The sequence below is a fragment of the Herbaspirillum sp. 3R11 genome (genome assembly GCF_004563925.1).
GTDB lineage: Bacteria > Pseudomonadota > Gammaproteobacteria > Burkholderiales > Burkholderiaceae_D > Herbaspirillum.
Genome location: NZ_SPNJ01000006.1, coordinates 55987 through 113003, shown reverse-complemented (window position 1 = coordinate 113003; position 57017 = coordinate 55987). Strand labels below are relative to the sequence as shown.

56 protein-coding genes (2 of these 56 only partly in view) are annotated in these 57017 nt (G+C 59.2%); 29 read left to right on the top strand and 27 right to left on the bottom strand.

Annotated elements, in window-relative coordinates:
* Positions 1–415 carry the beginning of a LysR family transcriptional regulator gene (locus E4P32_RS22610; RefSeq protein WP_116436159.1) on the bottom strand. The gene continues 545 nt to the left of window position 1, outside the view, so 415 of the gene's 960 nt are visible here — the first part of the coding sequence; the start codon lies at positions 413–415; its stop codon lies beyond the left edge, outside the window.
* A gap of 176 nt (positions 416–591) precedes the next feature.
* Between E4P32_RS22610 and E4P32_RS22605 the strand changes: the two genes are divergently transcribed.
* From E4P32_RS22605 to dnaA, 4 genes are all read left to right on the top strand, one after another.
* Positions 592–837 carry a hypothetical protein gene (locus E4P32_RS22605; RefSeq protein WP_016836184.1) on the top strand — a complete coding sequence of 82 codons (246 nt, stop codon included), beginning with the start codon at positions 592–594 and terminating at the stop codon, positions 835–837.
* Positions 838–1335: 498 nt separating this feature from the next.
* Positions 1336–1656: a hypothetical protein gene (locus tag E4P32_RS22600; protein WP_116436157.1), complete on the top strand. Its 321-nt coding sequence runs from the start codon at positions 1336–1338 to the stop codon at positions 1654–1656.
* 269 nt (positions 1657–1925) lie between these two features.
* A complete protein-coding gene (locus E4P32_RS22595; protein WP_116436156.1) occupies positions 1926–2693 on the top strand; it encodes a class II glutamine amidotransferase in 768 nt (255 codons plus the stop codon).
* 252 nt (positions 2694–2945) lie between these two features.
* Complete coding sequence (dnaA, locus tag E4P32_RS22590; protein ID WP_116436154.1) at positions 2946–4385, top strand: chromosomal replication initiator protein DnaA; 1440 nt, start codon at positions 2946–2948, stop codon at positions 4383–4385.
* 163 nt (positions 4386–4548) lie between these two features.
* Here the strand turns inward: dnaA and E4P32_RS24185 are convergent, their stop codons facing one another.
* The gene (locus tag E4P32_RS24185; RefSeq protein ID WP_167735680.1) at positions 4549–4794 is read right to left on the bottom strand and encodes a hypothetical protein; all 246 of its coding nucleotides are present in this window, start codon (positions 4792–4794) and stop codon (positions 4549–4551) included.
* Between E4P32_RS24185 and dnaN the strand changes: the two genes are divergently transcribed.
* Together dnaN and gyrB are read left to right on the top strand one after the other, a co-directional pair.
* Positions 4717–5823, top strand: a complete 1107-nt coding sequence (gene dnaN / locus E4P32_RS22585; protein ID WP_116436153.1) for a DNA polymerase III subunit beta — start codon at positions 4717–4719, stop codon at positions 5821–5823. The genes E4P32_RS24185 and dnaN overlap by 78 nt on opposite strands.
* 217 nt (positions 5824–6040) lie before the next feature.
* Complete coding sequence (gyrB, locus tag E4P32_RS22580) at positions 6041–8539, top strand: DNA topoisomerase (ATP-hydrolyzing) subunit B (protein ID WP_116436152.1); 2499 nt, start codon at positions 6041–6043, stop codon at positions 8537–8539.
* 97 nt (positions 8540–8636) lie between these two features.
* Here gyrB and E4P32_RS22575 read toward each other — a convergent pair whose 3' ends face one another.
* From E4P32_RS22575 to E4P32_RS22545, 7 genes are all read right to left on the bottom strand, one after another.
* Positions 8637–9062, bottom strand: coding sequence for a very short patch repair endonuclease (locus E4P32_RS22575; RefSeq protein ID WP_233526760.1), 426 nt, complete (start codon positions 9060–9062; stop codon positions 8637–8639).
* A gap of 165 nt (positions 9063–9227) precedes the next feature.
* On the bottom strand, positions 9228–10748 hold the full coding sequence (locus E4P32_RS22570; protein ID WP_116436150.1) for a DNA cytosine methyltransferase: 1521 nt from the start codon (positions 10746–10748) through the stop codon (positions 9228–9230).
* Positions 10749–10833: 85 nt separating this feature from the next.
* On the bottom strand, positions 10834–11595 hold the full coding sequence (locus E4P32_RS22565; protein WP_135008786.1) for a hypothetical protein: 762 nt from the start codon (positions 11593–11595) through the stop codon (positions 10834–10836).
* On the bottom strand, positions 11592–12500 hold the full coding sequence (locus E4P32_RS22560) for a hypothetical protein (RefSeq protein ID WP_135008785.1): 909 nt from the start codon (positions 12498–12500) through the stop codon (positions 11592–11594). The genes E4P32_RS22565 and E4P32_RS22560 overlap by 4 nt, the downstream gene beginning before the upstream one ends.
* The gene (locus E4P32_RS22555) at positions 12497–14341 is read right to left on the bottom strand and encodes a hypothetical protein (RefSeq protein WP_135008784.1); all 1845 of its coding nucleotides are present in this window, start codon (positions 14339–14341) and stop codon (positions 12497–12499) included. Before E4P32_RS22555 ends, E4P32_RS22560 begins: the two co-directional genes overlap by 4 nt.
* Complete coding sequence (locus E4P32_RS22550) at positions 14338–15333, bottom strand: PD-(D/E)XK motif protein (protein WP_158559752.1); 996 nt, start codon at positions 15331–15333, stop codon at positions 14338–14340. The genes E4P32_RS22555 and E4P32_RS22550 overlap by 4 nt, the downstream gene beginning before the upstream one ends.
* Positions 15317–17950, bottom strand: coding sequence for a Z1 domain-containing protein (locus E4P32_RS22545; RefSeq protein ID WP_116436148.1), 2634 nt, complete (start codon positions 17948–17950; stop codon positions 15317–15319). Before E4P32_RS22545 ends, E4P32_RS22550 begins: the two co-directional genes overlap by 17 nt.
* A 572-nt stretch (positions 17951–18522) precedes the next feature.
* Here E4P32_RS22545 and E4P32_RS22540 point away from each other — a divergent pair.
* Together E4P32_RS22540 and E4P32_RS22535 are read left to right on the top strand one after the other, a co-directional pair.
* Positions 18523–18969 (top strand): SRPBCC family protein, encoded by a 447-nt coding sequence (locus E4P32_RS22540; RefSeq protein ID WP_116436147.1) that lies wholly within the window; start codon positions 18523–18525, stop codon positions 18967–18969.
* 56 nt (positions 18970–19025) lie between these two features.
* Entirely contained in the window at positions 19026–19346 is a 321-nt protein-coding gene (locus tag E4P32_RS22535; RefSeq protein ID WP_167735681.1) for a hypothetical protein, read from the top strand.
* 12 nt (positions 19347–19358) lie between these two features.
* Here E4P32_RS22535 and E4P32_RS22530 read toward each other — a convergent pair whose 3' ends face one another.
* Together E4P32_RS22530 and E4P32_RS22525 are read right to left on the bottom strand one after the other, a co-directional pair.
* Positions 19359–20036, bottom strand: a complete 678-nt coding sequence (locus E4P32_RS22530; RefSeq protein ID WP_233526746.1) for an ATP-binding cassette domain-containing protein — start codon at positions 20034–20036, stop codon at positions 19359–19361.
* Between the two features lie 46 nt (positions 20037–20082).
* Positions 20083–20598: a YetF domain-containing protein gene (locus tag E4P32_RS22525; protein WP_116436146.1), complete on the bottom strand. Its 516-nt coding sequence runs from the start codon at positions 20596–20598 to the stop codon at positions 20083–20085.
* A gap of 274 nt (positions 20599–20872) precedes the next feature.
* Between E4P32_RS22525 and E4P32_RS22520 the strand changes: the two genes are divergently transcribed.
* The 3 genes from E4P32_RS22520 to E4P32_RS22510 all read left to right on the top strand — a co-directional run bounded on the left by E4P32_RS22520 (position 20873) and on the right by E4P32_RS22510 (position 23164).
* A complete protein-coding gene (locus E4P32_RS22520; protein ID WP_116436145.1) occupies positions 20873–21811 on the top strand; it encodes a LysR family transcriptional regulator in 939 nt (312 codons plus the stop codon).
* 63 nt (positions 21812–21874) lie between these two features.
* Positions 21875–22795: an ornithine cyclodeaminase family protein gene (locus tag E4P32_RS22515; protein ID WP_116436144.1), complete on the top strand. Its 921-nt coding sequence runs from the start codon at positions 21875–21877 to the stop codon at positions 22793–22795.
* A 171-nt stretch (positions 22796–22966) separates the two neighbouring features.
* A complete protein-coding gene (locus E4P32_RS22510) occupies positions 22967–23164 on the top strand; it encodes a hypothetical protein (RefSeq protein ID WP_116436143.1) in 198 nt (65 codons plus the stop codon).
* A gap of 6 nt (positions 23165–23170) precedes the next feature.
* Here the strand turns inward: E4P32_RS22510 and E4P32_RS22505 are convergent, their stop codons facing one another.
* From E4P32_RS22505 to soxR, 4 genes are all read right to left on the bottom strand, one after another.
* Positions 23171–23509 (bottom strand): ferredoxin family protein, encoded by a 339-nt coding sequence (locus E4P32_RS22505; RefSeq protein ID WP_116436142.1) that lies wholly within the window; start codon positions 23507–23509, stop codon positions 23171–23173.
* Positions 23510–23528: 19 nt separating this feature from the next.
* Positions 23529–23888: an ECF transporter S component gene (locus E4P32_RS22500; RefSeq protein WP_116436141.1), complete on the bottom strand. Its 360-nt coding sequence runs from the start codon at positions 23886–23888 to the stop codon at positions 23529–23531.
* Positions 23889–23959: 71 nt separating this feature from the next.
* Entirely contained in the window at positions 23960–24517 is a 558-nt protein-coding gene (locus E4P32_RS22495; RefSeq protein WP_116436140.1) for a sigma-70 family RNA polymerase sigma factor, read from the bottom strand.
* A 106-nt stretch (positions 24518–24623) separates the two neighbouring features.
* Positions 24624–25118, bottom strand: a complete 495-nt coding sequence (gene soxR, locus E4P32_RS22490) for a redox-sensitive transcriptional activator SoxR (RefSeq protein ID WP_116436139.1) — start codon at positions 25116–25118, stop codon at positions 24624–24626.
* A gap of 75 nt (positions 25119–25193) precedes the next feature.
* Here soxR and E4P32_RS22485 point away from each other — a divergent pair, with 75 nt between their 5' ends.
* Both E4P32_RS22485 and E4P32_RS22480 read left to right on the top strand, forming a co-directional pair.
* Positions 25194–25532: an antibiotic biosynthesis monooxygenase gene (locus tag E4P32_RS22485; RefSeq protein WP_116436138.1), complete on the top strand. Its 339-nt coding sequence runs from the start codon at positions 25194–25196 to the stop codon at positions 25530–25532.
* A 224-nt stretch (positions 25533–25756) separates the two neighbouring features.
* Complete coding sequence (locus E4P32_RS22480; protein WP_116436137.1) at positions 25757–26866, top strand: sensor domain-containing diguanylate cyclase; 1110 nt, start codon at positions 25757–25759, stop codon at positions 26864–26866.
* Between the two features lie 25 nt (positions 26867–26891).
* Here E4P32_RS22480 and E4P32_RS22475 read toward each other — a convergent pair whose 3' ends face one another.
* The 6 genes from E4P32_RS22475 to E4P32_RS22450 all read right to left on the bottom strand — a co-directional run bounded on the left by E4P32_RS22475 (position 26892) and on the right by E4P32_RS22450 (position 35154).
* Positions 26892–28739 (bottom strand): peptide transporter, encoded by a 1848-nt coding sequence (locus E4P32_RS22475; RefSeq protein ID WP_116436136.1) that lies wholly within the window; start codon positions 28737–28739, stop codon positions 26892–26894.
* Between the two features lie 64 nt (positions 28740–28803).
* Entirely contained in the window at positions 28804–29688 is an 885-nt protein-coding gene (locus tag E4P32_RS22470) for a hypothetical protein (RefSeq protein WP_135008783.1), read from the bottom strand.
* Positions 29679–30974, bottom strand: a complete 1296-nt coding sequence (locus tag E4P32_RS22465; protein WP_116436134.1) for a DUF6402 family protein — start codon at positions 30972–30974, stop codon at positions 29679–29681. Before E4P32_RS22465 ends, E4P32_RS22470 begins: the two co-directional genes overlap by 10 nt.
* 224 nt (positions 30975–31198) lie before the next feature.
* A complete protein-coding gene (locus E4P32_RS22460; RefSeq protein WP_116436133.1) occupies positions 31199–32398 on the bottom strand; it encodes a threonine ammonia-lyase in 1200 nt (399 codons plus the stop codon).
* Positions 32399–32517: 119 nt separating this feature from the next.
* A complete protein-coding gene (locus E4P32_RS22455) occupies positions 32518–34059 on the bottom strand; it encodes a methyl-accepting chemotaxis protein (RefSeq protein ID WP_116436132.1) in 1542 nt (513 codons plus the stop codon).
* Positions 34060–34254: 195 nt separating this feature from the next.
* The gene (locus tag E4P32_RS22450; protein WP_116436131.1) at positions 34255–35154 is read right to left on the bottom strand and encodes a LysR substrate-binding domain-containing protein; all 900 of its coding nucleotides are present in this window, start codon (positions 35152–35154) and stop codon (positions 34255–34257) included.
* A gap of 213 nt (positions 35155–35367) precedes the next feature.
* Here E4P32_RS22450 and E4P32_RS22445 point away from each other — a divergent pair, with 213 nt between their 5' ends.
* The 10 genes from E4P32_RS22445 (at position 35368) to E4P32_RS22400 (ending at position 45958) form a co-directional block, all read left to right on the top strand.
* Positions 35368–36864, top strand: a complete 1497-nt coding sequence (locus tag E4P32_RS22445; RefSeq protein WP_116436130.1) for an amino acid racemase — start codon at positions 35368–35370, stop codon at positions 36862–36864.
* Between the two features lie 5 nt (positions 36865–36869).
* Positions 36870–37100 carry a hypothetical protein gene (locus tag E4P32_RS22440; protein WP_135008782.1) on the top strand — a complete coding sequence of 77 codons (231 nt, stop codon included), beginning with the start codon at positions 36870–36872 and terminating at the stop codon, positions 37098–37100.
* Between the two features lie 345 nt (positions 37101–37445).
* Positions 37446–38954, top strand: coding sequence for an ABC transporter substrate-binding protein (locus E4P32_RS22435; RefSeq protein WP_116436128.1), 1509 nt, complete (start codon positions 37446–37448; stop codon positions 38952–38954).
* Between the two features lie 99 nt (positions 38955–39053).
* Positions 39054–39992 (top strand): ABC transporter permease, encoded by a 939-nt coding sequence (locus tag E4P32_RS22430; protein ID WP_116436127.1) that lies wholly within the window; start codon positions 39054–39056, stop codon positions 39990–39992.
* A gap of 20 nt (positions 39993–40012) precedes the next feature.
* On the top strand, positions 40013–40906 hold the full coding sequence (locus E4P32_RS22425) for an ABC transporter permease (protein ID WP_116436126.1): 894 nt from the start codon (positions 40013–40015) through the stop codon (positions 40904–40906).
* Positions 40907–40918: 12 nt separating this feature from the next.
* Positions 40919–41896, top strand: coding sequence for an ABC transporter ATP-binding protein (locus E4P32_RS22420; RefSeq protein ID WP_116436125.1), 978 nt, complete (start codon positions 40919–40921; stop codon positions 41894–41896).
* A 10-nt stretch (positions 41897–41906) separates the two neighbouring features.
* Positions 41907–42866 (top strand): oligopeptide/dipeptide ABC transporter ATP-binding protein, encoded by a 960-nt coding sequence (locus E4P32_RS22415; RefSeq protein WP_116436124.1) that lies wholly within the window; start codon positions 41907–41909, stop codon positions 42864–42866.
* Positions 42867–42905: 39 nt separating this feature from the next.
* Positions 42906–44531, top strand: a complete 1626-nt coding sequence (locus E4P32_RS22410; protein WP_116436123.1) for a gamma-glutamyltransferase family protein — start codon at positions 42906–42908, stop codon at positions 44529–44531.
* 46 nt (positions 44532–44577) lie between these two features.
* Positions 44578–45363, top strand: coding sequence for a GntR family transcriptional regulator (locus tag E4P32_RS22405; protein WP_116436122.1), 786 nt, complete (start codon positions 44578–44580; stop codon positions 45361–45363).
* A gap of 88 nt (positions 45364–45451) precedes the next feature.
* Positions 45452–45958: a hypothetical protein gene (locus tag E4P32_RS22400; RefSeq protein WP_116436121.1), complete on the top strand. Its 507-nt coding sequence runs from the start codon at positions 45452–45454 to the stop codon at positions 45956–45958.
* Between the two features lie 30 nt (positions 45959–45988).
* On the opposite strand, the gene E4P32_RS22395 is transcribed toward E4P32_RS22400, so the two are convergent.
* From E4P32_RS22395 to E4P32_RS22370, 6 genes are all read right to left on the bottom strand, one after another.
* Positions 45989–46279: a type II toxin-antitoxin system RelE/ParE family toxin gene (locus E4P32_RS22395; RefSeq protein WP_116436120.1), complete on the bottom strand. Its 291-nt coding sequence runs from the start codon at positions 46277–46279 to the stop codon at positions 45989–45991.
* A complete protein-coding gene (locus tag E4P32_RS22390; RefSeq protein WP_116436119.1) occupies positions 46272–46517 on the bottom strand; it encodes a type II toxin-antitoxin system ParD family antitoxin in 246 nt (81 codons plus the stop codon). Before E4P32_RS22390 ends, E4P32_RS22395 begins: the two co-directional genes overlap by 8 nt.
* A gap of 187 nt (positions 46518–46704) precedes the next feature.
* Positions 46705–47073: a DUF3325 domain-containing protein gene (locus tag E4P32_RS22385; RefSeq protein ID WP_116436118.1), complete on the bottom strand. Its 369-nt coding sequence runs from the start codon at positions 47071–47073 to the stop codon at positions 46705–46707.
* Positions 47073–48713, bottom strand: coding sequence for a PepSY-associated TM helix domain-containing protein (locus E4P32_RS22380; RefSeq protein ID WP_167747554.1), 1641 nt, complete (start codon positions 48711–48713; stop codon positions 47073–47075). The genes E4P32_RS22385 and E4P32_RS22380 overlap by 1 nt, the downstream gene beginning before the upstream one ends.
* Positions 48710–49000 carry a DUF3649 domain-containing protein gene (locus E4P32_RS22375; protein WP_116436117.1) on the bottom strand — a complete coding sequence of 97 codons (291 nt, stop codon included), beginning with the start codon at positions 48998–49000 and terminating at the stop codon, positions 48710–48712. Before E4P32_RS22375 ends, E4P32_RS22380 begins: the two co-directional genes overlap by 4 nt.
* 50 nt (positions 49001–49050) lie before the next feature.
* A complete protein-coding gene (locus E4P32_RS22370) occupies positions 49051–51237 on the bottom strand; it encodes a TonB-dependent siderophore receptor (protein WP_116436116.1) in 2187 nt (728 codons plus the stop codon).
* Positions 51238–51527: 290 nt separating this feature from the next.
* On the opposite strand from E4P32_RS22370, the gene E4P32_RS22365 reads away from it, so the two are divergent.
* From E4P32_RS22365 to gltK, 6 genes are all read left to right on the top strand, one after another.
* Positions 51528–52409 (top strand): MurR/RpiR family transcriptional regulator, encoded by an 882-nt coding sequence (locus E4P32_RS22365; RefSeq protein ID WP_167735733.1) that lies wholly within the window; start codon positions 51528–51530, stop codon positions 52407–52409.
* Between the two features lie 272 nt (positions 52410–52681).
* On the top strand, positions 52682–54004 hold the full coding sequence (locus E4P32_RS22360; RefSeq protein ID WP_116436114.1) for an aspartate aminotransferase family protein: 1323 nt from the start codon (positions 52682–52684) through the stop codon (positions 54002–54004).
* Positions 54005–54059: 55 nt separating this feature from the next.
* A complete protein-coding gene (locus E4P32_RS22355; RefSeq protein WP_116436113.1) occupies positions 54060–54965 on the top strand; it encodes a glutamate/aspartate ABC transporter substrate-binding protein in 906 nt (301 codons plus the stop codon).
* 33 nt (positions 54966–54998) lie between these two features.
* Complete coding sequence (locus E4P32_RS22350; protein ID WP_116436112.1) at positions 54999–55565, top strand: carboxymuconolactone decarboxylase family protein; 567 nt, start codon at positions 54999–55001, stop codon at positions 55563–55565.
* A 27-nt stretch (positions 55566–55592) separates the two neighbouring features.
* Positions 55593–56327, top strand: a complete 735-nt coding sequence (locus tag E4P32_RS22345; protein WP_116436111.1) for an amino acid ABC transporter permease — start codon at positions 55593–55595, stop codon at positions 56325–56327.
* 15 nt (positions 56328–56342) lie between these two features.
* Positions 56343–57017: the 5' portion of a glutamate/aspartate ABC transporter permease GltK gene (gene gltK / locus E4P32_RS22340; RefSeq protein WP_116436110.1), read on the top strand. It continues 9 nt past the right edge of the window; only the first 675 of its 684 coding nucleotides appear in the window; the start codon lies at positions 56343–56345; its stop codon lies off the right edge, out of view.

The window sequence follows — 57017 nt, the reverse complement described above, 5'->3', positions numbered from 1 at the left end:
CGCGTGGGTCGCGTGTGGTCAGCGGCATCATGCGGATTTTCAGGCGCGGCGCGTCGCGCATGATGGTGCGCACCAGCGACGGCAACCACAGCGCCGCAGTCGCATCGACCATCGCCATGCGGAAGGTGTTCTGCGCGCGCGTCACGTCGAAGGTCTCGGGCGTGATCACCGCTTCCAGTTCCGACAGCGCGCGGCGCACGGTCGGCCACAGTTCTTCGGCGCGCGGCGTCGGCTTGACGCCGTGGGCGGTGCGGATCACCAGTTCATCATTGAGCGTGTCGCGCAGGCGACGCAGCGCGTTGGATACGGCCGGCTGGGTCATCGCCAGCAAATTGGCCGCGCGCGTCAGGTTTTGCTCCGTCATCACGGCGTCAAAGACGCGCAACAGGTTCAGGTCGAGAGTAAGGAAGCTCATGTCAGCCGCGCCCCATAAGGCAAAGAAGATGGCAAAGAAGGGGAAAGAGAAACACCCCGGGTCAAAAAATTAGTATTCACAAACGGTATAACTGATATCTGAAAACGAAATTGGTAAAGGCAGTCGGTCATCATTACACTGCAATGCAACATAACACATTTCGCAAGGAGTCCATCATGACTACATTGACCGCTAATTACTCGTCGAAGACCACTGCAACCGGTTCCAGCAAGCTCGGCGCCGCCCTGCGCAACATCTTCGTCCGCTTCGTCCAGGCTCACGAATCGCAAGCCGCCCTGATGACCGCTGACTACAACAGCAAGGTCGAAGGCGCTTCGCAACTGAACCGTCTGGCCAACAAGTTCGAATCCAGCCAGCCTAACCTGGCAGCTGAACTGCGCTTCATCGCGTCGCGCGGCTAATCAGATTCAGCAGCCCGGCAACATCGGGCAGCAGTATCTGGCAACAGCATTTGCAGCAACACTACAGTACAGCGGTGTAGTGCGCGGAACCCCCCGGTAACGACGCATTTCCCCGCTTCCGCATTTCCCCGCTTCTGTAGGGCAACAACGGTTTCAGTCCTGAGCTTCTCAGGCCCGCGTCCTGGCGCGTATGCAGGCTAACCAGCCCGCAGCGATCGCGCGACATGGGAATCTGTCCGGCGTCTCCTCCTCCCTCTTTAGGAAGGATTTCCCCGCAAGCTTCGGCTTTGCGGGGATTTTTTTGTCTACAGAGTCCGGTGATTGTTCGAGAGCCCCCTCCACAAGCCTTGAGCATACTGCATCCCGTGCCTTATTCACAATCCCTATATCTGATATCCCCAGTCTAAATTGGCACTCCCGTGCTGAAAAACCTATACTGCATTGCAACAACAGAGCAATCGCGCTCAAAAGCAGTTTCATATCAGGGAAATCAATATCATGTCCGTCCTCGCCATCGCCTTTCCAGTAGAAGCCGCCGTACCGGTCGCGCAATCACTGATCGGAGCCAGCCTCGCGCTGACGCGTCCGTTGCTGGGCCTGGGCGCGATCGTTACCCTGCTGATGGTATTCAAGCCTTTGCTGGCCGGCATCATGCGCGCCGTCGTCGCCTTCTTCGTGCCGCGCAAGTCGTTCGAGCAACGTGTCGCCGCCCACCGTTTCAGCGGCGTGCGCATGCTCAACCGCATGGCCAACGACTACAGCGGCAGCCAACCGAATTTTGCAGCCGAGCTGCGCAACCTGGCCGCGCGCGACAACTGATCGCCGCAAGTAATAAAGTCAGGAAGTAATGATCAAGTAGTACGTACCGCGTCTCCTCCTCCCTCTTCAGGAAGGATTAGCCCCACGAGCCCCAATTCGTGGGGCTTTTTTTTATGTGCGTTCGCTTATTTGCCCATCATTTGCGGAAATCGGCCGGGTTTTGCGCGATTTCACCCGACAACGGCTTTCTCGCGCCATGTCCGCGTGATAACGTAGGGGTCTGGTTTTCCCCTTACTTATTACTCCAGCCTCACCGCTTCGCCGACATCATGTGCCAGTTACTCGGGATGAATTGCAACACGCCCACCGACATCGTTTTCAGCTTCACCGGTTTTGCAACCCGCGGCGGTTTGACGGATCACCACAGCGACGGCTGGGGCATCGCGTTTTTTGAAGGTTCCGGCGTGCGCCATTTCGTCGACTACCAGTCGGCGGTCAGCTCGCCCGTGGCGGAACTGATCAAAAGCTGCCCGATCAAGTCGCAGCACGTCATCGCCCACATCCGCAAAGCCACCCAGGGCCGCGTCTCGCTGGCCAATTGCCATCCTTTCGTGCGTGAACTGTGGGGGCGTTACTGGGTATTCGCCCACAACGGCGACCTGAAGAATTTCACCCCTACGCTCGACGGCCCATACCGCCCGGTCGGCACTACCGACAGCGAAATGGCGTTCTGCTACCTGCTGCAGGAACTGCGCAAGCGTTTCGGCGACACCTTGCCGTCTTTGGCTGAATTAACGCCGGTGTTGCGCGAACTTACGACCCATATCGCCGGACATGGCCCGTTCAACATGCTGTTGTCGGACGGTTCGGCGCTGTTTTCGCATTGCTCCACCAATCTGTACTACATCATCCGCCAGCACCCGTTCGCCTCGGCGCATTTGTCCGACCAGGACGTCTCGGTGGATTTCTCCGAACTCACCACCGCCAACGACCGTGTTGCCGTCATCGTGACGCAGCCACTCACCACCAATGAGACCTGGACCCAGTTCGCCCAGGGCGAGTTGAAAGTCTTCGTCGACGGCGCCGTGGTCGAATAAGTTATCCAGGCGGCAAGTTTCGTCTTGATTGCCGGCCTGCCTCTTTATGTCGCACTTCATCGATATATCCGGCAAAGCTTTTGCTGGCTATCGATATACATTTTTACTCTGTCAAAAACCGCCCAGCCTGTGGATAACTTTTCCCGGTCAGAGTAGAATGGCGCCCTTATGGTGTTGATATCGGGCGCTTCGGAGTTCCTCCAGCCCAAGCCCTTCGACACGCAATCCCACCTGTTTTTTATAAGAAGATTCATGGAAAATTTCTGGCAAGCTTGCTCCGCAAAGCTGGAGCAAGAGTTGACGCCGCAGCAATTCAGCGCATGGATCAAGCCCCTCGCCCCGCTTGATTACGAAGATGGCCGCCTGCGCATCGCCGCGCCCAACCGTTTCAAGCTCGACTGGGTCAAGACCCAGTTCGCCAGCCGCATCACCACCATCGCCTCGGAATACTGGGAAACCCAGATCGAAGTCCTCTTCGTGCTCGACCCGCGCGTCGGTGAAGCCCGCCGCGCCGCCGCTGCCACTGCAGCCGCTGCACCGCAGGGCTCGGGTCAGGGCGCCGGTCCCGGTCAACCTAACCGCGCCGGCAGCATGCTCGACGGCTACCCGACCGGCATCCAGGAATCCCTGGTCCAGCCGGCGCCGCCGCCGCACGTGGCGCCGCGCCAGGAATTGTCGCGCATCAACCCGGTGCTGACCTTCGACAACCTCGTCACCGGTAAAGCCAACCAGCTCGCGCGCGCCGCCGCCACCCAGGTCGCCAACAACCCCGGCGTGTCCTATAACCCGCTGTTCCTGTACGGCGGCGTCGGCCTCGGCAAGACCCACGTCATTCACGCCATCGGTAACCAGGTGCTGGCCGACAATCCCAACGCCAAGATCCGCTACATCCACGCCGAGCAATACGTGCGCGACGTGGTCACGGCGTATCAGCGCAAGGGCTTCGACGACTTCAAGCGCTATTACCACTCGCTCGACCTGCTGCTGATCGACGATATCCAATTCTTCGGCGGCAAGAGCCGCACCCAGGAAGAGTTCTTCTACGCCTTTGAAGCGCTGATCTCCGCCAAAAAGCAGATCATCATCACCAGCGACACCTATCCCAAGGAAATCAGCGGCATGGATGATCGCCTGATTTCGCGCTTCGATTCCGGCCTGACGGTCGCCATCGAGCCGCCCGAGCTCGAGATGCGCGTCGCCATCCTGATGAAAAAGGCCACCCTTGAAGGTGTGGTGTTGTCCGACGACGTTGCCTTCTTCGTCGCCAAGCACCTGCGCTCCAACGTGCGCGAGCTCGAAGGCGCGCTGCGCAAGATACTGGCCTACTCGCGCTTCCACGGCAAGGACATCACCATCGATGTCGTCAAAGATGCACTAAAAGACCTCTTGTCCGTCCAAAATCGTCAGATCTCCGTCGAAAATATCCAGAAGACCGTCGCCGATTTCTTCAACATCAAAATCGCCGACATGTATTCCAAGAAGCGCCCGGCCAATATCGCCCGGCCGCGCCAGATCGCCATGTACCTGGCCAAGGAGCTGACGCAAAAGAGCCTGCCGGAAATCGGCGACCTGTTCGGCGGCCGCGACCACACCACCGTGCTGCACGCGGTCCGCAAGATATCCGCCGATCGCACCAAAAACCCGGAATGCAACCACGAGCTGCACGTGCTCGAGCAGACCCTGAAAGGTTGATCCGATAACCCCAATTTGCTGCTTGAACAGGGGTTGATTTGATACAATGGGAGAGTTGGTCCGGTTTGCCCTGGCAGTGTTTTTGTTGTCAATTCGACACTGCCGGAGTTGGGGGCAAATCGTCAGCGAGGATGGCATCGTCGCGCTGCATTAGAAGCCCCGGTTAGCGGCACACCGGCGCAAACGCAACGAAGCCCTTTTCAAATTGCAGCGCATTTGCAGAAACTCCGGCAAAACTGGGCGCAAACGGTTGACCATGCCGGATTGCAGACAGAATTTGAAAGCGGCTTTCAGCATCCTTTAAACCATTATCAACAAGGATAAAAAGACTATGCAATTGGTCAAAACCCAACGAGATACGCTTCTCCGGCCACTGCAAATAGTGAGCGGTATTGTCGAGCGTCGGCACACATTGCCGATTCTGGCCAATATCCTCATTCGCAAGGACGGCGAAAAGGTGTCTTTCCTGTCCACCGACATTGAAGTGCAGATCACCACGCACGCTGACGTCGGTTCCGGCAGCGAAGTCGCCGCCACCACCGTCGCCGCGCGCAAACTGCTCGACATTCTGCGCGCCCTGCCCGACTCGGGCGAAGTCACCGTCACCCTTGCCAACAAGCGCCTGACGGTTCAGTCCGGCAAGTCGCGCTTTGCGCTGCAAACACTGGCCGCGGAAGAATTCCCGACCGTCGCCCAGGCCGAGCACTACAACGCGCAAGTCACGCTGCCGCAAAAGACCCTGAAGCACCTGTTCAACATGGTCCACTTCTCGATGGCGCAGCAAGACATCCGTTACTACCTCAACGGCCTGTTGCTGGTCGTCGAAGGCAAGAACGTGATCGCGGTCGCCACCGACGGTCACCGTCTGGCCTTCTGCCAGGTCGCCACCGAGCAAGAGTTCCCGCGCCAGGAAGTCATCATCCCGCGCAAGACCATCATCGAACTGCAGCGCCTGCTGGAAGAAAACGACGACCCGGTCCAGCTCGAGATCGCCAACAACCAGGTCAAGCTGACGTTCGCCGACATCGAGCTGATTTCCAAGCTGGTCGAAGGCAAGTTCCCCGACTACACCCGTGTGGTGCCAAAGGGTTACAAGAACAACTTCACCATCGGCCGCGAACAGCTGCTGCGCTCGCTGCAACGCGCCGCGATCATGACCAGCGACAAGTTCAAGGGCGTGCGCTGGGTGATTGCACCAGGCAGCCTGAAGATCAGCTCCACCAACGCCGACCAGGAAGAAGCGGTTGAAGAACTCGAAATCGACTACGGCGGCGACAGCGTCGACATCGGTTTCAACGTCACCTACCTGCTCGACGTGTTGAACAACCTCAAGGGCGACTTCGTCAACATCGCCCTGGGCGACGCCAACTCCTCCGCATTGATCACCATTCCCGACAATGCCGATTTCAAATACGTCGTCATGCCGATGCGCATTTGATTTCAGTTAGCCGAAAGTAGACGAGGGGCCGTGCATACACGGCCCTTCGCCACTTTCAGGAATTCGGTTTCACTCTTTGTCCGGATCGGATTCCCGCAGTTTTAGCTGTATTTCAGCTGAGTTTCAGTTGATTCTTTCAGCGTGATATCACCGCAATACCAGAGCATCTCCTTAGCAGTCAGTCAGGCAGTTCCGTTAGTTATTTCAGAAGGTAGCCATGTCCCAAGTCCCCGCAGACAACACCGATCAACCGCAACAAAATCAATATGGAGCGTCCTCCATCCAGATTCTGGAAGGTTTGGAAGCCGTTCGCAAGCGCCCCGGCATGTACATCGGCGACACCTCTGACGGCACTGGCCTGCACCACCTCGTGTTCGAAGTCCTGGATAACTCCATCGACGAATCGCTCGCCGGCCACTGCACCGAAATCCACGTCACCATCCACTCCGACAACTCGATCTCCGTCACCGACAACGGCCGCGGCATCCCGACCGGACTGAAGATGGACGACAAGCACGAGCCGAAGCGCTCCGCTGCCGAAATCGTCATGACCGAGCTCCACGCCGGCGGCAAGTTCGACCAGAACTCCTACAAGGTCTCCGGCGGTCTGCACGGCGTCGGCGTCTCCTGCGTCAACGGCCTGTCCAAACTGCTGCGCCTGACCATCCGTCGCGACGGCAAGGCCTACGCCATGGAATTCGTGCGCGGCATCCCGCAAGACCGCCTGATCGAAACCATCGACGGCGTGCAAGTCTCGCCGATCCGCGTCACCGGCGACACCGACAAGCGCGGCACAGAAGTCCACTTCTGGGCCGACGAAGAAATCTTCACCCACGTCGAATTCCACTACGAAATCCTGGCCAAGCGCATCCGCGAACTGTCCTTCCTCAACAACGGCGTGCACATCAAGCTCACCGACCAGCGCACCGGCAAGGAAGAAAACTTCGCCTTCGAAGGCGGCACCCGCGGTTTCGTCGAATACATCAACAAGAACAAGAGCATCCTCAACCCGACCATCTTCCAGGCCACCGGCGAGCGCATGTCGGACCAGAACACCAACATCAGCGTCGACGTCTCCATGCAATGGAATGACGCCTACAACGAACAGGTGCTCTGCTTCACCAACAACATCCCGCAACGCGACGGCGGCACCCACCTGACCGGCCTGCGCGCCGCGATGACCCGCGTCATCAACAAGTACATCGAAGAGCACGACTTCGCCAAGAAGGCCAAGGTCGAAGTCTCCGGCGACGACATGCGCGAAGGCCTCACCTGCGTCCTGTCCGTCAAAGTCCCCGAGCCGAAGTTCAGCTCGCAGACCAAGGACAAGCTGGTATCAAGCGAAGTGCGCGGCCCGGTCGAAGAAATCGTCGCCAAGACCCTCACCGACTTCCTGCAAGAGCGTCCGAACGACGCCAAGATCATCTGCGGCAAGATCGTCGAAGCAGCCCGTGCGCGCGAAGCAGCCCGCAAGGCGCGCGAACTGACGCGCCGCAAAGGCGTCATGGACGGCCTCGGCCTCTCCGCCAAACTGGCCGACTGCCAGGAAAAGGATCCGGCGCTGTGCGAACTCTACATCGTCGAGGGTGACTCCGCGGGCGGCTCGGCCAAGCAAGGCCGCGACCGTAAATTCCAGGCCATCCTGCCGCTGCGCGGCAAGGTTCTCAACGTCGAAAAAGCCCGCTTCGAAAAGATGCTCTCCTCCGAGCAGATCACGACGCTGATCGCCACCCTCGGCACCAGCATCGGTCCGGACGAATTCAACGCCGACAAGCTGCGCTACCACCGCATCATCATCATGACCGATGCCGACGTCGACGGCGCCCACATCCGCACGCTGCTGCTCACGCTGTTCTATCGCCAGATGCCGCAACTGGTCGAACGCGGCCACATCTACATCGCCCAGCCGCCGCTCTACAAGGTCAAGGCCGGCAAGGACGAGCGCTACCTGAAGGACGACGTCGAAGAAGCGCAGTACATGATGCAGATCGCCCTGAACGATGCAGAGCTCGTCCCTAGCGAAGGCGCAGCACCGATCAGCGGCGCACCGTTGACCGAACTGGTCCGTCAGTACAACACCGCCAACGCCATCATCATGCGCCTCACGCGCATGATCGACGCCGGCGCCCTGTCCGCGATCATGACCGGCGTCACGCTGCAACTGAACACCGCAGCAGAAGCCGAGCAATCGGCCGCCGCCCTCAAGGCCGCGATCAACGAACCCGGCGTTGACGTCGTCGTGCGTTCGGACGAACTCACCGACAAGCACATCCTGCGCATCAACCGCCTGTACCACGGCAACATCAAGGCCACCGCCATCGATGCCGACTTCGTCAACGGCCCTGACTACCAGGTGCTGGAGAACGCCGCAGCAACCTTCCGCGGCCTGATCGGACGCGGCGCACTGATCCGTCGCGGCACCGGCGAAAAGATCAAGGAAAGCGCCATCAACGACTTCCACCAGGCCGTCGCATGGCTACGCGAAGAAGCCGAACGCGGCGTCAGCAAGCAGCGCTATAAAGGTCTGGGTGAAATGAATCCAGGCCAGCTGTGGGAAACCACCATGGACCCAACCGTCCGCCGCCTGCTTAAAGTGCAAATCGAAGACGCGATCGCCGCGGATCAGATTTTCATGACGCTGATGGGGGATGACGTGGAACCGCGTCGCGCGTTTATTGAGTTGAATGCGCTGCAGGCTGGGAATATTGATGTTTGATTCAATGTAGGCCGGCAGACTTCCCAAAAAAACGCACCTATAAATTGAAAGATTTACAGGTGCGTTTTTCTTAGGGGGGAGGGCATGCCAGACGGGCTTAAGTTTGGTACGGAGGCGTATCTGGCCATTCAAAAAGATAACTCTTGGGATGTTCGATTTCGTATGGCAACCATTTCAGCGCGATGTCGGGATCCGAATTGACAAGACCGCACTCCCATATAACTATGCTATTCCAACCTAACTCTTTTAACGCATCTAAGACCTTTTTGTCTCGGGCCTTATTCGAAGCAAATTTCAATTCCCAGATCTCTTTCCGAGTTGAGGGTCTGTACGCTCTCGCGCATCCTTCGTGTTGATGCCAGAAGCAGCCATGTACAAAAATTACCGTGCGATATTTTGAAAGTGCCAAGTCTGGCTTTCCCGGCAATTTTGCGCTATGCAGGCGGTATCGAAATCCTTTTGAGTGCAAGAACTTACGAACTACCATTTCGGGTTTCGTGTTTTTGGAGCGAATGCCCGCCATCATCCGAGATCGCACGATGCTGTCCACGATATCCATAGTAGTCCTGAAGAAATCACAATTTACTGGAAGGCCGAGTATCAGAGTCTGATGCCCAGACGCGGCTCATTTTTCCATAAGCTCGGCATACTGGGTACCTCATTTTATAACCGGCGTAGCAAACAAGATTTATCTTGAATTCTTCGGACTCAGAAGGGAATAGACCACTTGGGCGATTTGTTGCGCCATCCAAGGCGAGACTGCGTTACCCACCTGCTTAAACTGCGCATTGCGGCTACCCTCAAAAAAATAGTTATCCGGGAAGGTCTGTAGCCTTGCGGCTTCTCGAACGGACAAACTTCTCAATTGCTTTGCGTCAGGATGAATGAAATAGTGACCATCTTTGGATAAGTGGCTTGTTACCGTTGAGCTCGGTAAGGCAGATATCTGCACCTTAAAGCGGTCTACAAATTTTCCGCTTTTCCAATTTTTATGGTCCGGATACAGTTCCTTGGGGAATTCCTTTGACCCACGAGGAGAGTGGCCATGGTGCTTTGCATATGCCGCAGCAAAGCCATATCGGGTCAGGTCACTCCTCATGTGTTGGCGTACCTCGTGGTTAAGGATGCCATTCAAGCGGGGATCAATTAGCCAAGCCCTAAGATGCTCAGGAACATTGTCGCTGGTGGCAATTTTTGGCATCCATCTGCCACCTTGGCCTGGGTCCGCAGCTCTTAAGCTATTCGCATGACGATGCAAGGCATTTCTCACCATTTCATCATCAGTTGCATCGCCAGCGGATCGGAGAACGCTCCGCGCGAACTCAGACCAGTGTTCAAAATCTTCGTCGGTGACGCCACTACGCAATGCAGGAAGACCGGCGATAACGTCCGATACGCTGTATTTGTCTTTTTGTGGATGAAGGAAACTTCCTTTCGTTATATCTATGTCTTCTCTTACTCCCAATAAGATGACGCGATGACGTGCTTGTGGGACACCTAGATTTTCGGCGCGTAACACGAACTCTCGACCGGAACCCTTGGTTTTAGGATCGTCTTGAGGAACGGCAAGAGGAATAATTCGATATTTTTCACCACTCTTTCCTCCGGCTTGGGTCAAGTCGTCCAAAATTTTGGGAAACATGAGTTCTCCGCTGACCTTGGAGGAGAGAATTCCTTTCACGTTTTCCATCACAAAGACCGCAGGTCTAAATTCGTGCAGAATTTTTAGGTAATGTAGATATAAATAATGGCGATGGTCTTCCTCTGCCTTGTATCCGGCTTTACCGACATTGCGAGACCTTCCCACCAAGGAGTACGCTTGACAGGGAGGGCCTCCAATGAGCACCCAAGGTTGGTCTGATTTTGTTAACTTCTTGATGCGTGCATGAAGAATCTGGTCATGCTCTTCGTTGCCTAGGGTCAGTTGGCGAGCCTCTTCTCCTGCCTTATCCCATTCAGCTCTAGTCTTTTCTGTCCAAGGAGCAGCGCGGGTGCCCTCAACGTAATCGTAGTAGCTTTTCGGAGCATGTCCTTGCTGAAACTGCCTAAAAAAAGCACGAAGTCTCAAGGTTTTCGCGGCATTCATTTCCATCTCGGCAGAAATGCCGATGCGAAACGGAGAATCACTTGAACGTGATGGCTTGAAGGCGGAAAAACCTTCTCCTAGTCCGCCAGGACCGGCAAAAATATCTACAACAGGAATTGGCATACAAGTAAATTTGCTAACAAGAGCAGAGCCCCAAAAATTCTTCCAGGATGACTAGGCATTCATGAAATGTCAAGAAGTGCGATTGCTAGTCATCCGTTTTTGCGTAGTTTGATGCTTCATTGAAGTACTCAAGCACCGTCTCTTGCAGCTCGCTTTGGGAGAGTCCAGACAAATCTATAATTTCGTTGCGCAAGCGAAGCAGTTTGATGGCCCTGCGCATTACTGACTCCATGGATCCGCGTCCAATGCGCTCGGCAGTGACTACCCATCCTTCAGCAATTGCTTTTGCCAGTATCGGATCTCCTCCAATAGATGGCCGTTCGAAGATCGCAACAAGAGCATCTTCCGTTAAAGATTTTATCAATCCCCATCTATCTTCAAAAACTGCCCCCTTATCAAGGGATGAACCACGCATCCAAAGGCGTTGAAATGCATTTCGAGGACCTCCCGAAAACCTTCCGGGATCGCGTTTTGGGAACCGCCAAGCAACAATGTCACAAGTTTCCACCGTTGCCAGATAGGCCCAGACATCGTTGCGTAACGATTCCCCAGTATTTAACTCTTCCAGTCCTGCCAAAAATATAGTCACATCCTGGTCGAATCTCGCTCTGGCATTTTGGCCAGAGTTTGATGGGAAGCCAGAATTTATCGCAATTTCCCTAATTTTGGAACCAATATCAACAGTCAACTGCTCAGACTTATTGCCGCCACTTGCCGCAAAGAACAGCATCGAGGAGTGTTCTTTTAAAAAGGCCTTGGCCCTAGAAGGGGCAAGTTGCTCTCCATTGATTTCGAGTATGTGTGTTACCCCGACTGGGGTGAGGCGAGGTAAAAGAAGAACGTTCATTCAGATGCCCCAATATCTGTCGATGCAAGGATGCATGCCCGAAATTCTCCAGGATTGTGATTCTTCAAAGTCGCAATGTTCCCGATTGTCTTACCTGGGAATGCCAAATCCAGCCATTTCCGAATTTGACTTCCTACGGAACCAACATCACATTCACTTAGATCGTCTGAAGAGTCTTCGTCTAAATATGACTCAATCATTTGGGATACCACATCTCCCATAATTGCTTGAAGTGTCGCTCTATCTCCGTTTGTAAACCGTTCGGATATTTCACTAAATTCCGTATTCACATATAAGCGAACAGTTCCAGAAAAATCTGAACGCATTGATCCGCGTTGCCAATGCAAATACCACGGCGAATATTGTTGGAGCTTTCCCTTAAACAGTTCATTGAAGTTTACGGCTTCAATCGGGAAGCGAGAATCTCCGCCATCCTCAATCAAGATGTCGAGGCGTTTCTGCCAGAGTCTTGCTCCTCGAACCTTCGGAGATAATTTGCTTTCAGCATTTAGAGGTGCCAAAAGCGAGATCTGCAATTCCAATAACAGCCGGGCAGACAAACAATCGCCAGGGATGACGGAGGAAATCTGAATCGCTCCAGAGCCGGCCAACACTTCACCACGAAATACTCGTCGCCGTCTTCGAGGTAGTACACCAGAGCCTGTTCCTGCGATAAGACATATATCCAAAAGGATTTCGTTGACGGGAAGCTCTAAAGCCTCGGCAACATGGTTCCAATCGAAGTCTAATGTTGTGAAAACCTGTAAATCCCTAGCGTAATCCCAATGTTCCAATGTATCGGAGGCTTCTGTTAGAGGCTGCTCAGGGTCACCAATCATCCAGCCCCCGAACTGGACTATCTCATCCGGCAGTGTCAGAAAGGGGAATGCAATTCCGCGACTCATACTGGGCCACCAGGTTTCAAATGAAGCTTCAGTCCAACTGCCGCATTGGGCAGAGTTGAGGTGTATATCACGAGACTTCCTTCTTTCTCAGCGACATGCAGAGAGGAGCAATATTCGGAAGATAAGAGCTCGCCCAACGTGATTTTTTCGATACGCAGAACGTAGCTTTCAGGTAGATCTGCTGAGTTTATTGGTCCACCATCAGCGACGAGATATGGCTCAGCTATAAGATGCAGACCCGAGTCCTTTCCATCGTTATGCAGCTCTGCTGCGAAACGCGCGATTGGATTGCCCTGTGCATTTAACGTCAAGCCCTCAAACCTCGGCTGCGTGACACGTTGCAATTCTTTTGCAGAACCACCAGAAAATTCCCTTTTTTTCTTGCCGGGTCCCTTTGATGAGACCTCTCCCAAAAACACACCAAGTTTAGTTGCCGTTGCGGCCAGTGAGCCAGTCTTCTCTCCAGCAGCTGTCGTAAGATTGGATGTTATAGATGTGGATGGACGAGCAATATCCCTCAAATTTCTCAACGCGACATTGACATATGTTTTCCGATTTCCTTTGGGAAGGTTTTCCGGAATCCAATCGTCATGAGCGGGTGGTTCAGCGGTGGAAAATGCCTGCTCCACCTCGGAGTCGTCTGAGCAGACAAATACACCCGCCCACTCGAATCGAGGATCTGGCAACGCAGACCCTTCAAGGTATTTAACAACAAGTCCGAAAGGCCGCATTAACGCAATATGGTTTGCTTGTTTGGGGACGATTGAGTTATCAAGTAGGGCTACCCCTACTCTGTCAGCTCTCATTCCCCGCTGAGTAACAAGATGCCCCAGCAATTTCTTCGGGCGCTCGCACCATATTGACTTAACATCTTCAGATTCCTGTCGGATCTTATTCAGCGCCGATGAGAAAAGGTCGAGCGGTGGAAAATATTCGGGATCAGGTACATCTAGAGGGAGGCCGTCGACCTCCACGCTAACTCTCAATCTTCTATTCGCCGGTGTTGTTTCCACCATTCTTGGCCAGAAATTCCACAAAACGGCTTCGATGATATGGCTGCCGGCCAACGACCACTCGTCATCGGAGAAACTGGGGTCCAAAATCAGTATCGATGTGCCTTTCTGTTTTTTATCTCTCTCAGCCATTCCTAGCGCAGCAGCAATATTTCGAGCATCCTCGTTTACTAAGGGCTCAATGTAGTCAAGCCCCTCGGTAGCTCCCCACCAATGCCGACCTGTAAAGCGACGCCGATTTCGACCTTCTCCAGCATCAAATTCCACGCCCAAGTGGCAGGCCATGAACCGACGTGTGTCATTTCCCTCATGCTGAGTCTGGCTATCTACAATGATCGTGGCACAACTACTGATGGAATAAAGCGAGCTTTTTCCGTAACCATATGTGCCACCACTGTTCGACGATCCGTGAACAGAACCGACGTTTCTCAGGAAATTAATAAAGTTCAGCGATTCTTGGCCCTCATGCGCAGCATCGGCGCTTGTCGGTCCAGAGAGCCCTTCAGTGCCGAAGTCAGAAAACTCAAGCACTCGAAGAGTAGATTTCGCCAACGACAAGTTTATGGCATCGCTCGCACTGCTGTCAGGTCTCTCAGCAAATACTCGTTCTCTCAGAATTCGCTTTTGCTCGGCGTCTAATGTTCTGAGCCGGATAGATATTGATGGGCCGGATTCTGCTTGAGAAGCATCTAATATATTTTGAATGGCTTCCCGCACGAGGGTCTGCATGAGCCCCAGCGTCGGCCTCCCTAAAAGTCGCTTGAATCCTTCAGCCGCGATATTGCCAGTTTTAGAAAACGGCTCACTGTAAAGTCGAATCTTTGTCACGAAGTCATCTTTCGGAATAACGGATCCATTTCCGTCTCAGAGAACAAGAAGTCGCTTGCCGCTAAGAGGTCAACTGCGTAAGTCACATCTCGCACACCCGCAGGAAGTCGCTCGTCTGGGAACGCTGCAGATGAAATCCGCGGGAACCCCTCTTTAACCCGATAGGCATCCATATGCTCGAGCGCGTAACGGGCACGATCCCATTCCGATGAGTTGAGGGATGAGCATCCGAGTGCCAACAGCCGCCGGCTTAATAGTTCTTGTGAACATCCCAAGGCAATAATCTGCGAGGCCAAGTTTGAGACCGAAAGCTGCCCGTTCGCGCTCCTTTCCACTTTTACGTGGATGAGCGTCAAGGTTCCTCCTTTGGGCTCGGTAAGCTGCTCGATGCTGCTTACGTGAATGATGGAAGAATCTGCTCGGGTGGACGTTTTCACTTCAAATGCATCATTACCGTTTCTGAAGTCGTGTCTTTGGTCCAAAGGACCAGTCCAGGCGTCAATAGCTGACGGCGACAATTTCGTGAGGGCAAGCAATACAGTAAGCTCGCCAATGAGGCCAACTATCTGTTGATCAGTGACGTCGGAATGCTCCACATTATCTAGCAGCGCACGGAAGTCTGAAATTGTGCTGTCGACGGCTTTGAGAGGGCTTTCGCCGGTAGAGATTCTGTAAACAATTTCATTGGCCAGTTCCGCGAAGACGGAATCTAACGAACGCAGAACGCAGGTAACATCAAGGAAAAGTACGGTCTTCTTGTCTATTTGCAGTCTGGAGACAGTGACTAAAAGTTTGCTATTCGAGGGGGCAGATTTAATTTTTACGTCGGCGCCACAAGGGACCAATAAGCGTGGCTCTCCTTGGGACCCAATAGCGAAACGAACATATCCAAAGCCGGAATCCACTCCCGTGGATAAGCTCGGTATTTCCAAAATTCCATCGCCCGCCTGGGATTTTCTCAACTGCTCCCAACGTTCAATTGGCCTCGGCATCGGGTTCCTCCAGTTCTTCGTCCTCTTCAAGCTGTTCTGGAGTAGGTACATCAAGCTCGACGGCATAGTACGCTCCGGCACGGTCTTTCATGCCGGGGAAAACAATGCTGAAGCCAATCAGGTCATCGCATGCATCTAGCGCGACGCGAGACTTGGCGCCATCTTTCCTTTCTAGGGGCTCTGACTTCGCTTGAATCGGATAGATAAGCAGCAAAGGTAAATTAGGCCGGCGCTTTTTCAGTGCCTCCCAATCCTCTCCTTTATCGATACTTTGCAGGTCCGCATCAATCAAGATGTCGCGCTTGGACATAAGTGCCTTGATGTCTGCATATGCACTTGGTTCTGCCAAGCGTGAGCGCACGTTCGTCCCAATTTTCCCTAAGAAACCCAGCGAATTGTTAGATGGCTTGCCATTCGGCGAGACCACTCCTACGTTCCAAATAGCGAGCTTATCCTCGGTTGCATCGAGGTAGTTGAGGAGCATTTCCTGCTTTAGGTCCAAATGCTTTCCGGATATATCGTAATCCTTAATAAATTGCCGGACGACGGACATGGGGACGTTCTTAAATAGCTTCTTATCTTCAACGTATTCGCTGGCGCTATCCTTGGCCAATTTTATGAGATTTGCCGCTGCTGCCCAATTTGAGGAGACAATTCCGTCTTTTTGGTGGTCAAAACGAATTGTTTGTATATGTCTTCCCTCAAAGCTAATGCTGGTTTTCTTCGCGTAACGCATCTTGGCTGCGGATGTAATAGCAAGCCCAGGTATTGCGCGAACCTTCACGGCAAAATCGAGAGGTGTGGCGTCCCTCGCCTTGTATTGCGCGATATCAGCCCTGATTTCTTCTTCGATGTGAGCTAGTGCGCGGAAATTGGAAATCAAGTCTTGAGTGGCCCACAATCGAGGAAGGTCGGCATAGCCATTTCTAAATCCGAACCATCGCCCCATTTGTAGCAAGGTATCGTACTGTTTCGAGGTCCTCAGGAAGAACGAGACAGAGAGTCCTTCCAAGGTCAGACCACGCGCAAGGACGGAGCCTCCGACAACAATATAGGTTTTGGGAACTATCTTGTTTTTGTCCTCAGGGTCTGTTTCGTTGTAGTCAAGACGATTGTCGCTGGCCCCGTTCTCAACAGCGACCTCTACCAAATTTAAAACTTGGACCAAGAAAGGATGCAGATCCAAGGGGTGCAGTGCTTTCTCATCTTCACCTTCAAGCGGAACGGCCTTTGTCTCATCATCCCACACGGAAACCAAAGCGTCCCATGCAGGTCCTTTTGCAGATGCGATGGACGGAGCGCTGTACTCAAGCCATTGGCGAATGTTATCGGCCATTTTTTCGTGCTGCAGGACGAGCTGGGACGTATGTACCAGCATGCTCATGTGGTCGTTTTGTTGACCTCTGTGATGACGAATCGCGCATGACAGCAAAAACCAGAGGATTGCCTTTTCGAGGCTTTCCGTAATTTGCGGGCTGAAATCTTTGCGGTTTTTCGTAGACCTGAGTAAGGGAATTTCCTTCTCAGGAATGGGCTTAACCATTTCACGTCCGGCAGAGGCACCTTCGTCGATGTCGGCATCGTCGGGGTCAAATCCAAAGACCTCTCTGGCGCCGAAATATGCTTCAGGACGCGGTAGCGCGGTAATGAAGTCTTCGGGATAGAGGTCATCCAGTTCGTCTTTACTGGTCGGGAACGGGTTGGCAAACACGTTTGCGAAGGGAGTCGCGGTGTAACCGACGTAGGACACTGCAGGGAGGGCTTGAATAATCTTCCGGATTGCCTTGTTGATTTCGGTGATGTCCGTTTCCGTTTTTCCTGCATTGACAGAGGCCTGGTCGCATTCATCATCAATGATAAGAGTCTTTAACGCACGAGTAACACTAGGAGGTGTCTTTTCAATGGCCTTGAGAAGTGTTGCCAGCCTAGTCGTTTCTTTCTTTATGACCGCAAGCTGAGCCCTTCCCTCAACGGGCATGGTGAATTGCCCATTGTTCGCAGGAAGGGTGAAGTCACCGTTCTTCTCATCATCAGTGGTATGGAGTTGCCACGATTCTCGATGTCGGTCAATGATATCGGTTTGAAATCGGCGCTGAGTTTGCTGGCGCAACTTATTTGTGACGCCACCGAGTACTACAATAAAGTTATAGCCAACATCGATCGCTTTGGCGATTACGGCTGTCATATTTGCCGTCTTTCCTGACTGGACATAACCGACAACTAGACCGCGGCAGCGAAATGTCTCTCGCGCGGGATTGGCAAGAAGAGATACCACTTCGCTGGAACTGTCATGAATGGGGTCAATAGATTCGTCATGCCAATTCTTTGCATTTCGAAGATAGCCCTCCAATGCAGTCCAATGGCGGTCCGTCAATAACGGGCCTTTGTACCAGTGGTCTTTGATCTTGACTAACGAGTTTCGGCGAAGAATCTCTACACTCTGCTGAGACGCCTCCACCACTTTAATGGCCTCCTCGAGACTTGCCTCAATTTCCGCAGAAACACCTCCCATGGACTTGAAAAAACTGAGAAGGTCATCTGCAGCAGCCGGAACTGATTTATGAACTGGGAGCCGTTGAGTAATCTCTTTGACTAGCATTTGAACTTGAGGTGTCATGAGTAAATACCTCCATCATGAAGGTGTTCTGTTTGTTCTATTCTTCCCTGCATTCTTCTTGCCCCCGCGAAATCGTCCTAAGTTAAAAGAAAAGGTGTTGCTAGAGTTAAGTGATGGCTGCTGTCAAAGACTCCCCAGAAATTTCCCTCATATATATCGCGAGGCAAGATAGACTCATTCCTCGTCCGTCAGTACGTAACTTTGGCGACCAAAGAAATCCTCAATGTGCTTCATCTTTATAGGTCTGGTTTTGATTGACCCGCCACTAGCTGGGCAATTGGCCTGAGAGAGAATTCGTTCCAACACGGGGAGTATGTTGGCTTGCTTTGGTGGGGGAGCATTGTTATTAGAATTTATTCGGAGTTTTTATTGAATTAAGTTTAACTCCTATTTTAATTATTTGCGTAACCAGTTGATAGCACAATCGCTGCTATGTAAATTTGGAAAACTGGGCTCAAAAATAGCCATCTTCGCAGAGGAAGTTTGTGAGGAGAGGCGACGCTTTTGTTGTAATAATTTGGAAAATAACCAAAGCTTCCGCATAGAGACGCCACATTTAATGGAGACACCCAATGACCACAGGAACCGTAGAACTCCACCGCATCCTCCGCACCACCCCCGACAAAATCTACCGCGCCTTCACCGACGCAGCCGCCCTCGCCAAATGGCTCCCGCCCTATGGCTTCACCTGCACCGTTGAGCATCTCGAAGCCAAAGTCGGCGGTACCTTCCGCATGTCGTTTTCGAATTTCACCAGCGGCAACGGCCACTCTTTCGGTGGTGAATACAAGGAGCTGGTGCCGGGCGAGCTGGTTCGCTACACCGACAAGTTTGACGATCCGAATTTGCCTGGTGAAATGCAGGTGACTGTGAAGTTGAAGCCGGTTCTGGTTGGCACGGAGGTGCGCATTACGCAGGCGGGGATTCCGGAAATCATTCCGGTGGAGATGTGCTATCTCGGCTGGCAGGAGTCGCTCCTGCAGCTGGCAAATCTTGTCGAGCCGAATATTCCAGGCTAGCGCAAGACGCTCTTTCGCAAGTCCCGATCACAATAAAAAAAGGGAGGCTGACGGGGATGAAGGCCGCTGGATTTTTGTTTGCTTTAATACTGGTCGCCGCGCACCAATCCGGTGTCGCGGCCAACACGCCCTGCTCGGGAAAGAAGGGCGGCGTCTCTCATTGCGCCGGTGCGGAATTCATTTGCAATGACGGTTCCGTCAGCGCGTCGAAGAAGGTCTGTTCCATGTCCAGCTGGCAGCAGTTGTTGCCGCTGGCGAAGGACGAGAAAGACGATGGTGACGGCTGCAGTTGCCGCAGCCATCGCTACTGCACCGGGCCGCGTGGCGGGCAGTTCTGCTATACGGACAGCGGGAACAAGAGTTATCGGCGCCGCTGATTCTGACTTGTCTCAGTCGCCCAGGTCGATGATCTCGCGCGCGCCAATCCCCTCCGGCGTCTCGTAGAAACTCGCCACCCACACCTGCTCACTCTGCTCCGCAAAATCCGCCAGCACCTCGCTCACAAAATTGATCGAGCCCTTGTCCAGGCTGGCAAACGGATCATCCAGCAAATTCACCGCCGTGCCTGCGGCAAACGCCCCCGCCAGATACACCTTGCGCTTGCTGCCGGTCGACAGCATGAACAGCTTTTTCTCCGCATGCGGCGTCAGCGACAGCCCTTCCAGTAATTCCGGCAGCGCGGCGTCGTCGAAGTCGGGGAATCTCGCCTTCAGCGACGCAAAATATTCCGGCACGCTCAGTTGGTCGAATGCTTCCGTGCGCGGGTCGACGTAGTAAATCTGCTGCTTGTATTGCGCGGCTTGCTCATCCAGGCGGATGCCGTTGATGGCCAGTTGGCCGCTGCTTGCCTTGAGTTCGCCGGCCAGCACGCGGATCAGGCTGGTCTTGCCGCGACCGTCGCCACCGCGGATGACGGTGACGCCGGCCGGGAGGGCCAGCGAGATGTTCTTGAACACGGCATGGTCGGGGTAGCTGAAACTCAGGTCGGTGGCTTGCAGGATGGTCGGGCTGGTCATCGGTTTCGCTGGATTCTGTTGCTGCGGTTGGTTGATGGTGTCGTCATGCATGGATGCACTGACGCGAGAGGCGATTGTAAATCACGTGCCGACTGATTCAGTGCAGCCGCTCCACCGGCGCATTCACGTCGCGCAGGGTGATGGTGATCTCGCCATTGCGCTCCAGCACCGCGCGCGCTACGTGCTCGAGCGTGGCGCCGTCTTCCTTCTTGCGCAGCGCGACGTCGATGTCGCGATCGCTGATCAGGCCGGCGCGCATCTGGTGCGGGTCTTTGCGGCCGTCCTTGACGAGCAGGCGTTCGGTGCCGCTGATGAGGTCGTCGAGCCAGGCCCAGCGCGTGACCAGCACGCCGATCAGACGGTGCAGCAGCACCAGCACGGCGCCGGCGGCGAGCGTGGGCGGCAGCGGCGAGGCGCCGACGATGGCGCGGCTCAGGATCGCGCCCAGCAAGACCGTGATGCACAGGTCGAAGGCGCTGCGCTGGCCGAACGAACGGCGCCCGGCGATGCGCAGGAAGATCAGCGTGAAGCAGAACACGATCAGCGCCCGGATCGCCATGGCGGCGGCGCTGAGGTCGTTGGAAGCATCGATGAGCTGGCGGATGTCTTGCATGCGGTTTCCTGAGGTGTACTGATTACTGAATGAGGGAGGCGGCGGTGCGCGAGTCGCCATTGTGCATGAGCTGCCGTCGCCCGCGCCAGTTTCGGGGCGCGGCGCAGGTCGTTAAAGTATTGTCGCCAAGGCAATGCCGAAACGGCATGGGACATTCCCATGCCGTATTTGTATAGTGTCATGCCGGAAAGTATGCGGCGCACAAGGCCCGCAGAACTCCTCCGCACCACGCAATCAAGTAACCCCGACCAGCCACGACAGAGAGCGCGAACAAATGGAAATCAAATGGGTGGAAGACTTCCTGTCGGTGGTCGAGACGCTGAACTTCAGCCGCTCGGCCAAGCTGCGCAACGTCACGCAGCCGGCCTTCGGTCGCCGCATCCGTTCGCTGGAGGCCTGGCTCGGCGCCGAGCTGTTCGACCGCTCCACCTATCCTTGCGCGCTGACCTCTGCGGGCGAGTCCTTCGTGCCGATCGCGCGCGAGATGCTCAACCAGTCGACCCAGGCGCGCCTGATCCTGCGCGGCCAGCTGGCCGGCGCCCAGGCGACCGTGAAGTTCGCCATGCCACACACGCTGCTGCTGACGCTCTATCCCAAGCTGCTGTCCGAAATCGAGAAGTGCACCGGCGCCATGTCGACCACGGTGCAGGCGACCAATGTGCACGACGCCGTGATGGCGCTGGTCGAGCGTCATTGCGACCTGCTGATCTGCTATCACCATCCGCAGCAGGGCATCGACCTCGATTCCGAACGCTACGCCATGCTGTCGCTCGGCAAGGAGCCGCTGCGCCCTTACGTCAAGGCCATCGGCAAGGGCGTGCCGAAGTACACGCTGCCGGGCACGGCGAGCGAGCCGGTGCCGTTCCTGAGTTACTCTTCCTATTCCTCGCTGAGCCGCATCGTCGAGAAGCAGCTCAGCGCCAGCCCGCGCCCGGTGCACGTGTTCCGCCGGTTTGAGTCGGATCTGGCCGAGGGCCTGAAAAGCATGGTGCTGGAAGGCCATGGCGTGGCGTGGCTGCCGGCCAGCGCGGTGACGCGCGAAGTGGCCGAGGGCAAGCTGACGCTGGCGATCGCGCCCAACGACAACGAGGCGCTCTCGACCGGCCTGTGGAGCGACGAGATGGACATCCGCTTGTACCGCCGCATCGACGACGCCCGCCCCGATCTCGACCGCATCTGGGCTTGCCTGCGCGCCGCACACGCAGTGCGCTAAACCCTTGCGCTAGTAACTACAAATTTTGTTTCTGCATCAACCAACGTTTAGAAGAGGACCACCGTGAAGCTCATCACCAACCAGCAAGTCAGCGAACTCGTCACCACCGCCGACGCCGTGCAAGCCATGCGCGAAGCCTTCGCCGCAGCCGGCAGCGGCGCGCAGCAGGCGCGCGTGCGCACCAGCGCATCCAACGGCGTGATGCTGTCGATGATGGGCGCGGTGATCCCCGATGCGGGCATCGCCGGCGCCAAGGTCTACACGACCATCAAGGGCGCGTTCAAGTTCGTGATCACGCTGTTCTCGACCGAAACCGGCGCGCCGCTGGCGACCATCGAGGGCGACACCATGACCGGCCTGCGCACTGCCGCCGCGACCGCCGTGGCCTGCGATGCGCTGGCGCGCAAGGACGTCGACACGCTGGCCATCATCGGCACCGGCGTGCAGGCGCGTTCGCACATCCCGGCGCTGCTGCAGGTGCGCAAGTTCAAGGAAATCTTGATCGCCGGCTTGTCCGGACAGCAGGAGTTGGCTGACGAAGTCACCAAGGCCTACGGCGTGCCGGCGCGCGTGGTGGAGATTGACGAAGCCGCCCGCCAGGCCGACGTACTGGTGACCGTCACGCGCGCGAGCACGCCGCTGTTCTCGGGCGACCTGCTCAAGCCGGGCGCTTTCGTTGCCGCCGTCGGCGCCAGCAAAGCCACCGTACGCGAACTGGACGACGTCGCCATCAAGCGCGCTGCTGCATTGGTGGTTGAGTGGAAGCCGCAGGCGCAAATCGAAGCCGGCGACCTGGTGCAATGCGCACCGGGCACTTTCGACTGGGCCAACGTGTGGGAACTGGGCCAGGCCGTCGACGGCAGCATCGGTTATCAGCGCAAGGACGGCGATATCGTCATCTACAAGGCCATCGGCATAGGTCTGGAAGACGTGGCGCTGGCAGGCCTGGCGTATCGCAAGGCGGCGGCGCAGAACGGCTGGTAAGCGCTTGGTCGTGAAGTAACTGCGTTATTGCAAACGGCGGCCTGCGGGTCGCCGTTTTGCTTTGCGCGTGCAGTCTGTCCTCCTACACCAGCTTGCGGCAATGTCCGATGTCCATCGCACACGCGGGCGACTACAGTGAGAGTCATTCCCTCAGAATCGACAGGAACCGTCATGTCCAATCGCCCCACCCTGCATCTGCCGCAATCCGCCGGCGACGCCGCTAAGTCCGATACCCAGGTCAACCCCGACCACGAATACGAAGAGTCAACCGAGTCCAAGCTCGACCACAGCAAACCGCCGCATCACGACAAGACTGCAGCCGACAAGAAGCACAAGGATGAGCCGCAGATTTCGGTCGGCAAGCCGTAGAAGAACTTATGCCGCGGCGCGCGCCAGCGTGATCGCATGTTCCGGGCAAGCCGTGACGCACAGGCCGCAGGCGCGGCAGGCGTCGGCGTTGGGCGTGTAGGCGACGTGCATGCCGTGCACGCGCAGTTTGAATTTGTTGAGCATGCCCAGCGATTGATAGTCGGCGTCGTCGATGCGGCGGATTTCAAAAACGTCTTCCGGACACACCACCAGGCAATCGCCCTTCCCTTCGCAACGTTTCAGATTGACCACCGGGACGATGACGCCCGGGGCTTGTTTGCAGCCGGTGGCAGAGTGCGCGCGCGGCTGCTGTTGCTGCAAAGTTCGCTTCAAAGTTTGATTCATTTTTTGATCAGCGATGGCGTCAGACGCCACCGGAAGTCGGGTCTTTGGGCGCGGCAACGTCGTTGCGATCACCACGACTCCAGCGCTCGCGCCAGCCGCGCATTCCACGCATGCCTTGCTTGAATTTCTCACGTTCTTCATCGCTCATCTGTTCCCAGCGCTGGCGGTGATGGTGGTGGCAGCCGCGTCCGCGGAAGCCGCCGAACAGGATCTTGCACAGCACGAACAATCCCAAGGCATGCAAATAATCAATCTGTTGCGCACCGCTGAACAGGGACGGCATCAGCCAGTTCCACAGCGACATGACGACAAAGCCGAGTGCGGCGACGCCGGCGATGATGAAGACCAGGATCTTCCAGAATTTACGTTTGCAGTTCATTGGGCCGTTCATTTTTTTCCTCCGTTACAGATGAGATAGATTGATAGATTGAAAGCGGAATTCAAAGTGATTCACATATTGAATTCGTCGTATAGGGTTTGCAGGCGCGATCGCAGATGCAGCACGGCGTAGCGTTTGCGCGCCAGCAAGGTATTGATGCTCACGCCGCTTTCGGCGGCCAGCTCCTTGAAGCTGCGCCGCTCCAGTTCGTGCGCGATGAAGACGTCGCGCTGTTCCGGCGGCAGTTCTTCCAGTGCGTCCTGCAGCTCGGCCAGCAGCATCGAGCGTGCATAGGCCGCCTCGGGACCGGCGTCGGTATCCGGCAGCATGTCTTCCAGCCAGCCGTCGTCGTCCGCATCGTCGGAAGCCTCCGGCAACGCTTGTTCCTTCTTCTTGCGAAAGCGGTCGACGATGCGGTTGCGCGCCACCCGGAACATCCAGGCGCCGACCTGCTCGATCGGCTCGGGCAGGCGGCAGGCTTCGACCAGTTCGTAAAACACATCCTGCAGGATGTCCTCCGCCTCGCCCGGGTCTGGTACCCGTGTGCGAATGAAGTTGCGCAGCCGCGTTCGCTCGCGCAAGACGGTGTCGGTGATGTGTTTATTGTTTTGAGCCATCGTCGGTTCCATGCCGTGAAGACGGATCACAGCGGCGGATATTGTGAGAGCGGCGAAATAAACTTGTTGCCTGACCGGATTGCATGGACAGGCGGACCGGATTAGTTGCCGGAGAAAATCATTCGTCGCTCTTCGGTTCCTTCTGTTTTACCAGCAAACGCCGCGGTCCCGCACCTTGCGCCGCCAGTTTGTCGAGCGGATTGCGCAGGCGGCAGCGGTCGATGGACAGGCAGCCGCAACCGATGCAGTCGTCCAGCGTGTCGCGCAACTTCCTGAGCTGCGCCATGCGCTCATCCAGTTCGGCGCGCCAGCCGGCGGAGAGACGTTCCCAATCGCTGCGTGTGGGCGCCGCCGTGGCCGGCAGTGTGGCGAGCGCAGCGTCGATCTCGCTCAGTCCGATGCCGACGCGCTGCGCCACGCGGATGAAGGCGATACGGCGCAACACCTCGCGTGCGTAGCGGCGCTGGTTGCCCTCGGTGCGGGTGCTGGTGATCAGTCCTTTGGACTCGTAGAAGTGCAGCGTAGAGACCGCAACGCCGCTGCGCCTGGCGACATCGCCGACCGACAGCATGGACGCAATACCGGCCTGTTCGAGTGCCGACAACGGGATCATGAAGTTCTCCTTGACCTCAACTTTGCTTGAGGTTTTAGACTGCAAACGGATCATCATTCTAAGGGAGAAATTCATATGTCCAGCTCGTCCGCCTCTTCTACCTCCGCTGTCGTTTTCCGCGTCGACAAATTCGTCGTCCCCGCCGCATCGCTGGATGCCTTCATCACACGCTTGCGTTACGTGCATGCGATCCTGGTCGACCTGCCGGGATCGGTACAGCGTCATATCCTCTCGCAGATCGGCGGCGACGGCGAATTCAACGTCGTGACCTTCCTCGAATGGGCGGATATCGACGCCATGACGGCGGCAGTGACGCACGTGCAAAAGCGCTTCGCCGAAGACGGTTTCGATCCGAAAAAAATGGTGGCCGATCTCGGTATCCGGGCCGATCAGGGTTTTTACCAGAAGGCCTGAAAACCTGACTGGAAGCGGCTTTACGTCAAAATTGTTGTCGGAATTGCCACGATAGTTGTCGATGTTGTCACGGTCGGGGCGCGCAGCGTTGTGTTTTTATTCAGCCTTTCCCATAAAACCTGTCTGTAGCACGTTTGGGGGATATACAGTTGCCCCGGATCGCTTTACATTCACTGGTCAGGGGCAGTACTTCAGGGGCAGAACAAGAACAGGAAACGACGGCGATGGCAGCTTTGCAGACAGGCGTCAGCGACAAACACGGTTTCGGCATCGGCCTGGGCGGCGGCGCCGGAGCGACCGTGTCGTTGCGTCTGCCGGGTCATCCCATGAGCGAACCCGACGAGCGCCTGGGTCGCCTGCTGTGGAACATCACCTCGCTGGCCGGCCTGTTATGCGACGCGCCGATCACCATGGTCTCGCAACTGCAGGGCCAATTCGATTGCTCCGAACGCGGCGCCTTGTCGCTTACTGCAGCCGTCGCACTCGACAGCGGCGTCGATCATCGGCGCCAATGGTGGCGTTTTGCAGGACAGTCGAGCGTGGTGTGCAGCACCGCCGACTACAGCCTGTGCGAAACCGCCGTCACCACGCCCGATCGCATTACCGAAATCGGCGACCTCCATGCCGACCATCGTTGCACCGGGCTTGCCATGATGCAGCTGGAACCCAAGGTGCGCTTCTATGCAGCGATTCCACTCGGCGACCAGCACGGTGAACTGATCGGCACCTTGTGCGTGCTTGACCGCGTACCGCGCCGGCTGATGCCACATCAGCGCGACGGCCTGCATTTGCTGGCGCAGCAGTTCATGGAGCAGCTGGAAATGCATCGCGACATGCAGCAGCTGCAGCGCCAGACGCTCACCGATCCCTTGACCGGCGTCGGCAACCGCCGAGGTTTCGACCGCCGCCTGCACGAAGAATGGTCGCGCCATCTGCGCAGCGGTTCGGCCTTGTCGCTGCTGATGATCGATGTCGACAAGTTCAAGCAATACAACGACGTCTATGGCCACCCGGCCGGCGACGTCATCCTGAATCTGTTGTGTGAGTTGTTGCGCATGCCGCTGCGCGCCAGCGATTTTGTGGCGCGCTATGGCGGCGACGAGTTCTCGATCATCCTGCCGAATACGCCGCACCTCGGCGCGCAGCTGGTGGTGGAGCGGATTCAGGCGATGCTGGCTGCGGCGCCGTGGCCGCATTGCGATGTCACGATCAGCGTCGGCATTGCGACGCTGGAGCCGGATGAAGTCTGCGATTTCGTCACGCTGCTGGCGCGCGCCGATGAGGCCATGTATCTGTGCAAACGCAATCGCCAGGAAGCGGAAAAGCGCGACTGATTTTCTTTGCCCGGTTCGGCCCCGTTCAGGGCGCCTTCGACTTCAGCGCCGCCAGCATCATCTGCCCCATGATTTCCGGACGACCGTTGAAGATGGTCTGTACCGCGTCGACCCCGGTCAATTCGCGCCGCAGCTGATTGCGCAGTGCGTGGTCGTCGGCCAGCCGCACGGTGGCCTTGATGTACTCGTCGACCGTCGGCGTCACCAGCCATTGCGGGAATTTCAAACGTCCGAACAAGCCTTCGTCGATATGCTCGTGCACTTCGGGTCCAGTCTTGCACACGCCGACCAGGCCGGCGCTGACGGTGTCGATAATGCCGTTGGTGTTACCGAACGGGAAAGGATTGATGAACATGTCGCAGCGCGCGATCACCTGCATGTAGGCGCCGTAGTGCTGGTGCGGATACACAGTGGCGGCGTCGCCGAGGAATTGCCCGATCACACGCTTGACCTGCGGATAGATCAGCATGCCCTGGGCCTGCCCGATCAGGAAATGGAAGTGGATCTTGCTGCCCGCCTCGCGCAGGATGCCCTGGCAGGCGCGCAGGAAATCGGGATTGAGCTTCATCGTGGTGGAGGCCACCACGATCTGCACCACGTCGGGCGTCTCGCGGATTTCCGTTTGCAAATCCAATTGCTCCGCATGGGCCGAAGCGCGATACGGCATGCCGTCGCTGGGCAAACGCAGCAGCTGTTCGCTGAAGCAGGCCGGATCGCCGACGTAGTCGTCTTCGACCACGACGTAATCCATCTCGGGCGAGTGCGATGTCGCCGGATGACCGAGCGCCATCGCCTGCACCGGCGCCAGGCGCAGGTTGGACAGGAACATCGTCAGCGCGAACATGCCGACGCTGGGCATGTAAAACACTTGTGCGGCTTTCTCTTGCGCGACACTGCGGATCTGCTTCAACTGGTCGAGGATTTCGCCCGGCGTGATCTCGACGAATTCATCGAACACCGCGCGCCCGGCATCGTCCACCGTACTGGCGTAGCCCATGCCGACCACGTGAAAGAGTTCGCGCGCAGCTTCCAGTGTGCGCGAGTGCGTGCGGTAGATCGAGTGCGCCGAGCTGAACCATTCCACCACCACCAGCAGCACGGGTTTGTGCTTGCCGCCTGAGCCGTCGGTTTGAATGGGCGTATTCAGCGGCGCAATACCGGCGCGCTCGATGCTGCGCCGGATCAGCGCATTGATCGGCTTCTTGATGTCGTGCTTGTCGGCGCGACGGGCGTAGCTGCAATGCATGTAGACGTCGTGCAGGATGCCGGCCGGCAGCTGCGCCAGGTCCTCGATCTGTTCCAGTCGCGCCGACAGCCACGGCAGGATTTGCTCGCGCTTTTCGTAGGCCACCGGCGTGGCCAGCAGGCGCGGCGACAACAGCGCCAGGCAGAGGCTGGCGACCAGCGTCTTGTCGTGCGCCCAGAAGGCGTCGAGGTCCATCGGGATTTCGGATTCGGGCGAATACAGCAGACAGAACTTGATCAGGTCGCGGTTGCTGATTTCCACTTCGCGCAGGTTGCCCTTGCCGCGGATGTTCCAGGCGCGCACCACGTGGTCGGCGTTGCGGAACGAGCTGGCGGCGAACAGGCTGGACAGCCAGCGATGCATCACCAGCATCTGGCCGAAGCCGAGTTGGGAGAACTGGAATTCGCTGTCCGCGAACAGACAGGAAATAGCCGCCGCGATGCGCGTGACAACGTGCTCGTTGAGCTCATCGGCCTGCACGCTGGAGAGCGCTTTGGCGGTGAAGTCCTGGCCCGGCAGGCCGTAGTTGGCGTCCAGCGCCGACAGCAGGGCCATCAGCTCGCGCGCGGCCTCCTCATGCTGGCGCGAGTAGGCCAGGTATTCGAAATTCTCCAGCGAAAACGCCATTCGTGCTCCACAAGTCGTCAAAGGTTGAAAACGTGGCCGTTATTATGGTCGTTTTTTGTATCGGCTATGGAGAAAATAAAATGCGATCCAGATTGGCTTCAAACCAATCGCGCTTGGTCAATGGGAATTGCAGAACCTTTGTTTCAATCGCAGGCACCCCCTCTTCGTCATTTCGTAGGGCGTTGTTATAAATAATTTTGTCGGCCAAATACTCTATCTTTTCACTGTTAGGTGCCGTCCATACGGTGAAGTCTCTCTGCCCCAGCAATTCACCGCTCTTTGAGTAGATTCGTATCTTCACGGGATAGTGAGGATTTTCGTTGTTATACCCTCCAGCGCATTCTTCTACATCGTATTGCTGATCTAGAAAGGTTCGTTCAATACGAGGACATTGCCATGGATCTGTGTTAATTCTTAGGTAAAGATATAGCAAGAAAAAAAGTCCTAGAAATAGGGCTGTGATTTTTACCGCGCGACGTAGCAACTTTGACGTGCGTTGGATTAGCGACGTGCCAGCCCATCTATCCTGTGTGCCAATCAAGGCTGTCAGATTGATCTGAGTAATCCCCATGCCTATTCTTAATCCCAACCAAGCATAGGTCAGCGTCGCAACAATATGCGGTAATAAAAAAACGGGAAGATAGTAACTGGCGGCAAGCGCAGGTAAAAGCACATATTGCAGTGTCTTAACACTAAACCTCAGCGTTCCACTAATATCTTTGTTTTGTTTTTTTGCAGCTAGATACGCACCTACTGCTACGCACAAAGCAACACAAAATGCCGCGCTATCAATTTTCAGGAACAGCCACGCATTTGTAAGCCAGTACATACCTGTGAAAACTGTAACTTCCCAAATTAACAGTCCCCAAAATACCAAACTAAAACAAAAACGTAGAAGCACCTTGGCATTTATCTTTTCACAAAAAAAATGATTTATTTTTAGCCACATACGACCCCCATATCTAACTCAATGGGCCTGTTCAAACGAACAAGCTGCAAGTCTGAATAGATCAAGAAATCGCCACCGCGTCCCTTTCTTTCACGCCACTCGCGGTAATCGCGATTGCGAATGGGGTAATACACGTCCTGGTCTAGTAACTTGCCTATCACATCCACGGGGAAAGGCGGCATGGTGCCGTTCTCCAATTCAATCGGACGATCCCAAGTGCCTCCTTGTATTCGTTCTTCGTCATCCATAACTTTCTTCATGCCCCAACTTACCAGCGCCGCATCAGGCAGAACAATCAAGCCGGTTTTATTCCAATGGCCCAGATACTGGGAGGCTTTTCCCTTGTCGTAAAACGAATAGCTGTCTCGCGCGTAGATGTAAATGTGCGTAACGCTGATGCGCGAATGCACGCAATGCATGGTGCCTTTGGGAGTGTTATACCGGTTGAACTGCTCGTAGTTAACGTGCGCCCTGGCGACCGTGGCATAGAACGTAAAGTTAGCCAGCGAGGCAGTGACATCGCTCATCCCTAAATTGCGGCCATAGCGACTTGCGGCGTCCCAGCTCTGGAACTCTATTACCGTGTCGAACATGCTGACATTGGAGAATTGAAATTGAAACTGATCGTGTAAAGTCTGATAGTCGTTCTTGCAATGCGTCAGCGCGTCAAACGGCCCTGCAAATAGCCTGTGATCGTGGAGCAAGTTTTTTCTAAAATCATCCTTCAGGGTTTCAATTGCTTTGGGCGATTGCAGGGTTTTCAGTAGCGTTTGATAACGTTCCTCAATGGCGGGTAGTTTACGCAGCCAACTTAGTTTGACCGTGTCGGTGTCGATCATGTCGGCGTCGTAACGACCTTCGACATCTTGCCCTTTTGCATTTTTAACATAGGCGGAATATGCCCTGCCATCGAGCCAGCGCTGCGACAGCTTCGCCCCTACAGTAAAGACTTCGGCGCGCATGGCTTGGGGGATGTCATAGAGGTCGAATGGCTTGATCTGCTTTTTCTTTTCTTCCTTGGGTGCTTTCTCTGCCGTTGCTTTCATAGCCGGCACCGGGGCTGTGAGTTCTTTTTTCCCTGGCGGAGGCGCAGATGGCTTGGGCGCAGTGGGCAGAGGTGCTTTCACTTGCTCGCCCGGTAGGAGTGGCGGCGACTTTTCCATGCAGAGCTGTACACCATCCACGGGTGTGCAGCCTTGTGCATTGTCAAAAGGCTTCCATTCCTTGAAAGGCAGAATATGGTCGTATTTGTAATCGTGTTTCAGATAGGGGATTTTGCCGCTCATACCACTTCACCGTTCTGTCGCATATAAAAATCTACATGTAACACCGGGCATGTATGGGGGCAATAAAGCGGCATGTTAAAGCCGACTTTAATCGAACATTCGCGAGAGCGCGGCGGCGGCTTGCAGCGGCCGATAAATCGTCGATGGTGAGGCGCACCGACGGAGACAGTACGAAAGTACGGCCAGGAGAAGCAACGCCGCCAGCGGCGTTTTGTCGGCTGCTCTTAGTGCTGCTCTTCGGCCTCGAAGCCGGCCTGGCGCAGCGCGTTCAGCACCAGTGCCAGATGTTCGCGGCCGCGCGTTTGCAGGACCAGTTCGATGTCGACGTTCTGTGCCGCCAGCATGGTGAAGGCGCGCTGGTGATGCACCTCGTCGACGTTGGCGCCGGCTTCGGCGACGGTCGCGGTGATGCGCGCCAGCACGCCCGGCACGTCGCGCGCCGACACGCGCACGCGCGCCAGGCGGCCGGCGCGCACCATGCCGCGTTCGATGATCGCCGCCAGCAGCAGCGGGTCGATATTGCCGCCCGACAGCACCATGCCCACGCGCTTGCCGCGGAAGCGTTCCGGATGGCGGATCAGCGCCGCCAGTCCGGCGGCGCCCGCGCCTTCGACCAGGGTCTTTTCGATTTCCAGCAGCATCAGCACGGCTTGTTCGATGTCGCCTTCGTCGACCAGCAACAGGTCGTTGACTTCGCGCGCGATGATCTCGCGCGTCAGCACGCCGGGCGTGGCCACCGCGATGCCTTCGGCGATGGTGCTGGTGCCGAGCGCATGGGTGGTGCCCTGCACCGCGTTGATCATCGACGGGAAGCGCTTGGCCTGCACGCCGACGATGTCGATGTCGGGTTTGCGCGCGCGTGCCGCCACCGCCATGCCGGCCAGCAGGCCGCCGCCGCCGATGGCCACCACCAGCGTGTCGAGGTCGGGCACGGCGTCGAGCATTTCCAGCGCGATCGTGCCCTGGCCGGCGATGATGGCTTCATCGTCGTAAGGATGGACGAAGGTCAGGCCGCGTTCCTGCGCCAGCGCGAAGGCATGGGCGCGCGATTCTTCCAGCGTGTCGCCGTGCAGCACCACCTCGGCGCCGAAGCCGCGCGTGCGTTCGATCTTGACGCCCGGGGTGAAGCGCGGCATCACGATCAGCGCGTGCAGGCCTAGCCGCTGCGCGTGGTAGGCCACGCCTTGTGCATGGTTACCGGCCGACATGGCGATCACGCCGCGCACGCCAGAGGCGGCCAGGTCGGTCAGCTTGTTGCAGGCGCCGCGTTCCTTGAAGGACGAGGTGAACTGGAGGTTTTCGAATTTGAGGAAAACCTGGGCGCCGACGATCTCCGACAGCGTGCGCGATTCCACGCACGGCGTGTTGAGGATCTGGCCTTGCAGGCGCGCGGCGGCGCGCTGGATGTCTTCGATGGTGGTCATACGGTCCGCTCAAGTCTGCACAAAAACAGGGAGCAGACATTGTAGCGAGAGAGACGGCGGCTGCGGGAACGATCTTTGTACGTAATTCCCGCAGCCGGTCGGGGAGGAAATGCAGGCGGTCAGCCCTTGAGCTTGAAGATGCCGACGATCTGCGCCAGGTTGGCGGCCTGGTCCTGCATGGCGCGCGCAGCGGCGGCGGCTTCTTCCACCAGGGCGGCGTTCTGCTGGGTGCTTTCGTCCATCAGCACGATGGCGCGGTTGACCTCTTCGATGCCGGTGCTCTGCTCAGTGCTGGCGGCGCTGATTTCGCCGACGATGTCGGTCACGCGGCGCACGCTGGCCACCACTTCGGCCATGGTGGCGCCGGCGTTTTCGACCAGCTTGCTGCCGCTGTCGACCTTGTCCACCGAGGCCGTGATGAGCTCCTTGATTTCCTTGGCGGCGCTGGCCGAGCGTTGCGCCAGGCTGCGGACTTCCGATGCCACCACCGCAAAGCCGCGGCCCTGCTCGCCGGCGCGGGCGGCTTCCACCGCTGCGTTGAGCGCCAGGATGTTGGTCTGGAACGCAATCCCGTCGATCACGCTGATGATGTCGACGATCTTCTTGGAGGACTCATTGATGGCGCTCATGGTGTCGATCACCTGGCCGACCACGGCGCCGCCCTGGGTCGCGACTTCGGACGCCGACACCGCCAGTTGGTTGGCCTGGCGGGCGTTCTCGGCGTTCTGCTTGACGGTCGAAGTGAGCTGCTCCATGGCGGCGGCGGTTTCTTCCAGCGAGCCGGCCTGCTGCTCGGTGCGGCTCGACAGGTCGAGATTGCCGTTGGCGATCTCGGCCGAGGCGGTGGCGATGGTGTCGGTGCCGGTGCGGACCTGGCCGACGATATTGACCAGGTTGTCGTTCATGTCCTTGAGCGCGGCCATGAGCTGGCCGGTCTCGTCGCGTGATTCAACCACGATGCGCGTGCCGAGGTCGCCCTGGGCGACGCGGCCGGCGACGTCGACGGCAGTCACCAGCGGCCGCGTGATCGAGCGCGTGATGAACACCGCCAGGCCGATGCCGGCCACCAGCGCGATGCCGCCCAGCACGATCATGAGCAGGCGCGCGGTCTTGAACAGGTCATCGACCTCCTTGGTCAGCGCGGTGATGGAGTCGCTCTGCAGGTTGGACAGTCGCTCGATCGCGGCCAGGTAAAGCTTGGCGTTGGGCAACAACTTTTCTTCCACGACCTTGCGCGCGCCTTCTTCGTTGCCGGCGCCTTTTTCCTTGAAGACTTCGGTGTTGTTGGCAATCACCACCTTGCGGTGTTCGTTGATTTCATTGAGCAGCGCCTTGCCCTGGTCGTCGACGATGGTGGCTTCCATCTGCTTGACGTATTCGTTGTTCTTGGAAATGGTGGCGACGATCTGGTCCTTGTAGAACTTCTGCTCCACCGGATCGGCATTCTTGGCGGCGGCGACGATGCGGCCGACGTTGAGTTCGATGGATTTGTAGAAGGCATTGACCAGCCGTTCCTTGGCCAGTGCGTTGTGGACCATGTAGTCGGTCATGTTGCCCACCGATTGCAGGCGCCAGACGCCGATGGCGGTAATGATGCTCATCAGCACCAGGATGGCGGCGAAGCCGATGCCCAGGCGCGTGCCGATTTTCAGGTTTTTCATTGTCTTCCCTCAAGGTTGGGCGCTGTTCGCCGCTTATCCTGCTCCTTGTCCTTATGGCCTTTGCTTACAGCTTGTGGCTCTTCGCGCAGGAGCAGGCAGGTATCCGGTCGATACGATGCGCATCCTGACATTAACGGATGCTGCGATGCCGTACTTGAGGGGGAAAGCGAGCCGCTTGCTTAATTTTTATGCGGTTCAGGAAGCTGTCAGTTTGTCCCACAGTTTTACCAGCGCCGGCCGCTTGTTTTGCAGCGACCGGTACACGCGGATCTCCAGTTCCAGCGACCAGGTATCACTGCCGGCCGGCACCAGCTTGCCGTTTGCCAACTCTTCCGCCACCGAGCGTTGCGGCAGCCACGCCATGCCGTGGCCGTTGAGCGCCATGCGTTTGAGCAATTCGGCCATTTCAGATTCGTAGGTCGTCAGCAGGCCGGGTGCCTGCGGTGCGTTGGCCAGGATCAGCTCCATCACGCGGCCGAGGAAGGACGTGGCCGGATACGCCAGCAAGCGGGTCGGTTTGCTTTTGCTGCCGGGCAAGCGGAACAGGGCGTCGTCGTTTTTATCAGGCGCCGACACCGGGATCACACGCTCGCTGCCGACCGTGAGGTATTCATACTGGTCGGGGTTGAGCAGCAGCGGCAGTTGCGGGTGGTAGAAGCACAGCAACAGGTCGCATTCACCCTCGCTCAGCGCCAGCACCGAGTCGTGGATGTTGGTGGCGGTGATGCGGGCGCTGAGGTCGGCGGCGCCACCTTTATTCAGTCCGTCCAGCCATTCCGGGAAGAAACTGAGCGCCAGCGAATGCCCCGCCGTCACGCGCAACATGTTGTGCGCGGTCTGCTCGCTGCGCAGCTGGTTGCGCGCATCGTTGAGCAGCTTGAGCGCTTCCGAGGCGGCGTCGTTGAACAGTTTGCCGGCGACGGTCAGCGTCAGAGGATAGGTGCTGCGGTCGACCAGCTCGGCCCCGGTCCAGGCTTCCAGTGCGCGGATGCGGCGGCTGAAGGCAGGCTGCGTGACGTTGCGGTGATCCGCCGAACGCGAGAAGTTGCGCGTCGCCGCCAGGCTGAGAAAGTCTTCTATCCACTTGATGTCCATCGGCTGTTTTCCTTGTTCCTGAGTTGGCGGGTTGCGGCGGCGTACGCACTGCGCCCTATGTATAACAGCTGCAACCGGGCGTGGAAAGTCCCGCCCAGTGCCTGTTGCGACAAACTATGCGTTGGCGACATAACCTTCGTACTACTTTGCATAGCGTTGCGCGCTGCAGCGATTATGCTCGGCACATAGAACAACATCCGTGCGAGCGTATCCATGAAAGTCGAACAAATCCAGCGAGCAATGTCGGTCGGCGTGATCGGCGGTCTCGGCGCCATCGGCAGCGCGGACCTGTACGCAAAAATGACGCGCACCGCCGCCAAGACAGCGGTGAAAGACCGCATCAAGGTGCTGTTCGGCCAGCAGGCCTTCGACGACGCCGACATGGCCGGCGCCGAGAACGCCCAGACCAACACCCGCAAGCTCTACGTGTTCGACATGCTGCGCGAGTTCGAGCAGCGCCGCACCAGCGCCGTGCTGCTGCCCTGCTTCATCAGCCATACCTTCATCGACGAAGTGCAGGCCGAGATCGGCGTGCCCATCATCGACATGGTCGCCGCGATCCGCCGCCACCTGATGCAGCGCCTGCCCAAGTTGCAGAAGATCGGCGTGCTGACCTCCAGCTACGTGCGCAAGAAGGCGCTGTTCGAGAAGTATTTCGCCGATGACTGCGAGCTGCTCTACCCCTCCGCCGTGATGCAGCACGCCTGCCTGATGCGCGCCGTCTACGGCACCACCGGCATCAAGAACGGCTACCTCGACGGCGAGTCGATCGACCTGCTGTACCGCGCCTGCAAGGATTTGCTCGACCAGGGCGCGCAGGTCATCGTGCCCGGCATGACCGAGATCGCCACCGTGGCCGAGGCGCTCAGCGCGCGCGGCATTCCCATCATCGACACCAACCAGATCTATGCGGAATCGGCATTGAGCTTCCAGACCGAACAGGTGGGACGCTCGTTCAAGATCGGCGTGGTCGGCGGCGTCGGTCCGGCGGCCACGGTCGACTTCATCGAGAAGGTCATCAGGAACACGCCGGCCGCGCGCGACCAGGACCACATCAAGCTGGTGGTCGAACACAATCCCAAGATCCCGGACCGCACCGACAACCTGATCGGCGACGGCGCCGATCCGACCGTGGCGATCTACGCCGCCTGCAAGCGCCTTGAGAACGACAACGCCGACATCATCGCGATCCCGTGCAACACCGCGCACGCCTTCGTCGAACGCATCCAGTCCTACCTGTCGATCCCGATCGTCAACATGCTGTCGGAAACCGTCAGCTACATCGAGAAGCGCCACGGCGACAAAAGCTGCATCGGCCTGCTGGCGACCTCCGGCACCATCGCCAGCCGCGTCTATCAACAGGCCGTCGACCAGAACAGCGGGCACAACAACGGGCAAAGCAAATTCAGCATGATCGTGCCCGACGCCGAGCACCAGGCGCTGGTCATGGACGTCATCTACGGCGAGCAAGGCGTGAAAGCCGGCTTCGTCAACGACGCCGTGCGCGCCAAGCTGCAACAGGCCATCGCCCACCTGGTCGCCCAAGGCGCCGATGTCATCGTGCTGGGCTGTACCGAGTTGCCGCTGCTGATCGCTCAGAACGACAAGTTCGACGTCGGCGGCAAGAAAGTCCCGGTGCTCGATCCGACCGAAATCCTGGCACGCCGTTGCGTCGCGCTGGCCAGCCCGCAAGGGCGCAAGGCGGCGTGAAGGCAATGGACAAGGTCGCCGGGACGGCGGCGTTCCGGCGCTTCCTCGGCAAGGAGCTGGGGCGCTGCGCCCGCGGCGGCTACGCCGATGCGGTGTTGGCCCGTTACCGAAGTTTGTCTGCGGCAGCGGGGCTGGACGAGGCGGATGCGCAAGAGCACGCGCAACTGTTCAACCGTCTGTATACGCGTTGGCGTTGGCAAACTGCAACAATGCAGGTTTTGCGGCGACGGCGTTGAATCGGCCTCAAATCGGCACATTGCGAGCCTGAACTCATGCGCCGCACCATTTCGGTGGCGCGGCATGCATTCAGGCCGGCAATTGCACCAGCGGCGCGCCCACGCTCGCGTTTAACATTTCTTTTTTGACAATTGTCAGGTCTGGTTTCTTCGCCTCGGACAGTCCGTGTCCGGCGGTTTCTTGTGCGTCGCAATGGCGCTCCGGACAAGGCTTTCCCGCCTTCCGGCCAATTAAATATCCGGCTTTCCCGACGCTTTACTCTGCCCTCCATCCCCAGCCTGTGGCACGATAAATGCATGTCTACTTTGATGTATACATTGGTGCCTACATTTAAAGGAACAACGATGAGCCAGAACTTTCCTCCGTTTTCACGTCTTTTTGGACGTCTTGTTGCCGCCGGTCTGCTGAGCGGCGCAGCGCTGTCGGCCTCGGCCGCGGTCATCAACATTTCGCTGGACGACGATCCGGGCAAGCTCGATCCGACGCAGTCGTCGATGATCGCCGAGCGCATCGTCTATCAGAGCATCTTCGACAAGCTGGTGGATCTCGACGAGAGCGGCAAGATCATCCCCATGCTGGCGCAGCGCTGGACCATTTCCGACGACCAGAAAACCTACACGCTGTACCTGCAAAAGGGCGTGAAATTCCAGGACGGCACGCCGTTCAACGCCAAGGCGGTGGAATTCAACCTGCTGCGCGGACAGGAGAAAGCCTCCCTGCGCCGCAATGAGCTCAAGTACATCAAGCAGATCACCGTGGTCGACGACAGCACCGTCAAGCTCGAACTGACCACGCCGTTCGCCCCGTTCATGTCGATCCTGACCGATCGCGCCGGCATGATGTCGTCGCCGGACGCCGTCAAGAAATACGGCGACGACTACGTCAACAATCCGGTCGGCACCGGCCCCTTCATCTACAAGGGCCGCCTCAAGGGCGCCACCATCACGCTGGAAAAGAATCCGCACTACTGGCAAGCCGGCCTGCCGAAAGTCGACGGCGTCACCTACAAGATCATGAGCGACGTCAATGTCGCCTTCAACAACCTGCGCAGCGGCCAGCTCGACATCACCAATCGTTTTCCGTACAAGGAAATCACCAACATCGACGCCGGCGCCAAGTACACCGTCATCAACAAGCCGTCGCTGGGCTTCCGCGGTTTTTACCTGAACGCGTCCAAGCCGCCGTTCGACAAGAAGGAAGTGCGTGAAGCCGTCGACATCCTGATCGACCGCAACGCCATCGCCAAGGTGGTCTACAACGGCGCCGTCGCCGCCGCGCACTCGCCGTTCAGCAAGGCTCAGTTCGCCCATGGCGAAGCCGACACGCCGCCGAAAGTCGACCTCGCGCGCGCCAAGGCGCTGTTGAAAGCAGCCGGCAAGGAAGCCGGTTTCAGCTTCCGCCTGACGCTGCCGACCACGCCGTATGAATCGCAGGTCGGCCAGATGATCCAGGGCATGCTGCGCCCGGCCGGCATCAGCGTCACACTGGAAAAAGCCGAGCTGGCCACACAGATCGAAGCGGGCAAGGCCGGCACGCATGAGGCGCTGTTCGTCGGCTGGAGCGGTCGTCCCGATCCCGACCAGAACGTCTATGACTTCACTGTCACCAATGGCTCGCTGAACTATTCCAAGTTCGGCACCAAGGAAATCGACGACTTGCTGCAACAGGCGCGCCTGGAAAGCAACGAGACCAAGCGCAAGGCGTTCTATGACCAGGCCATGCAGATCCTGGTGAAGGAAGTGCCCTACGTTTACCTGAACCACGACAACGTGCTGTTCGGGATCTCGAAGGCCATCAAGGGCTTCAAGCTGGTGCCGGACGGCGTGATCCGCACGGCCACGCTGTCGAAGTAATCAGCGGATAGTCGTCATGATTGCCGCCGCAGGCGAGGGCCTGCGGCGGCAATGCTTCCGGCCACATTGCATGCATTACCCGAGCTTCCCATATCACCCATGTCACCACTGATCAAACGCATCCTGCTGGTCATCCCCACCCTGCTGCTGGTCAGCATGGTGATCTTCTCGCTGCTGGCGATTTTGCCGGGCGATCCGGTGACCGCCATCCTCGGCCTGGAAGCCACACCCGAAGCCGCGGCGGCGCTACGCCTCCAGCTCGGCCTCGACGACCCGCTCTACGTGCAATACGCGCACTGGCTGTGGAATGTGCTGCATGGCGACCTCGGACGTTCCTTCATCGACCGCACGCCGGTCATCGACGTGCTGATGCAGCGCCTGCCGGTGACCATCGAACTGGCGGTCGGCAGCTTCGTCGTCGGCATCCTGATCGCGGTGCCGGCCGGCATCCTGTCGGCGGTGCGTCCGCGCGGCATCGCCAATTACTTCACCACGCTGGTGGCGCTGTTCGGCATGTCGGTGCCGCACTTCTGGCTGGGCATGATGTTCATCATCCTGTTCGCGGTCAAGCTGGGCTGGCTGCCGGCCTCGGGCTATGTGCCGTTCACCGAGGACTGGCGCGGCAACCTGGCGGCGATGTGCATGCCGGTGCTGGCGACCGGGCTGCGCGAGTCGGCGATCCTGATGCGCATGGTGCGCAGCAGCCTGCTCGAAGTACTCAATGAAGATTACATCCGCACAGCCTTCTCCAAAGGCCTGCGCGACTGGCAAGTGGTAATCGGCCACGCGCTGCGCAATGCGCTGATCCCGGTGGTCACGGCCAGCGGCCTGATGGTGTCGGTGCTGCTGGGCGGGCTGGTGATCACGGAAAGCATTTTCGCCATTCCGGGCATGGGCAAGATGATCGTCGATTCCATCTTCCAGCGCGACTACGTCATGGTGCAGGGCGGTGTGCTGGCCGCTGCGCTGATGGTGGTGATCGTCAACCTGGCGGTGGACGTGCTGTACACCGTCATCGATCCGCGCATCGAAAGGTGACCGCCAACATGAAAGCAAATATGGATCAGGCCATCGCCACACCATCCAACGCAGCGGACGCCCTGCCCCGCCAACAACGCTTCACCGGCCTGCGCCGCTTCGCCGGCAATCGTCTCGCCGTGCTGGGTGCCGCCATCATTCTGCTGCTGGTGCTGATCGCGATTTTTGCGCCGTTGCTGGCGACGCACGATCCGATCTTTGACCAGGACTACGGCAACCTGTTGTCGAGCCCCGATACCACGCACTGGATGGGCACCGACGATCTCGGCCGCGACATTTTTTCGCGCATGCTGTACGGCGCGCGCATCTCGCTGCAGGCAGCCCTGATCGCGGTCGGCCTGGCCTTCTGCGTCGGCGTGCCGGTCGGCATCGCCAGCGGCTACTTCCGCGGTTTCTGGGATGAGTGGGTGGTGATGCGCATCGTCGACGCGCTGCAGGCCTTTCCGCCGCTGATTCTCGCGCTGGCACTGGCGGCGGCGCTGGGCGGCGGTTTCTACAACGCCATGGCGGCGGTCGGCATCGGCTTCGCGCCGGCTTTCATCCGGCTCGCGCGCGGCCAGGCGATGAGCATCCGCAATCTCGACTACGTCATGGCGGCGCGCTCGGTCGGCGCCGGCCACCTTCGCATCATGTGGCGTTACGTGCTGCCGAATGCGATGGCGCCGCTGATCATCCAGGCCACCTTCGCGATGGGTTCGGCCATCATCGCCGAAGCGGGTTTGTCCTACCTCGGCCTCGGCGCCCGTGCGGAAGATCCGAGCTGGGGCTCGATGCTGCACATCGCGCAAGGCTACCTGAACACCAATCCGACGCTGGCGCTGTGGCCGGGCGTGGCGATCTTTGCGGTGGTGCTGGGTTTCAATTTGCTGGGCGACGGCATCCGTGAAGTGTTCGACCCGAAACTGTATCGATAGAGAGAACCGGCCATGTTGGAAGTAAACAATCTCAAAGTCGAATTCGTCCGCAACGGCAAGCGCGTGGCGCCGGTCGACGGCGTGTCATTCTCGGTCGGTGCCAATGAAACCGTTGGCCTGCTGGGCGAATCCGGCTGCGGCAAGAGCGTCACCGCGCTGTCCATCCTGCGGCTGTTCCCGATGGCCAGCAAGGCGCAGCTGAGCGGCTCGGTGCAATACAACGACGGCGTCAAGCTCACCAACATGCTGGAAGCCGACGACGCCACCTTGCGCAGCATGCGCGGCAAGGAGATCGCCATGATCTTCCAGGAGCCGATGACTTCGCTCAACCCGCTGCATCGCATCGGCCACCAGCTGCGCGAGATGCTCAAGGTGCACGGCAAGCTGAGCCGCAAGGAAATCGACGCGCAGGTCATCGCCATGCTGCAACGGGTCGGCCTGCCGCGCGCCGAGCAACTGGTTGACGATTATCCGCACAGCCTCTCGGGCGGCATGCGTCAGCGCGTGATGATCGCCATGGCGCTGCTGTGCAATCCCGGCCTGCTGATCTGCGACGAGCCCACCACCGCGCTCGACGTCACTATCCAGGCGCAGATCCTCGACCTGATGCGCGCGCTCAAGCGCGAGCACGGCACCGCGATCCTGATGATCACGCACGACCTCGGCGTGGTCGCTGAAATGTGCGACCGCGTGGTGGTCATGTATGCCGGCCAGGTGGTCGAGCAAAGCAGCGTGCGCGACCTGTTCGACGCGCCCGCCCATCCTTATACGCAAGCGCTGATGCGCGCGCGGCCGGCGCTGGACGCCGCGCCGGGCGAGCCGCTGGAAGCGATCCCCGGCTCAGTGCCGCTGCCGGGTTCGGTGGAATTCGGCTGCCGTTTCGCCGCGCGTTGTCCGAAGGTGCAGGAGCGTTGTTATCGCGATGCGCCGACGCTGGACAACGTAGGCGCAGGCAATGGCCATCTGGCGCGTTGCTGGTATCCGAATTGAAGAGGCCGACATGAGTTCCGCTCCCCTGCTCCAGGTCTCCGGCCTGAAAAAACACTTCGCCGCCAGCAAGCGCGGCGCCTCGCCGGTCAAGGCGGTCGACGACGTCTCCTTCGCCATCGAGGAAGGCAAGACGCTCGGCCTGGTCGGCGAATCCGGCTGCGGCAAGTCGACCACCGGCCGCAGCGTGCTGCGCCTGATCGAGCCGACCGCCGGAAGCGTCAATTTCATGGGCGAAGAAATTTCGACACTGTCTTCCTCTGTCCTGCGCGCCATGCGCCGCAACATGCAGATGGTGTTCCAGGATCCGTTCGCTTCGCTCAATCCGCGCATGACCATCGGCGAGGTATTGGAAGAGCCGCTGATCGTGCACGGCCTGTTCGACCGCGCCACGCGCAAGCGCAAGGTCGCCGAAATCCTCGATGTGGTGGGCTTGAACCAGGCCTATGCGAGTCGCCATCCGCATGAATTTTCCGGCGGCCAGCGCCAGCGCGTCGGCATCGCGCGCGCCATCATCACGCGGCCGAAACTGGTGGTCGCCGACGAAGCGGTGTCCGCACTCGACGTCTCGATTCAGGCGCAAATCCTGAACCTGCTGCAAGAGCTGCAGAAGGAATTCGCCCTCACCTATCTGTTCGTCTCGCACGACCTCGCCGTGATCCGCCACGTCAGCGACAGCATCGGCGTGATGTACCTCGGCCGCATGGTCGAGTACGGCAGCTGCGAGAGCGTCTACAGCGCGCCCAAGCATCCCTACACGCAGGCGCTGCTGTCGGCGATCCCGCGCGAACATCCGGACCAGGTGCGCCAGCGCATCGTGCTGCAAGGCGGCATCCCCAATCCGGCGTCGCCGCCGGCGGGCTGTCATTTCCATCCGCGCTGCGCGTCCTGCATGGATATCTGCAAAACTGAAACGCCGCCCAATATCGAGACCGCGCCGGGCGAGTATGTCGCCTGTCACCTATACCGTTAAACTTTCTCCTTCGTCCAGATCAGAAACCGAAAGCATCCGATGCCCACTTTCAACGCCAATCACTATCCCTACGCTTCCCGCCGCAGCGCGGTCTTCGCCAATCGCGGCATGGTCGCGACCGGCCAGCCGCTGGCCGCACAAGCCGGCCTGCAAGTGCTGCAAGCTGGCGGCAACGCGATTGACGCTGCGATTGCAGCTGCCGCAGCATTGACCGTGGTCGAGCCGACTGCCAACGGTATTGGCGGCGACGCCTTTGCGCTGATCTGGCACAAGGGCCAGCTGCACGGCCTCAACGCCAGCGGCCCGGCGCCGAAGGCGATTTCGCTCGACGCGCTCAGCGCGGCCGGTCACAAGAACGTGCCGAAGTACGGCGCCCTGCCCGTCACCGTACCCGGCACGCCATCGGCTTGGGCCACGATGGCCGAGCGCTTCGGCCGCCTGCCGCTGTCGCGTTCCATGGCCGGCGCCGTCAGCCTGGCGCAGGACGGCTTCCCGGTGTCGCCGATGGTGGCGGTGGCATGGCAGCAGGCTTACAAGAATTTCACGCGCGAATTCAAGGACGATCATTTCAAGGCGTGGTTCGATACCTTCGGTGCGCTCGACGGTTCCGGACGCGCGCCGAATGCCGGTGAAGTCTGGCGCTCGCCGGGTCACGCCGCGACGCTGCAATCGATTGCCGACGACAACGCACGCAGCTTCTACCAAGGTGCGCTGGCCGAAAAAACCGCCGCCTTCGTGCGTGCCGCCGGCGGCTACCTGGATGTCTCCGACCTCGCCGATTACCGGCCGGAATGGGTCGATCCGATCCGCGCCAACTATCGAGGCTACGACGTCTGGGAAATCCCGCCGAATGGCCACGGCCTGGTCGCCTTGCTGGCGTTGAACATGTTGAAGGGTTTCGACTTCAGTGAGCGCGACACCCTGCTCACCTACCACCGCCAGATCGAAGCGATCAAGCTGGCGTATGCCGACGGCCTCGCCCACATTGCCGACAGCGGCCACATGCGCGTCTCCGTCAAGGATTTGCTGTCGGACGCCTATGCCGACGAGCGCCGCAAGCTGATCGGTGCGCGCGCCGCCTTGCCGGCGCCGGGCGAACCGCCGCGCGGCGGCACCGTGTACCTGTGCACCGCCGACAACGAAGGCAACATGGTGTCCTTCATCCAGAGCAATTACATGGGCTTCGGTTCGGGCCTGGTGGTGCCGGGCACCGGCATCTCGCTGCACAACCGCGGCAACAATTTCACGCTCGACGCCGCCCATCCGAATTGCCTGGCGCCGGGCAAGCGGCCGTATCACACCATCATCCCGGGCTTCCTCACCAAGGACGGCGCAGCGGTCGGTCCGTTCGGCGTGATGGGCGGTTTCATGCAGCCGCAAGGCCACGTGCAGATGGTGATGAACACGGTCGACTTCGGCCTCAATCCGCAGTCGTCGCTGGACGCGCCGCGCTGGGAATGGGAAAGCGGCAACAAGGTCAGCATCGAGCACACCACGGCCGAGCACCTGTTCCGCGGCCTCGGTCCGGCTGGGCTCGGACATGAAGTCAGCTGGTCCGGCAACCAGCTCGGTTTCGGCCGCGGCCAGATCATCTGGCGCGACGCCAACGGCGTGCTGTGCGGCGGCACCGAACCGCGCAGCGACGGTTGCGTGGCTGCCTGGTAGTTTCAAGCAGTTAGTTTCACCTCACTCTGGAAAAGGCTGTGCGCCCATGCATGCTTCACCCGATCCGTCGCTGATGGACAGCGTCGCCGCAGAGCCGGTCAAGTCGTCGTCGTTGCCGGAGTACGTCTACGCACGCCTGCGCGAAGACATTTTCGAGATGCGCCTGCTGCCCGGCGACCAGGTTACCGAGACCGAAGTCGCGGCCTACTTCAAGGTCTCGCGCACGCCGGTGCGCGAGGCGTTGCAACGCCTGCAAAGCGACGGCCTGATGCAGGGCTACGTGCGCGGCGGCTGGGAAGTGGTGCCTATGGATTTCAAGCGCTTTGCCGACTTGTATGAGTTGCGCCAGCTGATCGAGGTGCATGCGGTGACGCGCCTGTGCGCCGGCCATGTGGATGGCAAGCACACCGTCGACATGGCGCAGATCGAGGCGCTCAAGGCGGACTGGTGCGTGCCGGTCGGGCAGCGCCTGAGCGACGGCCGCGCCGCCGCCGCGCTCGACGAAGCCTTCCACCAGACGCTGGTGCGCGCCACCGGCAACCAGGAAATGGCGAGCGCCTTCGACCGCCTCACCGACCGCATCCGTATCGTGCGCCGGCTCGATTTCGTCTACGGCGATTGCGTCGGATCGACCTACGAGGAACATGCTGCTATCCTTGCGCAAATCGACGCCCGCGCCGGCGATGAAGCTGTCAGATTGATAACGGAGCACATCGACGGCAGCCACGCGGAAGTCAACCAGATCACCCTGCATCGCCTGCACAGCGCGCGCGCCTCCGCCGCGACCGAGCGCCTGCCCTACGTCACCGTGAGGGTCATGCGTTCATTCTGAGCAAGCTCTGCGAGCATCGTCTTTGCACCTGTTTTTGTCGCCAGCAATTTACTGTTGTTGTCAGCCACATTACATGAAGGAGTAAGACATGCTCGGATTGACCTCGCTCGGCATCATCCACACGGCCATCGCTCTGGTGGCCGTCGTCACCGCCCTCATCATCCTCGCTCGGGAACACCGTATCCGCTACGCCACCAACGCCGGCAAGCTCTACGTGCATGCCACCGTGCTGACCAGCCTGACTTCGCTGGGCATCTTCCAGCATGGCGGCTTCGGTAAACCCCATGCGCTGGCGCTGATCACGCTGGCGACCCTGGCGATTGCGCGCGCGGCCATCCGCACCACCTGGTTCGGCCGCCGCAGCGCTTACGTGGAGATGGTCGCGTACTCGGCCACGGTGCTGTTCCATTTCATTCCTGCGCTGACCGAAACCGGCACGCGCCTGCCGGTCGGCGCACCGTTCTTTGCCAACGCGGAAGACCCGCTGCTGAAGATGCTGACCGGCGCGCTGGTGCTGGTGTTTTTGGTGGGGGCGACGCTGCAGGTGGTGTGGCTGGGACGGCGGGAGACGTCGATGCAGGTTCCGGCTGCATAGCGGGCGCAGTGCCGGCTCCTGCTGCTGCAATCAAAGATGCCGGGAAACATCCATCAGATCGTGCAGTATCCGAACGATTGCAACCCCATAGGTCGTGACACGGAAATAGATCATGTGCCGCCCCACGCTTCGACGACGATAACCGGGACGAATATGGTCACATGCTGGTGCTGCCTGTGGCGCTTGCGCCAACTCATCAAAGGCCAGCGTCATAATGTCCGTGTAGCGATCCGCTTGCTCGGTGCCCCACTTCATGCGGGTATAAGTCCAAATCGCCTCCAGGTCACGCTCGGCAGCGGGTGCAAGACGGTATTCAGCCATGCTTGGCTGACATTCTCTGCTTGAATGCGTGGGCGTCGAAGGGGCGGGGTTCTCCACTGGATTCGCCTTCGATCAGCGCAGCCCGGATAGTGTCGAGTTCGATACTGCGTTCCTGTTCACGTCGGATCAGATCGCGTATGTATTCGCTGTCGTTTGTATAGTGGCCGGCGTCAATCTGTGCTTTGATCCAGCTATCCTGCTTGTCCGTCAATGTAATGGTTTTGCGTACGGTTCCCATGAGGCGATCTCCCGGTAGGTATCAATAGTGTGATGAAAATCATACTATCGGTGCATTATTGCGCACACGTGCTCAAAATGCTAGTGCAGGAGTTGAAATGATCGCTCGATGAATGCGTTTTCGCAGAAGTTCGAACTATTAAGGATTATTTAATAGTTCGAAACGGGCTCGCATCGACTGTCTAAGCCTAGGCCGCCAACACAGCAAGCGTCAGCAGCCCAGCCAGCCACAACACCGGCTTGCCCGTGCGCGGCACCGACTTGGGCGCGTAGCACAGCTGCAGCACCAGCAGCAGGGCGGCGACGGTCATGGTGCCGAGCCAGGCCACCGGCCCGATGCCCCAGCCGCTGTCGCGCACGCACACGGCGAAGGCCGCCGTCAGCGCCAGCGTACCGAGCCAGCGGCCGCGCTTGCGCCGGACTGCGCTCGGCTCAGTGCCGCGGCCGTTGATGTCGGCGTAGTGGCGGTCCATCGCCAGGCTCAGCGCCACCCAGGCGCTGTAGGTCAGCGCCAGCGTTGCCAGGAAGGGCAGCGGGATCAGGTCCGTCATGTTCATCACGCGGCCTCCTGCAGCTTGGCTTCGGATGTTTCTTGCGGCTCTTGCACACCTTGCTTGCCGGCTTTCTTTGGAGCTTTCTTCTTGCGGCCGAGATGCCATGCCGCGAGCGCGAGCGCAATCCCCAATGCCAGCACCGTCAGATCAAAACCGGCCACCGACCATGGACCTTGCGCCATGAACAGCGTCACGCCCAGGTGCGACGAGGTGGTGAAGACGTTGAGCACCGGGATGCCCATGAAGAGCAGGGCGCCTACCCACAACTGCCATTGCCACATGCGGCGGTCGGGACGGATCTGCGCCAGCACGGCGGCCACGCCCCAGGCGATGAAGAACCAGCTGATCTCGGCGTCGGGCCGCTTGGGCATCGCTACCGGCAGTAGGCGGTTGGCCCAGAAGTAAGCGGCGAAGGCGATCGGCAGGCCGGCGATGGCGCCGATGTTGAGCGCTTCCACCAGGCGCAGGCCGAAGCCGACGCGCCCACCTGCGGCGAGTTTCTTGGCGTAGCCCTGGCGCGTCTTGACCGCCCACAGCAACGCGCCGGTGGCGACCATGGCGCAGCCCGACAGCCCGCACAGGAAGAACAGCACGCGCAGCAGCGGGTTGGCGAAATGGCCGATGTGCAGTCCGTACAGCACGCCGCGGGTGGCGTTGGCGCCGCCGATGTCTTCATTGTCGGCGCTGACCAGCGCACCGGTGACGCCGTTGAATTGCACGCTCGGCTGGATGTAGTTCAGTCCTTTTTCTTCCTGGCGGCGAATTTGAACGGTCGCGTTGGCGTCGCCCGGATGATTGATCGTGATGCCCACCGCAGGGATGCCGTTCCAGCGTTGCTCGGCTTGCGCCAGCAGCGGTTGCAGCGGCGTCAGCGGCATCGGCTTGCCGGCGGGTTTGCCGTTCTTGGCGCTCGGGAAGACGTCGGCGAAGAAGCTCTCCTGGTTGCCCTTGTAGGCGGTCTGGATGCCCCACGGCATGTACATGAACATCAGCGTGACCAGGCCGGTGTAGGTGATCATCAGGTGGTAGGGCAGGGCCAGCACGGCAGTGGCGTTGTGCGCGTCGAGCCAGGAGCGCTGGCCCTTCTTCGGACGGAAGGTGAAGAAGTCCTTGAAGATGCGCTTGTGCGTGATCACGCCGCTGACGATCGCCACCAGCATGAACATGGCACAGAAGCCGACGATCCAGCGCGCCCACAGCGGCGGCATGTAATGCAGGTCAAAATGCAGGCGGTAGAGGAATTCGCCGCCGCGCGTCTCGCGCACGTCGGGCATTTTTTCGCCGGTGAGCGGATCGATGATCTGGCTGGTGAACTTGCCGCGCGTCTTCAGCGGCGCATCCTTGGGCGGCGGATTGATCCAGCCGATGCGCAGCGCCGTGCTGCGTTCGGCCGGCAGCGTGATGAACCAGCGCGAGGCATCCGGCGCCTTGCTTTGCAACGCGGTCAGCGCGGTTTGCACGGCCTGCGCATTGGTGATGGGCGCACTGTGCGAAGCATGCAACTCGGGCTTCATCCACAGCGTGATTTCTTCGCGGAAGTAGGATGCCGTGCCGGCGCAGAACACCAGGAACAACACCCAGCACACCAGCAGGCCGGACCAGGTGTGCAGCCATGCCATCGATTGGCGGAAACCTTCTTTCATGCCATGCTCCGCTGTATCAATAAACCTGCGCCGAGCAGCACGCCCGGCGCCACGATCCCGCCCCACGCACGCCACGCCGTACGCGCGGCGAACACCCACAGCACCGCGCAGCAAAACACGATGAACGACAACAGCGTGGCGGTGATCACCGCTTCGGCAGGTTGCATCGGCAACACCACGGCAAGCAGGGCGGCGGCCACGGCGGAGAGCACGTAACCGCCGCCGATGGCGGCCACTGCGCGCGAGGCGACGGCAAGACGATAACGAAGGGAGGGATTCAGGTTCATTTTTTACTTGATGATGATGTGGCGTCGGCTACGTCGTATTTCCAATTGCATTACCAGCCATACGACAGCGTTGCCGTCGCCGTGCGGCCTTCGCCGTACAGGCAGTAAGTGGTGGAACAGATGCCGGGGTAATACACTTTGTCAAACAGGTTCTGGATGTTGAAGGCCAGGCGTGCGCCCTTGAGTTTCGGATCCAGTTTCGCCAGGTCGTAACGCAACATCGCATCGACCAGGGTGAACGACGCGATCTTTTGCGTGTTGCCGGCGTCGAGCCACATTTTACCGGTGTAGCGTGCACCCGCACCGAAGCCGAGACCGTTCAACGGACCGTTCTTCACCTCGTAGTCGGCCCACACCGATGCCGTATGCGGCGCCAGCGAGGTCGGCGCCTTGTCCTGCGCCGGTGCACTGGCCTTCAGGTATTTGCCAGCGGTGTAAGCGTAGGCGGCGGTCAGGTTGACGCCGCTTTCCAGCGTCAGCTTGGCTTCCAGTTCGATGCCCTGGGTGCGCAATTCACCGGTCTGTACCGAGCAGGTGGTGGATCCGGCGCAGACGTGTGTCGGATCCGGATCGGTCATGGTGTTGTTCTTCTGCTTCTGTTGATACACCGCAGCAGAAAACAGCGCGTTGTACGCCTTCGGCTGATAGCGCACGCCGGTTTCATACAGCACGCCCTTGGTCGGGATGAACGGCTTGCCGAAGAAGTCGGTGCCGCTGAGCGGTTCGAAAGATTCCGAATAGCTCACGTAGGGCGCGACGCCATTGTCGAACAGGTACAGGGCCGCCAGGCGTTTGGTGAACGCGCTGTCTTCCAGCTTGGCCGTGGTGGCGAGGGTGCTCTGATTGCGGGTGCTGGTACGCGCCTGCTCATAGCGGCCGGCCAGCGTGAAGCGCCAGTTGCCCAGGGCCGCCTGATCTTGCAGGTAGACGCCGGGGCGCTCCTGCTTTTGCAGGGTCGGTACGGCAAAGGTGTACGCCGAGGTCGGCAGGGTGCCGTACACCGGATTGAAAATGTCGATCGACCGGGCCGTGGCGCTGGCCGAACGCGTGTCTTCTTCATACTGCGAGTAGTCGAAACCGACCAGGCTGGTGTGTTTGACCGGACCGGTGTCGAATTTTGCTTCCAGATGGGTGTCGACGTTGGTGGTCTGGCTTTGGCGCCAGGCTTGCGACGCCGAACGCAACACCGTGCGATTGTCGGCCTGCAGGTTGGCGAAACTGGTCGGCGAGATCGCGCGCGAATAGGCGTTGACGTCGGTGAAGCGGAAGTTCTGGCGCAATGTCAGCGCATCGTTGAAGCGGTGCTCGAACGCATAACCGACGGCGTGTTGCTCACGTGTATAGATGTTGTAATCCGGTTCGCCGAGATTGCGGTCGCGGGCAATCTGGCCGAGCGGATTCACAAACAGCGTGCCTTTGGAGGGTATGAAATTGCGCGGGCTCAGGTCTTCGCTCAGGTAATGCGCCAGCAGCGTGAAGCTGGTGTCGGCGGACGGCCGCCAGGTGATGGCCGGCGCGAAGTAGCGGCGGTTGTTCTTGACGCCGTCGACACTGGTGCCGGCCTCGCGGATCAGGCCGTTGAGGCGGTAGCTGAGCTTGCCGTCTTCATCGATGGCGCCGCCGATATCGAAGGCGGCCTGCTTGCGGTCGAAGCTGCCGTATTGCACTTGCAGTTCACGGATCGGTTCCGCGGTGGGGCGCTTGCTGACCGAGTTGGCGATGCCGCCCGGCGCGTTGGTGCCGTACAGCACCGAGGCCGGGCCGCGCAATACTTCGACGCGCTCCAGGCCCCAGGTTTCGGTACGCATGGTGACGGCGCCGCCGCCACCCGAATAGACCACGCGCAGGCCGTCCAGATATTGCGACGCGAAGAAGCCGCGAATGTATTGCCAATCGCCGTTGGGGTCGGGGTAGGGGGCGCCGACGCCGGGGGTGTAGGCCAGCGCCTCGGTCAGGTTTTGTGCGCCGCGTGTGTTCATTTCGTCACGCGTGACGACAGATACCGACTGCGGCGTTTCCAGCAATGGCGTTTCGGTCTTGCTGCCGGTCAGGGTCTTCTTTGCGACGAAGCCGCTGACCGGACCGGTGGCGGTCTGGTCGGTGGTGGCGGTGACGCTGACTTCCGGCAGGGTGCCGGCGGCTTCTTGTGCGGACGCGGCGTTGGCGATGCAAAACAAGGCGGCGGCCACGGCGGCTGAAACAGCCGTCGGCCGCGCGTTGAACGAGCGGTATGACATGGTGGATTCCCTCTAAGTTATCGTGGTCCTGTGCCTGGCAACGATAAAATCGGGAGCTGGGTATCTGGAGTAAGTCGCTGAATTATTTGGTTTTTATCTCGACTTATTCCTAGATGATAACAATTCTTATTCCAAATGTCATCCCTGACGGTATGCGGCACGGGGGCCAGAAATGAAACCAATGTTGCACGCGCCTGCGCCGCTGCAATTTGTGAAACAATGCAGCCTCGCCGATCTATTCATCCACGCCTACGCCCGCCATGACGGATTCCACCGCTGCCCACGCTGACATTCCCGCCAATTTCGCCGAACTCGACGCCCTGATCCGCGCCAACTACGCCGACATGCGCCCGCAGTTCCAGGCCGGCGCCGCCTTCCTGCTCGACAATCCGGGTGAGGTGGCGGTGTCGACCATGCGCGCGGTCGCCACGCGTGCGGGGGTGCAGCCGTCGACGCTAGTGCGGCTGTCGCAATACCTGGGCTTTCCCGGCTGGGGGGAGCTGCGCGCGCTGTTCGTCGAGCGCCTGGCGGTCACGCCCAAGGCCTACGCCTACAAGGCGCAGAGCCTGGTCAAGCGCAACAACAGCGACATCCTGATCGCCGAAATCTTCCAGGCCCAGCGCGCCAACCTCGATGCTTCCGAGCCGAAGAACGCCGACGAACTGCTGCGCGCCGCGCGCACGCTGACCAAGGCGCGCCACGTGCATATCGCCGGCTTCCGCGCGGCGTATTCGGTGGCCTTCATGCTGGAATATCTGTATCGCCTGTTCCGCCCCAGCGTCACGCTGATCAAGGGCACAGCCGGTTCGCTGGCGATGGAGCTGCGCGCCGTCGCGCCGCAGGACGCAACGATCGTCATCAGTTTTGCGCCATATTCGATCGAAGCGGTGCAAGTGGCCGACGCCGCCAAGCGCGCCGGCAGCAAGCTGATCGCGCTGACCGACAGCGCAGTGGCGCCGATCGCGCTGCAGGCCGATCACACCATCCTGTTCTCGCATGAAAGCCCGTCGTTTTTCCCGTCGATGGCGGCTGCCATTGCAGTGGCGGAAAGCCTGATCGAACTGGTGATTTCGCTCGACGACGACAAGGCCGTCAAGCGCCTGGAGCACGCCGAGGAAGAGCTGTACCAGAGCGGCGCTTATGTGAATCACGTGAAAGCCGGCAACAAGTAAGTTGCTCGACCAGTTCACGTTGCAACATCCACTGCAACAAGTGTTGCGGCAATGATTTCCCCCGTCCTGATCCACCACGATGCCCCCGCAGTGCCCGGAGGCGCTGTCTTTACGCGCCGTTCGATGACGATTCGCGAGACGACCTGATTTGGTGCGGAGTTACGCCGCAATGCACCAAAAAGTGCGTAATAAAGTATTTATGCAACAAACGTTGCAAAAGCATTTCTTTCAATTTATAGTTGGCCCCAATTCGAACGCACAAGGCCAGCTTCATGACACACGTCTTCCATCGTTATCCAAAAATGAACCTGCCGGTCGCCACGGCGGGCGAGGGCATCGAGCTGATCGACAGCAAGGGCAAGCGTTACCTCGACGCCTGTGGCGGCGCGGCGGTGTCCTGTCTGGGCCACGGTCATCCGCGCGTACTGGCGGCGATCCACAAGCAGGTTGACGAGCTGGCTTACGCGCACACCTCGTTCTTTACCACCGCCGTCGCCGAACAACTGGCCGACGAACTGAGCGCGTCGGCGCCGGGCGACCTGAATCACGTGTACTTCCTGTCGGGCGGTTCGGAAGCGGTGGAGGCGGCGCTCAAGCTGGCGCGCCAGTACTTCGTCGAGAACGGCCAAAAGCAGCGCCGCCACTTCATCGCGCGCCGCCAGAGCTATCACGGCAACACGCTCGGCGCGCTGGCCATCGGCGGCAACGCCTGGCGTCGCGAAGCTTTCCTGCCGCTGCTGACGCCGTCGCATCACGTCGCGCCGTGCTATGCCTACCGCGAGCAGCTAAGCGGCGAATCCGACGCGCAGTACGTGCAACGCCTGGCCGACGAACTGGAAGCCAAGATCCTCGAGCTCGGCGCCGATGAGGTTGCCGCTTTCGTCGCCGAGACCGTGGTCGGCGCCACCGCCGGCGCGGTGCCGCCGGTGGGGGACTATTTCAAGAAGATCCGCGCCGTCTGCGACAAGTACGGCGTCCTGCTGATCCTCGACGAAGTCATGTCCGGCATGGGCCGTACCGGTCATCTGTACGCCTGCGCCGAAGACGGCATCGCACCTGACATCCTGGTCATCGCCAAGGGCCTGGGCGCCGGCTACCAGCCGATCGGCGCCATGATCGCCAGCGACCGCATCTACAACACGGTGGTCGGCGGCAGCGGCTTCTTCCAGCACGGCCATACCTACATCGGCCACGCCACCGCCTGCGCCGCCGCGCTCGCTGTGCAACAAACGATTCGCGAAGAACAGCTGCTGCAGAACGTGCAGGCGCGCGGCGAACAACTGCGCGCCCGCCTGCGTGAAGTCTTCGCCAACCATCCGAATGTGGGCGACGTGCGCGGCCGCGGCCTGTTCGTCGGCGTCGAACTGGTGGCCGATCGCGACAGCAAGCAGCCGCTCGATCCGGCGCGCCGCACGCACAGCCGCGTCAAGAGCGAAGCCATGCAGCGCGGCCTGCTGGTGTATCCGATGGGCGGCACCGTCGACGGCCGCCAGGGCGACCACATCCTGATCGCGCCGCCGTTCATCAGCACCGCCGCCGACATCGACGCCATGGTTGAACGCCTGGTTCCGGCCGTCGACGCAGCACTCGCATAAATCAATAACAAACACTCAAGCAGCACCCATCTACATCTTCAGGAGAGGAAGCGCCATGAAAAGATTTACTTACCCGCTGCTTGCATTGTTGTCCACGCTGGCCTGTGCGAGCACCGTGCACGCCGCCGACGCCGGCCTCGGTCCGACGCTGCAAAAGATCAAGGACGGCAACGTCATCGCCATTGGCCACCGCACCAGCTCGATTCCGTTTTCCTACTACGATGAAAACCAGAAGGTGGTCGGCTATTCGCAAGACCTGTGCAACAAGGCCATCGACGCGGTCAAGGCCAAGCTGAACCTGCCCAACCTGGAAGTGCGCATGATCCCGGTGACTTCGCAGAACCGCACGCCGCTGCTGCAGAACGGCACCATCGATCTGGAATGCGGCGTCACCAGCAACCTCAAGGATCGCTGGCAGCAGGTCTCCTTCAACACCACCTTCTTCGTCGCCAGCAGCCGCATCCTGACGCGCAAGGACAGCGGCATCAAGGACTTCCCCGACCTCGCCGGCAAGGCCGTCGTGACCAACGCCGGCACCACCTCGGAACGTCTGCTGCGCACACTCAACGAGCGCCGCAAGATGAACATGCAGATCCAGAGCGCCAAGGACTACGGCGAAGCCTTCCTGATCCTGCAATCGGGCCGCGTCGCCGCCTACGTGATGGACGACATCCTGCTGGCCGGTGCGCGCACCACCGCGCAAAAGCCCAACGACTGGCTGCTGACCGGCACGCCGTTCGGCGCCGAACCGTACGGCTTCATGGTGCGCAAGGACGACCCGCAGTTCAAGCAGCTGGTCGACGGCGCGCTGAGCGGCCTGATGAAGAGCGGCGAGATCAACCGCATGTACGCCAAGTGGTTCACTTTCCCGATTCCGCCGAAGAACATCAGCTTCAATTTCCCGATGCCGGAAGACGTGAAAAAGCTGTACGCCAATCCAAGCGACAAACCGATGGATTAAGCTGAACGCTTTTATTCACTCCGGAGCAACCACATGAGCCAATCACGCCTGCCCGTATTCGACGCAGCCCACGCCACGCCCGACCAGAAAGCGCTGCTCGACGACATCCTGTCGGGCCCGCGCGGCAATCTCAACGGGCCGTTCGTGAGCTGGATCCACAGTCCGGAATTCGGCCAGCTGGCGCAAAAGCTCGGCGCCTACTGCCGCTATGAAACCGGCCTGCCGCTGCGCTTGTCCGAGCTGGCGATTCTGGTCACCGCGCAGCAATGGCAGTCGCAGGCCGAGTGGTACATCCACCTGCCGATCGCGGTCGACGCCGGTCTGTCCGCGGACGTCGCCGAGCAGATCCGGCAGGGCAAGACACCGGTGTTTGCGCTGGAAGACGAACGCGTGATCTGGTCCTTCGCCACCGAGCTCGGTCAGCGCAAGCGCGTCACCGATGCGACCTATGCGCGTGCGCTGGAATTGTTCGGCATCAAGGTGGTGGTCAACCTGATCGGGCTGCTCGGCTACTACGCGCTGGTGGCGATGACGCTCAACGTCTTCGGCATGCGCGCCGAAGGCCAGAGCTCGCTGCCTTTTACTGAACCGCCGGCCTGAGCGCTGCGCACATCCTGAGAACACCACATGGACTACCGCTGGAACTGGAGCGTCTTCCTCCACCAGGCCGCCGACAACCAGACCTACGCCGACTGGCTGCTGTCGGGTTTGTCGGTGACGCTGGCGCTCGGCTTGTCGGCCTGGTGCCTTGCCCTGGCGCTGGGCACCGTGCTGGGCATCATGCGCACGCTGCCCAATCGCTGGCTGCGCGGCGCGGCGGCAACCTATGTCGAACTGTTCCGCAACGTGCCGCTGCTGGTGCAAGTCTTCATCTGGTATTTCGCCATGCCCGAGGTGCTGCCGTTCGGCATTGGCGACGACATCAAGAGCATGAGCCCGCTGGCGCAGCAGTTCACCACCGCCATGCTGTGCCTGGGCTTCTTCACCGCCGCGCGCGTGTGCGAACAGGTGCGCTCGGGCATCGGCGCCTTGCCGCCGGGACAAAAGAATGCCGGGCTGGCGGTCGGCTTCACGCTGGCGCAGACGTATCGCTATGTGCTGCTGCCGATGTCGTTCCGCATTATCTTGCCGCCGCTGACATCGGAGTTCCTGAACATCTTCAAGAACTCGGCGGTGGCCTCCACCATCGGCCTGCTGGAACTCGCCGCGCAAGGACGCCAGCTGGTCGACTACACCGCGCAACCGTATGAAGCCTTCATCGCCGTCACGCTGACCTACATGCTGATCAACATCACGCTCATGATGCTGATGCGCCGGCTCGAAAGCCGTGTTGCGCTGCCGGGCTTCGGCGGCGGAAAATAGACAGGGCGCACGGTCATGAGCTATCAATTCGATTTCAGTTCCATCACGCCCGCAGCCATTCAGGTGCTCGGCCATGGCATGGCGATCTCGCTGCAGATCACCGCCACCGCAATCGCGTTCGGGATCGTCTGGGGCACGCTGCTGGCGATGATGCGGCTGTCGTCGTCGAAGCCGTTGCAGTGGTTCGCCAGCGGCTACGTCAACCTGTTCCGCTCGATACCGCTGGTGATGGTGCTGCTGTGGTTCTTCCTGATCGTGCCGCAGCTGCTGCAGAAGGTGTTCCACCTGTCGGCGTCGAACGACCTGCGGATGATCTCGGCGCTGGTGGCGTTTTCATTGTTCGAGGCGGCCTACTATTCCGAAATCATCCGCGCCGGCATCAAGAGCGTGGCGCGCGGCCAACTCGCTGCGGCGTTCGCACTGGGATTGACCTACACGCAGACGATGCGCCTGATCATCTTGCCGCAGGCGTTCCGCAACATGGTGCCGTTGCTGCTGACGCAAGGCATCATTTTGTTCCAGGACACGTCGCTGGTGTACGTCAGCGCGCTGGCGGATTTCTTTGGTCGCGCCTACAGCATCGGCGAACGTGACGGCCGCATCATCGAGCTGCTGTTCTTCGCCGGGGCGGTGTATTTCGCGATCTGCTTCAGCGTGTCGCTGTGCGTCAAACGCTTTCAGAAAAAAGCG

Coding starts and splice junctions, on each gene's coding strand:
- E4P32_RS22575 (WP_233526760.1), bottom strand. CDS start 9,062: ATGGCGGGCATTCGCTCCAAAAACACGAAACCCGAAATGGTAGTTCGT.
- E4P32_RS22495 (WP_116436140.1), bottom strand. CDS start 24,517: ATGGAACCGACGATGGCTCAAAACAATAAACACATCACCGACACCGTC.
- E4P32_RS22525 (WP_116436146.1), bottom strand. CDS start 20,598: ATGCAAGACATCCGCCAGCTCATCGATGCTTCCAACGACCTCAGCGCC.
- E4P32_RS22595 (WP_116436156.1), top strand. CDS start 1,926: ATGTGCCAGTTACTCGGGATGAATTGCAACACGCCCACCGACATCGTT.
- E4P32_RS22390 (WP_116436119.1), bottom strand. CDS start 46,517: ATGGGAACCGTACGCAAAACCATTACATTGACGGACAAGCAGGATAGC.
- E4P32_RS22600 (WP_116436157.1), top strand. CDS start 1,336: ATGTCCGTCCTCGCCATCGCCTTTCCAGTAGAAGCCGCCGTACCGGTC.
- E4P32_RS22485 (WP_116436138.1), top strand. CDS start 25,194: ATGTCCAGCTCGTCCGCCTCTTCTACCTCCGCTGTCGTTTTCCGCGTC.
- E4P32_RS22430 (WP_116436127.1), top strand. CDS start 39,054: ATGTCACCACTGATCAAACGCATCCTGCTGGTCATCCCCACCCTGCTG.
- E4P32_RS22380 (WP_167747554.1), bottom strand. CDS start 48,713: ATGAAAGAAGGTTTCCGCCAATCGATGGCATGGCTGCACACCTGGTCC.
- E4P32_RS22355 (WP_116436113.1), top strand. CDS start 54,060: ATGAAAAGATTTACTTACCCGCTGCTTGCATTGTTGTCCACGCTGGCC.
- E4P32_RS22570 (WP_116436150.1), bottom strand. CDS start 10,748: ATGCCAATTCCTGTTGTAGATATTTTTGCCGGTCCTGGCGGACTAGGA.
- E4P32_RS22350 (WP_116436112.1), top strand. CDS start 54,999: ATGAGCCAATCACGCCTGCCCGTATTCGACGCAGCCCACGCCACGCCC.
- E4P32_RS22435 (WP_116436128.1), top strand. CDS start 37,446: ATGAGCCAGAACTTTCCTCCGTTTTCACGTCTTTTTGGACGTCTTGTT.
- E4P32_RS22505 (WP_116436142.1), bottom strand. CDS start 23,509: ATGAATCAAACTTTGAAGCGAACTTTGCAGCAACAGCAGCCGCGCGCG.
- E4P32_RS22560 (WP_135008785.1), bottom strand. CDS start 12,500: ATGAGTCGCGGAATTGCATTCCCCTTTCTGACACTGCCGGATGAGATA.
- E4P32_RS22370 (WP_116436116.1), bottom strand. CDS start 51,237: ATGTCATACCGCTCGTTCAACGCGCGGCCGACGGCTGTTTCAGCCGCC.
- gyrB (WP_116436152.1), top strand. CDS start 6,041: ATGTCCCAAGTCCCCGCAGACAACACCGATCAACCGCAACAAAATCAA.
- E4P32_RS22395 (WP_116436120.1), bottom strand. CDS start 46,279: ATGGCTGAATACCGTCTTGCACCCGCTGCCGAGCGTGACCTGGAGGCG.
- E4P32_RS22520 (WP_116436145.1), top strand. CDS start 20,873: ATGGAAATCAAATGGGTGGAAGACTTCCTGTCGGTGGTCGAGACGCTG.
- soxR (WP_116436139.1), bottom strand. CDS start 25,118: ATGATCCCGTTGTCGGCACTCGAACAGGCCGGTATTGCGTCCATGCTG.
- E4P32_RS22440 (WP_135008782.1), top strand. CDS start 36,870: ATGGACAAGGTCGCCGGGACGGCGGCGTTCCGGCGCTTCCTCGGCAAG.
- E4P32_RS22420 (WP_116436125.1), top strand. CDS start 40,919: ATGTTGGAAGTAAACAATCTCAAAGTCGAATTCGTCCGCAACGGCAAG.
- E4P32_RS22445 (WP_116436130.1), top strand. CDS start 35,368: ATGAAAGTCGAACAAATCCAGCGAGCAATGTCGGTCGGCGTGATCGGC.
- E4P32_RS22405 (WP_116436122.1), top strand. CDS start 44,578: ATGCATGCTTCACCCGATCCGTCGCTGATGGACAGCGTCGCCGCAGAG.
- E4P32_RS22545 (WP_116436148.1), bottom strand. CDS start 17,950: ATGACACCTCAAGTTCAAATGCTAGTCAAAGAGATTACTCAACGGCTC.
- E4P32_RS22565 (WP_135008786.1), bottom strand. CDS start 11,595: ATGAACGTTCTTCTTTTACCTCGCCTCACCCCAGTCGGGGTAACACAC.
- E4P32_RS22400 (WP_116436121.1), top strand. CDS start 45,452: ATGCTCGGATTGACCTCGCTCGGCATCATCCACACGGCCATCGCTCTG.
- E4P32_RS22360 (WP_116436114.1), top strand. CDS start 52,682: ATGACACACGTCTTCCATCGTTATCCAAAAATGAACCTGCCGGTCGCC.
- E4P32_RS22450 (WP_116436131.1), bottom strand. CDS start 35,154: ATGGACATCAAGTGGATAGAAGACTTTCTCAGCCTGGCGGCGACGCGC.
- E4P32_RS22470 (WP_135008783.1), bottom strand. CDS start 29,688: ATGTGGCTAAAAATAAATCATTTTTTTTGTGAAAAGATAAATGCCAAG.
- E4P32_RS22375 (WP_116436117.1), bottom strand. CDS start 49,000: ATGAACCTGAATCCCTCCCTTCGTTATCGTCTTGCCGTCGCCTCGCGC.
- E4P32_RS22480 (WP_116436137.1), top strand. CDS start 25,757: ATGGCAGCTTTGCAGACAGGCGTCAGCGACAAACACGGTTTCGGCATC.
- E4P32_RS22530 (WP_233526746.1), bottom strand. CDS start 20,036: ATGCATGACGACACCATCAACCAACCGCAGCAACAGAATCCAGCGAAA.
- dnaN (WP_116436153.1), top strand. CDS start 4,717: ATGCAATTGGTCAAAACCCAACGAGATACGCTTCTCCGGCCACTGCAA.
- dnaA (WP_116436154.1), top strand. CDS start 2,946: ATGGAAAATTTCTGGCAAGCTTGCTCCGCAAAGCTGGAGCAAGAGTTG.
- E4P32_RS22550 (WP_158559752.1), bottom strand. CDS start 15,333: ATGCCGAGGCCAATTGAACGTTGGGAGCAGTTGAGAAAATCCCAGGCG.
- E4P32_RS22455 (WP_116436132.1), bottom strand. CDS start 34,059: ATGAAAAACCTGAAAATCGGCACGCGCCTGGGCATCGGCTTCGCCGCC.
- E4P32_RS22475 (WP_116436136.1), bottom strand. CDS start 28,739: ATGGCGTTTTCGCTGGAGAATTTCGAATACCTGGCCTACTCGCGCCAG.
- E4P32_RS22500 (WP_116436141.1), bottom strand. CDS start 23,888: ATGAACTGCAAACGTAAATTCTGGAAGATCCTGGTCTTCATCATCGCC.
- E4P32_RS22415 (WP_116436124.1), top strand. CDS start 41,907: ATGAGTTCCGCTCCCCTGCTCCAGGTCTCCGGCCTGAAAAAACACTTC.
- E4P32_RS22425 (WP_116436126.1), top strand. CDS start 40,013: ATGGATCAGGCCATCGCCACACCATCCAACGCAGCGGACGCCCTGCCC.
- E4P32_RS22385 (WP_116436118.1), bottom strand. CDS start 47,073: ATGAACATGACGGACCTGATCCCGCTGCCCTTCCTGGCAACGCTGGCG.
- E4P32_RS22540 (WP_116436147.1), top strand. CDS start 18,523: ATGACCACAGGAACCGTAGAACTCCACCGCATCCTCCGCACCACCCCC.
- E4P32_RS22605 (WP_016836184.1), top strand. CDS start 592: ATGACTACATTGACCGCTAATTACTCGTCGAAGACCACTGCAACCGGT.
- E4P32_RS22345 (WP_116436111.1), top strand. CDS start 55,593: ATGGACTACCGCTGGAACTGGAGCGTCTTCCTCCACCAGGCCGCCGAC.
- E4P32_RS22535 (WP_167735681.1), top strand. CDS start 19,026: ATGAAGGCCGCTGGATTTTTGTTTGCTTTAATACTGGTCGCCGCGCAC.
- E4P32_RS22465 (WP_116436134.1), bottom strand. CDS start 30,974: ATGAGCGGCAAAATCCCCTATCTGAAACACGATTACAAATACGACCAT.
- E4P32_RS22510 (WP_116436143.1), top strand. CDS start 22,967: ATGTCCAATCGCCCCACCCTGCATCTGCCGCAATCCGCCGGCGACGCC.
- E4P32_RS22410 (WP_116436123.1), top strand. CDS start 42,906: ATGCCCACTTTCAACGCCAATCACTATCCCTACGCTTCCCGCCGCAGC.
- E4P32_RS22460 (WP_116436133.1), bottom strand. CDS start 32,398: ATGACCACCATCGAAGACATCCAGCGCGCCGCCGCGCGCCTGCAAGGC.